Source organism: Ideonella oryzae (assembly GCF_024055665.1).
GTDB lineage: Bacteria > Pseudomonadota > Gammaproteobacteria > Burkholderiales > Burkholderiaceae_C > Ideonella > Ideonella oryzae.
In genome coordinates this window covers 166,418-222,695 of the sequence record NZ_JAMXMC010000007.1, presented here as the reverse complement: position 1 = coordinate 222,695, position 56,278 = coordinate 166,418, and the positions used below count along the sequence as shown (strand labels likewise).

Genomic DNA, 56,278 nt, shown 5'->3' with positions numbered 1-56,278 from the left:
GGTGGCCGTGGTGGGCAAGCCGGCGTCGGCGGCCAAGCCCGCCTCCGCCGTGTCACCCGCGCCCGCCCCGGTGGAAGCCAAGTCCAAGCGCGACCCGGCGGCCATCCTGTCGGGAGCCCCGGTGTCGGCCCATGCCGACAAGCCGGCGGAACCCGCAGCCGCCGGCGCGGATCCCTTCCTCTACTTCGTCCAGGCCGGGGCCTATTCCAACGCCAACGATGCCGAGCAGCAGCGCGCGCGTCTGGCCATGCAGGGGCTGGTGGCCAAGGTGTCCGAGCGCGAGCAGGCCGGGCGCAATGTCTACCGGGTCCGCCTGGGGCCCTTCGACAACCGGGACGAAGCCGAACGCCAGCAGGACCGCCTCAAGGGTGCGGGCATGGATTCGGCCCTGGTGCGGGTGGAGCGCAGCAAGGCCCAGCCCTGAAGCACGGTCACCGGCGGCCCTCGGCACCCTTCCCCTTTACAAGGATCTTCCCCGATGAATCGGCGTGACTTTTCCCTGCACCTGACCGGCCTGGCCGGGTTGGTGTCCCTGAGCGGCCCGGCCCTGGCGCAAGGTGCGCCGGTGGAAGGCAAGGACTTCCAGCGCGTGTCGCCGCCGGTGCCCATGGCGCCGACCGGCAAGGTCGAGGTGGTGGAGTTCTTCTGGTACGGCTGCCCCCACTGCAATGCGCTGGAGCCCTCGCTGGAAGCCTGGGTCAAGCGCCTGCCGCCCACTGTCCATTTCGAGCGCGTGGCGGCCACCTTCACCCCCATGCACAGCTACCACGCCCGCATCTATTACGCGCTGGAACTGATGGGCAAGGTCGAGGCCTTCCACACCAAGGTGTTCGCTGCCATGCATGTGCAGCACCAGCGCCTGGACAAGGATGCCGACGTCGCCGCCTTCTTCATCGCCCAAGGCCTGGACGGCCAGAAGGTGGTGCAGACGATGAAGTCCTTCACCGTCGAGGGCAAGCTGCGCCAGGCCAAGGCCCTGGCCCAGGGCTACAAGATCGACGGCGTGCCCACCCTGGGCATCCAGGGGCGGTTCACCACCTCGGCGGCCATGACCGGCAGCGAGCCCCGGCTCTACGCCACCGCCGACATGCTCATCGCGCAGGTCGGCAAGAGCCTGGGCTGAGCGCGGGAGCGCCGTCTGCAAGCCCCATCCGGGGCGGCAGGTCAAGTCTTTCGGCGAGTTCCCCTGCGGCTTGCTCGGGTCGAACGATGCCCGCCGCAGTGCGGGGCGGGCATCGTAGAATGGACAGCAATTTTCATGCCGATAACCATGCCGCTGCGTCGCTCTTCCCCCGCTCTGGCCCTGTCCATCCTTCTGATGGTGGGCGCGGTTGCGCATGCCGAGAAGGCCGACCGCCAGCAGCCGCTGGTGGTGGAGAGCGATGGCAAGCAGAGCGCCCAGGTGGACCTGGCCCGCAAGCTCACCGTGGTCAGCGGCAATGTCAGCATCGCCCAGGGCACCATGCTGATCCGGGCCGACCGGGTCGAGGTGCGTGAGCCCCAGGACGGCGTGTACAACGCGGTGGCCTTCAGCTGGCCCAGCCAGCAGGCCACCTTCCGCCAGAAGCGCGACCGCGAGAACGAGTACATCGAAGCCCAGGCGGACCGCATCGAATACGACGGGGCCACCGAAAAGGTGAAGTTCCTGGGCAACGCCTGGCTGCGCATGCGCCGCGCTGGCGTGGTGACCGACGAGGCCAGCGGCGCCATCATCACCTACGACCAGAAGATCGACACGGTCATCTTTGACGGCGAGGCGCCCACGGTGAAACCGGGCGTGGTGCCCGGCAAGGTGCGCCTGGTGTTCACGCCACGCAGCGCCTCGGCGCCGGCGGCGGCCTCGGCAGCGAGCAGCGGGGCCAGTGCGGCGGGGGCAGGTCGGTGAGCGGTCCCGTTCTGACGGCGCACAGCCGCCTGGAGGCCAGTGGCCTGCGCAAGACCTACGGTGCCCGCACCGTGGTCAAGAGCGTGCACCTGTCCGTGTCCGCCGGCGAGGTGGTCGGTCTGCTGGGCCCCAACGGGGCCGGCAAGACCACCACCTTCTACATGGTCGTGGGCCTGGTGCGCTGCGACGACGGCCAGATCACCATCGACGGCACGCCGGTGGAGCGCATGCCCATCCACCAGCGCTCGCGCCTGGGCCTGTCCTATCTGCCGCAGGAAGCCTCGATCTTCCGCAAGCTCACGGTGGACGAGAACATCCGCGCCGTGCTGGAGCTGCAGACCGACGAGCGCGGCAAGCCGCTCAAGGCCGAGGCCATCCAGCGCCAACTCGATCAGTTGCTCAGCGACCTGAGCCTGACCGGCTTGCGCGACACGCCGGCACCCGCCCTGTCGGGTGGCGAGCGCCGCCGGGTGGAGATCGCCCGCGCCCTGGCCACCCAGCCACGCTTCATCCTGCTGGACGAGCCCTTTGCCGGCGTGGACCCGATCGCGGTGATCGAGATCCAGCGCATCATCAGCTTCCTCAAGGCGCGCGGCATCGGCGTGCTGATCACCGACCACAACGTGCGCGAGACCCTGGGCATCTGCGACAGGGCCTACATCATCAGCCAGGGCGACGTGCTGGCCGAAGGCACCCCGCAGCAAATCATCGAGAACCCGGACGTGCGCCGGGTTTACCTCGGCGAACACTTCCGAATGTGAGTCCGAGACGATGAAGCCGACCCTGCAGGTCCGCCTGTCCCAGCACCTGGCGCTCACGCCCCAGTTGCAGCAATCCATCCGCCTGCTGCAGCTGTCCACGCTGGAGCTGCATCAGGAAGTCGAGCAGATGCTCGAGCAGAACCCCTTTCTCGAGCCGGAAGAGGAACGCAGCAGCTTCGAGGAGCAGATCGTGGCCGACCGGGCCAGCGCGAGCAGCAGCAGTTCGACGGCGTCTGACGAAGACAGCGGTGGTGGCAGTGGCGAAGGTTCGGACGAGCCGGCTGGGATGGAGGCCTCGGACTTTGGCACCACCGAGCGCGACGACTGGGAGAACGGCACCGAGGGCGACGACTTCGACGGCATCCGCGAGACGCCCAGCGCCGCGCCGTCCAGTGGGGGCGACGACGACTTCGAGCCGCAGGACCGCGCCGGCAGCGGTCCCACGCTGCAGGACCACCTGCGCACCCAGCTCAGCGGCATGCGCCTGGCCGACCGCGACGCTGCGGCCGTGCTGGTCCTGATCGAATCGCTGGACGAGGACGGCTACCTGGACGGCTCGCTGGAGGAGATCGCCGAGCGCATCGCCGATTCGCTGGAGATCACCGACCCGGAGGCCCGCGAGGCCCTGCAAGACGAACTGCGCTGCGGCCTGAAATGGCTCCAGAGCCTGGAGCCGGCCGGTGTGGGTGCGGCCAACCTGTCCGAATGCCTCACGCTGCAGCTGCGTCAACGGGCTGACACCCCGGCGCGCGCTTGTGCGCTGCAGATCGCGACGTCCCACCTGGAGCTGCTGGCCCGGCGCGACCTGAAGAAGCTCTCGGCCGCCACCGGCTGCGACGAGGCCACGGTCAAGGCCGCCCAGGCCCTGATCGTGGCCTGTGAGCCCAAGCCCGGTCGGCCCTTCGCCCGGGCCGAGCAGCTGATCGTGGTGCCCGACGTGATCGTGGTGAAGTCCGGCCGCAACTGGAAGGCCACGCTCAACCCGGACGTGATGCCCAAGCTGCGTGTGTCCGACCTCTACGCCCAGGCCATCCGTGGCCAGCGCGGCGGCGGCAACCTGTCGGCCCGGCTGCAGGAAGCCCGCTGGTTCATTCGCAACATCCAGCAGCGCTTCGACACCATCCTGCGCGTGAGTGCGGCCATCGTCGAGCGGCAGAAGAACTTCTTCACCCATGGCGAGATCGCGATGAAGCCGCTGGTGCTGCGCGAGATCGCCGACGAGCTGGGCCTGCACGAATCCACGATCTCGCGCGTGACCACCGCCAAGTACATGTCCACGCCGCAGGGCACCTTCGAGCTGAAGTACTTTTTCGGCTCCTCGCTCAACACCGATGCCGGCGGCAATGCCTCCAGCACCGCGGTGCGCGCGCTGATCAAGCAGTTCGTGGCCGCCGAAGACATCAAGAAGCCGCTGTCCGACAGCCAGATCGCCGACATGCTCGAAGAGCAGGGCATCCAGGTGGCCCGCCGCACCGTGGCCAAGTACCGCGAAGCGCTCAAGATCGCGCCCGCCAACCTCCGCAAGGCTCTATGAGTTCGACCCCCACCCCGGCGCCCGGCGCAGCCGGTCCGCGCCGTGTGGTGCGGGCCGATGGTCCTCGTCCTGGCGCCAGCGTCCGCCAGGGCACCCTGTTCATGCCCTGCGCTGCCGGCACCGAGCCCTGGCTGGCCGAGGAATGCCAGGCCCTGCTGGGCCCGCAGACCCGGGTCGAGGCCGGCCGCGGCGGCGTCTATGTCGAGGGTGGCCTGCCCGAGGCCATGCGCCTGAACCTGGGCAGCCGGCTGGCCCAGCGCGTGCTGTGGCAGGTGGCCGAGGGCGGCTACGCCAGTGAGCACGACCTCTACGACCTGGCGCGGCGGGTGCGCTGGAACGACTGGATCACGGCCCAGCAGACCTTGCGGGTGGACGCCAGTGCCTGGCGCTCGCCGCTGCAGAGCCTGAACTTCGCGGCCTTGCGCATCAAGGACGCCGTCTGCGACCAGATGCGCGAGGCCTGCGGCGAGCGGCCCAGCGTGGACACCCACCACCCCGACCTGTCGCTGGTGCTGCACCTGGGGCCCGACCACGCCAGCTTGAGCGTGGACCTGTCGGGCGAGGCCCTGTTCAAGCGCGGCTGGCGCGAGGCCAAGGGCGAGGCGCCCCTGAAGGAGACCCTGGCTGCGTCCATGCTGGCGGCCATCGGCTGGCACGGCCGGCCCGAGGACGGCGGCCTGCTGGACCCCTGCTGCGGCGCCGGCACCATCGCCATTGAGGCCGCGCAGATCGCCTGCGGCATCGCGCCCGGCCTGCAGCGCCGCTTTGCCTTCGAGCGCCTGCTGCCCTTCCGGGACCAGCTGGGCGCCTGGCGCGAGATGAAGGCCGCGGCCCAGGCCGCCGTGCATGCGCCGGCGGTGCCGGTGTGGGCGGGCGACGTGTCCTTCCGCATGACCGACTTCGCCACGCGCAATGCCGAGCGCGCCGGCGTCAGGCACGCCATCGAGTTCAAGACCGCCGACGCGCTGCAGCGCCCCGCGCCGGCCGACCACGGCGTGCTGCTGATGAACCCGCCCTATGGCGAGCGCATCGCGCCCAAGGGCTCCGGCCAGGGCCAGGGCAACCTGGGCCACGGCCGGGCCGGCGCGCAGGGCGAGAAGTTTGAAGGCGCGGCCGACGCGGGCGAGTTCTACGCCCGCCTGGCCGCGCACTGGAAGAAGGGCTACGCCGGCTGGACGGCCTGGGTGCTCACGCCCGAGGCCAAGCTGCCCAGCCTGATGCGGCTGAAGGAAAGCCGGCGCGTGCCGATGTGGAACGGGCCGATCGAGTGCCGGCTGTTCCGCTTCGACATGGTGGCCGGCTCGGCCCGCAAGGCCGGAGACGCCGCCGCGCCCTGAGCCCCGGGGGTCAGCCCTTGAGCAGCCCGCTCAAGCCGCCCAGCAGGCTGCCCAGGTCGGGCGATTCCGCGGCCGTGGCGGGCAGCTGGCCTTGCGGCGTCATCTTGTTCACCAGCTCCGGCAGCATCTGCGCCAGCTGGCCCAGCAGGGCCTGGCCCTGGGGTCCTTGGGCCTGCTGCAGCAGGCCAGCCAGCGCCGGGTGGCTGCCCAGCGCGGACTGCAGCTGATCGGCGCTGATCGGCAGGTTCTGGCCGTTGGAGATCCAGGAACCCACCACATCGCCCAGGCCGCCCTGCTCAAAGTGCTGCACCAGGCCGGCCAGACCACCGCCGGGGGCCTGGCTGTCCAGCAGCTGGGTGGCGATGGACATCAGGTCCGGGGTGTTGCCGCCGCCCGCCGATTCGTTCAGCAGGCCGCTCACCGCATCCAGCAGTCCCATGGCGTTCTCCTTCAGGTGGGATGAAAGCCTGCAGCATGACCGCCCCGGATGACCTTGTCACGTCCGCCGTGATGGCCCGCCGGGGCGCTGTGCAAAAGGTGGGGCGGGCGTGGAGCCCGCGCCACGGCGCTCAGCCGGCCAGGGCCAGCAGGCTCAGGGCGGCCAGCGGCGCGGTGTCGGCCCGCAGCACGCGCGGGCCCAGGCTCAGCGGGCTGAAGCCGGCCTGCCGGGCCAGGGCTTCCTCGCGCGGGTCCAGGCCACCTTCGGGGCCGGACAGCAGCAGCACCGGCCCCCGGGCCTGCAGCAGCGTGGCCGGTTCGGCCGCGTCGGGGCCGAAGCTCAGCACATGCCGCAGGCCGGTGGCGGAGCCCGCCTCGCCCAGCCAGCGCTCGAAGCTCAGGATGGGGCCCACGGTGGGCACCCGGGTGCGGCCGCTTTGCTCGGCCGCCGCCACGGCCACGGCCTGCCAATGGGCCCTTCGCTTCTCGGCCCGGTCGCCAGCGAGCTTGAGCACCGAGCGGGCGCACATCAGCGGCTGGATGGCGGCGGCGCCCAGTTCGGTGGCCTTCTCCACCAGGGCATCCATGCGCTCGTTGGCGGGCATGCCCAGGGCGATGGTCACCGGGCAGGCCAGTTCACGCGCGGTTGGCACATGGGCGCAGATGCGCAGGTCCACGTCCTGACGGCCCATGCGGGTCACGGTGGCCTCCCACTCGCCGCCCTGGCCGTTGAAGACGGTCAGGCCGTCGCCGGGCTGCAGGCGCAGCACCTGGATGTGGCGGGAGGGCTCGGGGGGCAGGGTCAGCTCGGCGCCTTCGTGCAGGGGCGCTTCCAGGTGGACTCGGACGGGCATGGGCGTGAGTGTGCCAGCCTCGGGCCGGGACGCCGAGCTTCAGCCCGCGGCGCGCAGCGCGTCCAGGAACTGCCGCACCGCGGCCATGCCGTGGTCGTCCCGCAGTCCCTGGGCGAAGCGCCGGGCCAGGGTCTGCAGTTCGGTGGGGCCGGCAGCGCGCTCCACCTCCAGCGCGAAACGGTAGCCCTTCACCAGGCCCAGCTGGCCCTTGGCCTGGGCGGTCAGGGTGTCGTAGAGGGCGCTGTAGCTCGCGTCGCCAATGGCTTGCAGCACATCCTGCTGCAGCTGGGCGGTTTCGTCGCCTTCGGGCCGGAACTCGCTGGGCACCGTGTCCGCGCTGTCTGCCGATGATCCGTCGGGCTTGCGCACAGGGCGGGCGGCAGCGCCCGCGCCCTGCGCCTCGGCAATCAGGCCGGCCTCCAGCAGCGAGGCCAGGTCGGCATCCACCAGCCCCCGGATCTGCTGCAGCCAGAAGGCACCCGGCTGGCTGTCGTTGATGACCAGCAGCAGGTTGCGCACCGGGCGGGGCAGGGCCTGGGACCGGGATTGGATCTCCGCGTGGCCCGCGGCGGTCTTGACGTAGCGTTTACTGCTCATGCTGTCTGACGGCCGGGCAAGGGCGCGCGGCGTGCGCGCGGAGGGGGCTCGGGGTCAGCGCGCCGGCGTGGCCGGCCGGTCGCGCAGTTCGCGCCGCAGCACCTTGCCCACCGGCGTCTTGGGCAGGTCGTTGCGGAACTCCACCAACTTGGGTCGCTTATACCCGGTCAGGTTGGCTTCGCACCAGTGCCGCACGTCGGCTTCTGTCACTGCGGGGTCCTTTTTCACGATCACGACCTTCACCACCTCGCCGGCCTTCTCGTCGGGCACCCCGACGGCGGCGCACTCCATGATGCCCGGCATTTGGGTGATCACGTCCTCGACTTCGTTAGGGTAAACATTGAAGCCGGACACCAGGATCATGTCCTTCTTGCGGTCGACGATGCGGAAGTAGCCGCGTTCGTCCACCATGCCCACGTCGCCGGTGCGGAAGAAGCCGTCGGCGGTCATCACCCGGGCGGTCTCGTCCGGGCGCTGCCAGTAGCCGGCCATCACCTGCGGGCCGCGCACCGCGATCTCGCCGGCCTGGCCCGCGGGCACTTCGTGGCCCTCGTCGTCGATCAGGCGCAGTTCGGTGTTGGGCACCGGCAGGCCGATGGTGCCGCTGTAGGCACTCGAGGTGGTGGGGTTGCAGGACACCACCGGCGAGGTCTCCGACAGGCCATAGCCCTCGCAGATCGGGCAGCCGGTCTTCTCCAGCCACAGCTTGGCCGTGGCCTGCTGCACCGCCATGCCGCCGCCCACCGACATCTTCAGGTGGCTCCAGTCCACCTTGTCGAAGTCGGGGTGGTGGGCCAGGGCGTGGAACAGCGTGTTGACCGCCGGGAAGCTGTGGAAGCGCTCGGTGGACAGCGTCTTGAGCGTGCCCGCCAGGTCGCGCGGGTTGGGGATCAGGATGCCGCAGCCGCCCATGCGCAGGCCCAGCATCATGTTCGTGTTGAAGCCGAAGATGTGATAGAGCGGCAGCGCGCAGATGGTGACCACCTGGCCCTCGTTGGCCACGCGGTCGATGGCCGGGCGGTACCAGGCCTCGGACTGCAGCACATTGGCCACCAGGTTGCGGTGCAGCAGCACCGCGCCCTTGCTGATGCCGGTGGTGCCGCCGGTGTACTGCAGCACCGCGATGTCGTCCGGGCGCACGCTCACCGGCTTGAACACGGCGCCACGGCCCTGGGCGACGGCGTCGTTGAAGCGCACCGCGTCGGCCAGCTGGAACTCGGGCACCATCTTCTTGACCCGGCGCACCACGTGGTTGACCACCGCGCCCTTGATCCAGCCCAGCATGTCGCCCATGGCGGTCAGCACCACATGGTCGACCACCTTGGCGTGGGCCTGCGCCGCCTGCAGCGTGGCGGCGAAGTTCTCCATGATGACGATGGACCGGGTGCCGGCGTCCTTGAGCTGGTGCTCCAGCTCGCGCGGGGTGTAGAGCGGGTTGACGTTGACCACCACCATGCCGGCGCGCAGGATGCCCGCCACCACCACCGGGTACTGGGGCACGTTGGGCATCATCACCGCCACGCGGTCACCGGGTTGCAGGCCGCTGGCCTGCAGATAGGCCGCGAAGGCGCGTGAGAGCTCGTCCACCTGGGCATAGCTGAAGCTCTTGCCCATGAAGCGGTAGGCCGGCAGTGCGGCGTGCTTGCGGAAGCTCTCCTCCAGCAGGGCGACCAGCGAGGGATAGACCGACACGTCGATGTCGGCGGGCACGCCTTCCGGATAGTGCTTCAACCAGATTCGTTCCATTCCCGGGGACTCCATAGATGCGGCCCAGATCGTAATCGAACGATCGTTCGAAAATAAGTCCGATCCGGGTAATCCCGGGGGGGTGTCTCCGGTCCGCGGCGCTCAGCCGGTCTGCAGGGCGGCCAGCACGATGTCGCGCGAATACGGGGCCGCCACCTGGCGCAGGAAGCGCGGGAAGTCGACGTGCGCCGCGTCGTCGGCGCGGTCGGAGATGCTGCGCAGCACCGCGAAGGGCCGGCCGAAGTCGTGGCAGACCTGGGCCACCGCCGCGCCTTCCATCTCCACGGCCAGGGCGTCGGGCAGGTCGGCCCGCAGCGTGTCCACCTCGGCGCGCGAGGAGACAAAGCGGTCGCCGCTGATCACCAGGCCGGTGCGGACCCGAGGCGCCTGCACGCCGAACTCGCGCAGCGCGGGCGGCGGGGCCTCGCGCAGCACCTGCGCGGCCGCGCGGGCCAGCCGGCCCGAGAGCGTGCCATCGGCGGCGAAGCGGCTGATGCCGGTCAGCGGCACCTCCCAGCGCGGGAACAGCGGCGAGGCGTCCATGTCGTGCTGCAGCAGGGTGTCGGCCACCACCACGTCGCCCACCGTCACGCCCGGGCCGATGCCGCCGGCCACGCCGGTGAACAGCAGCTCACCCACGTCGAAGCGGTCCAGCAGCAGCGCGGTCGTGGTGGCCGCGGCCACCTTGCCCACGCCGCACAGCACCAGGATGGCGTCGTGGCCGGCCAGGCGGCCGCGGTGCAGGGTGCGGCCGGCCAGGGTCTGGGTGTGGTCGACGTCCAGCCGCGCCTGCAGCGCGGCCAGCTCGTCGGGCAGGGCGCTGACGATGGCGAGGACCATTGTAATATGATGCTATCAGACGGTTACGTGTATAGGGGGGGGAATGAAAAAACAGAAGCTGTTGATTATCTCGAATTGCCAAGGGCCCGCACTTTTTGGTCGGTTCATCAGGCCAGGGGCGCCCTCTTTCGAGTCGAAGTGGGATTGGCTCGGATCTGTCGAAGTTCACAAGATCCAGGCTGCGGATGCTGGCAAGATCATTGAGAGAATAGAACAGGCCGATGTAATTTGCACGCAACCCATTCAGAATTCATCTCTAGAAGAGGTGAAGATTGAGTCTCTGAGAGACCACGCGACGAAGAGAGGCAAGCGCTTGGTCGTTTTTCCGGCGCTGCACTTTGATGCGTTATTTTTTGCCCATGCTCCGAGGTCTTCGGAGTGGGGGAAGGACTATCCATTCGGTGCGACGGAGGACGCCGTCATCCTTGCTTGCTATCTCTCAGGCATGGATGTGAAAGAGACGCAGCGTGTCTTCCACGAAGTGCCTCTGTCAACCGCAGAAGCCCTCGGGCTGGCGCTAGCCGTCAACGTTCAGCAGTTTCACGATAGAGAGCAGAAATTTAGAACAGACATTCGGATTTCTGATTTCTACGCTGATTGGGCGCTCAAGAAGAGATTGCACTATATCAAGTCGCACCCGACTGCTGAGGTCTATCGGGAGATGGCGATTCGCCTTTGTGGGCAATTGGAAATGGGTGATTTTGTTTTGGAGAGGGTGATCGATGCGCGCGGCAACGATCAATTCTCCCTTCCTGTCAAAGGTTGGGTGAAGAGTTCTCTGAAGGCTGACTTCACAGACGATCCCGAAATGGCTAATTTTGAGAACAAGCCGGTTCCGTTCGGAGAGGTCATCAAGAAGCTTCATCAGTTCTATTCTCACCAACCCAGGGAGTCGCTTTTGCGAGCAGTCGGCGATTCCGTTCCGCATCGGCTACGGGCGGCCGGAGTAGCCCCCTTGCTGCACGTCGGCTGAAGCAAGGGGCAGGGAGGCCTGCCCCCTTCACTCGACGGCCTTGACCATCTCCTCGACCACCTTCTTGGCGTCGCCGAAGACCATCATCGTCTTGTCCATGTAGAACAGCTCGTTGTCCAGGCCGGCATAGCCCGCGGCCATCGAGCGCTTGTTCACGATGACGGTCTTGGCCTTGTAGGCCTCCAGGATGGGCATGCCGTAGATGGGCGAGCCCTTCTGCAGCGCGGCCGGGTTCACCACGTCGTTGGCGCCCAGGATGATGGCCACGTCGGTCTGGCCGAACTCGCCGTTGATGTCCTCCATCTCGAAGACCTGGTCGTAGGGCACCTCGGCCTCGGCCAGCAGCACGTTCATGTGGCCGGGCATGCGGCCGGCCACCGGGTGGATGGCGTACTTGACCGTGATGCCCTTCTCGGTGAGCTTCTCGGCCAGCTCCTTGACCGCGTGCTGGGCGCGGGCCACCGCCAGGCCGTAGCCCGGCACGATGACCACCGTCTCGGCATTGCCCAGGATGAAGGCCGCGTCGTCGGCGCTGCCGCTCTTGACCGAGCGCTGCACCTGGTCGCCCGCGGCCGCCGTGGCGGTGTCACCGCCGAAGCCGCCCAGGATCACGTTGATGAACGAGCGGTTCATCGCCTTGCACATGATGTAGCTGAGGATGGCGCCCGAGCTGCCCACCAGCGAGCCGGCGATGATCAGCATCGCGTTGTTCAGCGAGAAGCCGATGCCCGCGGCCGCCCAGCCCGAGTAGCTGTTGAGCATGGAGACCACCACCGGCATGTCGGCGCCGCCGATCGGGATGATGATCAGCACGCCCAGCACGAAGGCCAGGGCCAGCATGGCGAAGAAGGCGCTCCAGCTCTCGGTGGCCATGAAGGCCAGGCCCAGGCCCACGGTGGCCAGGCCCAGCACCAGGTTCAAGAGGTGCTGGCCGCTGAACTGCACCGGCGCGCCCTGGAACAGGCGGAACTTGGACTTGCCCGAGAGCTTGCCGAAGGCGATGACCGAGCCGCTGAAGGTGATGGCGCCGATGGCCGCGCCCAGGAACAGCTCCAGCCGGTTGCCGGTGGGGATGGGATCGCCCTTGGCCAGGCCGTGCAGCAGGGCACCGGGCTCGGCCACGGCGGCCACCGCGATGAAGACCGCGGCCAGGCCGATCATGCTGTGCATGAAGGCCACCAGCTCGGGCATCTTGGTCATCTCCACCCGCTGGGCCATGATGGCGCCGGCGCTGCCGCCCACCAGCAGGCCCAGCAGCACCCAGGACAGGCTCAGGGGCGAGCCGGCCAGCTTGGCGATCAGCGCGGCGGTGGTCAGCACCGCGATCGTCATGCCGGTCATGCCGAACACATTGCCGCGGATCGAGGTGGTGGGGTGGGACAGGCCCTTCAAGGCCTGGATGAAGCAGACGCTGGCGATCAGGTACAGCAGCGTCACGAGGTTCATGCTCATGCGGGACTCCCGGGCTGGGATTGGGCGGAAGAGGAGGCAGCGATGGCCTTGCGGACCTGGCGCACGACGAGGGCCTCGAGGGCCATCGTGACGAGTGCGGCCAGCGCGCCCGCGGTGCGGGATTCGGCCAGCTCGGCCACGACCACGCCGACGAAGCTGGCGTTGATCAGGCCGATCACGAAGACGACAGTGAGGACGACGGCTTTCACGCCTTCTCCTCCGGCTTCTTCTTCTCCTTCTTCTTGAACATCTCCAGCATGCGGCGCGTCACCAGGAAGCCGCCGAAGACGTTCACCGCGGCCAGGGCCACGGCCAGCACGCCCATGGTTTTGCCCAGGGGGGTTTCGGTCAGCGCGGCGGCCAGCATGGCGCCCACGATGACGATGGCGGAAATCGCGTTGGTGACCGCCATCAGCGGGGTGTGCAGCGCGGGGGTGACGGTCCACACCACGTGGTAACCCACGTAGATGGCCAGCACGAAGATGATCAGGTTGATCAGGGTCGGGGACACGGCGTCCATGGCAGGGCTCCGATCGATGTTGGGATGAAAGAGGTTCAGGCGCGCAGCACGGCGCCGCCCTGGGTCACCAGGCAGGCGGCCACGATGTCGTCATCGGCCGGGATCGTCAGCGCGCCGCCGTCCTTGGGCAGCACCAGCTTGAGGAAGTCCAGCACGTTGCGGGCGTACAGGGCCGAGGCATCGGCAGCCACCAGCGCCGGCAGGTTGGTCTCGCCGACGATGGTCACGCCGTGCTTGACGACCGTGCGGCCGGCCTCGGTCAGCGGGCAGTTGCCGTCCGTGCCGCCCGGGCCCTTGCCTGCGGCGATGTCCACGATGACCGAGCCGGGCTTCATGGCCTGGACCATGGCCTCGGTGATCAGCACCGGCGCGGCGCGGCCGGGGATCAGGGCGGTGGAGATCACCACGTCGGCCGCCGCCACGCGCTTGGCCACCTCGGCCTTCTGGCGTTCCAGCCAGCTCGGCGGCATCGGCCGGGCGTAGCCGCCCACGCCCTCGGCGGCTTCCTTCTCCTCGGCGGTCTCGTAGGGCACGTCGATGAACTTGGCGCCCAGCGATTCGACCTGCTCCTTCACCGAGGGCCGCACATCCGAGGCCTCGATGGTGGCGCCCAGGCGCTTGGCGGTGGCGATGGCCTGCAGGCCCGCCACGCCCACACCCAGGATGACGACCTTGGCGGCCTTCACCGTGCCGGCGGCGGTCATCAGCATCGGGAAGAACTTGCCGTAGCGGTCGGCCGCCATGATGACCGCCTTGTAGCCCGCGATGTTGGCCTGGCTGGACAGCACGTCCATGCTCTGGGCCCGGGTGGTGCGGGGCGCCGCCTCCAGCGCGAAGCTGGACAGGCCGGCGGCGGCCATGGCCGCCAGGCCTTCCTTGTCGAAGGGGTTGAGCATGCCCACCAGGGCGGCGCCGGGCTTCATCAGGGCCAGCTCGTCGGCCGAGGGGCGCTGCACCTTCAGCACCAGCTCGGCGCCCAGGGCGCCGTTGCGGTCCGTCAGCGTGGCCCCGGCGGCCTCATAGGCTGCGTCCGGCACGCTGGCGGCGAGGCCGGCGCCGGCCTGCACCTGGATCTGGTGGCCCTGGGCCACCAACTTCTTGGCCGTCTCGGGTGTGACGGCCACACGTGTCTCTCCGGCCGCTGTTTCCAGCGGAACGCCGATCAACATGGGTCTCTCCTCTTCTTCAACGCTTGGATGGGTCCTGGCGGGCCGGTACGTTGCCGCCCGCGGGTTGCAGGGCAGCTTACAGGCATTGCCCCTCCCTGCGAGAGGGGGCTGGCCGCGGTGTGGCAGGGCACCGACGGGCTGCCCCCCGACCCCCCAAAGAATGTGGCGGGTTTCAGGCTGGTTACCATCCGGACATGGGTGCACCACGCTGGAAACCGAACGTCACCGTGGCCGCGGTGATCGAGCGCGGCGGCCGCTTTCTGCTGGTCGAGGAGATGACCGCCGACGGCCTGCGGCTGAACACGCCGGCCGGCCACCTGGACCCGGGCGAGAGCCTGGTCGAGGCGGTGGCCCGCGAGGTGCTGGAAGAGACCATGCGGCCCTTTGTGGCGCAGGCGCTGGTGGGCATTCACATGGGGCGGCTGCAGCGCCCGGGCGGCGAGGACATCACCTTCCTGCGCTTTGCCTTCACCGGCTCGGTGGCTGAGCCTGTGGCGGGCCGGGTCTACGACGAGCCGGTGGTGGCCAACCATTGGCTGAGCTGGGAGGAACTGCAGGCCTGCCGTGCGCGGCACCGCAGCCATTTCGTGCTCGACAGCATCGACCAGTACCGGGCCGGGCAGCGCTACGCCCTGGACCTGCTGCACACCGATCCCAGCCTCTACGCCGGGACCTGAAGGCCCCCCGGCGAGGCCCCACGCCGGCGCGGGCGGCCCGCCCTTTTTACAATCCGGGATATGGCTTCACAACGTGTGGTCGTCGGTCTGTCCGGCGGCGTCGATTCTTCGGTCTCCGCCTGGCTGCTCCAGCAGCAGGGCTACGAGGTCATCGGCATCTTCATGAAGAACTGGGAAGACGACGACGACGGCGAGTACTGCTCGACGCGCCAGGACTTCCTGGACGCCGCTTCGGTGGCCGACGTGCTGGGCATCGAGATCGAGCACGTCAACTTCGCGGCCGAGTACAAGGACCGCGTCTTCGCCGAATTCCTGCGCGAGTACCAGGCCGGCCGCACGCCCAACCCGGACGTGCTGTGCAACGCCGAGATCAAGTTCAAGGCCTTCCTGGACCACGCCATGCGCCTGGGTGCCGACAAGATCGCCACCGGCCACTACGCCCGGGTGCGCGAAGTGGGCGGACGCTTCCAGCTGCTCAAGGGCCTGGACCCGCTGAAGGATCAGAGCTACTTCCTGCACCGGCTCAACCAGGCCCAGCTGTCCAAGACCATTTTCCCGGTGGGCGAGCTGCCCAAGACCGAGGTGCGCCGCATCGCCGCCGAGCTCAAGCTGCCCAATGCCAAGAAGAAGGACTCGACCGGCATCTGCTTCATCGGCGAGCGGCCCTTCCGCGACTTCCTCAACCGCTACCTCAGCAACCAGCCCGGCCCCATCCTGGACGACCGCGGCCGCCGGCTGGGCGAGCATGTGGGCCTGTCCTTCTACACCCTGGGCCAGCGCCAGGGCCTGGGCATCGGCGGCGTGAAGGAGAAGAAGGCCCAGCGCGGCGGCGGCGACCACGCCCCCTGGTACGTGGCCCGCAAGGACCTGGAGCGCAACATCCTCTACGTGGTGCAGGGCCACGACCACCCCTGGCTGCAGTACCGCAGCCTGGTGGCCGACGACACCAGCTGGGTGGCCGGCGAGCCGCCGGCGGCCGGCGCCATCGGTGCCAAGACCCGCTACCGCCAGGCCGACGCGCCCTGCACGCTGGCGCCGGGCGCCGGGGCCACGCTGGGGCTGGACTTCGCCGAGCCGCAATGGGCCGTCACCCCGGGCCAGTCGGCCGTGCTCTACGACGGTGAGGTCTGCCTGGGCGGTGGCGTCATCGCCAGCGCCGAACCCTGGCGCTGAGTTTCCGCGCGCGGTCCCGCCACCGCACGAAGCGGGGTTGGGGGCCACGCGCTGTATTGTTATGTACATAACGTACGCGCCGACGTCGCAAATGCGACAGCCGTGGCGCGGCTGGGCCCTTGGGAAAGGGCGCTCCCCAGGGGGACGAGCACTGGCATGCCGATTGCTCACTGCCCGCTCGTTCGCTATATAGATCAATAAATAACGAACTCATCCAACGCCACGCCGAGGCCTTTCGCAGGCACTCGGCGGGCGGGTGGAGAAGCCGCCGGGGAACTTGGGAGCCCCTGGCAGGACATCGTCGAGCAGTGGTCCCTTGAGCCGCTCCAGGCGTGCCGGGGCATGCCCCGGCACGCCTGGAGATTTCGAATGTTCTCAGGAGAAATCATGTTCCGCATTTCCATGGGCAAACGGTTGTTGGGGGTTTCGGTCATCGCATTGGCCTTGGGCGCCTCCAGCGTCCAGGCCGCCACGGTCAAGGTCGCGGTGGCGGCCAACTTCCTGGCGCCGCTCAATGCATTGGTCACCGCCTACAAGGCCGCGGGCCGGAGCTATTCCAGCTCCACGTTCACCGTCACCTCGGGGGCCACCGGCGATCTCGCCGCGGCCATCAGCGGCGCCGTCACCTCCGGGGGCAGCACCCCTTACGACCTGCTCTTCGCGGCGGACGACACCACGCCGGCTTCGCTCGCCAGCACGCTCAGCAGCTACGGCGTGGTCCAGACGCCGTACTTCTATGCCCAGGGCAAGTTGGTGCTGTGGTCCAAGTACGGTCCCGATGTCAGCACCGCCGGCTACGCCGGCTTTCCCTCGCCCGCCGGCTATGCCTACGCCAATGGCCAGGTGGCCATTGCCAACCCCAGCACCGCGCCGTACGGCACCGCCGCGCAGCAGGTGATGGCGCGGGTTACCGGCATCACCTACCCGGGCGGCAGCTACGACGCCAAGTTCTCCCAGTACTCGACCATCACGGCCACCTACAACGCGGTCAATGCCAGCACGGGGACCACGTCCTATCCCAACCTGGGCTTTGTCGCCAAGTCGCTGCTCTGCGATGCCAGCACCGGGGCCATCCGCAGCCCGCTGACCGGCACCTACTTCGAGTACACGCCCTCGTCGGTGGACGGCGGGGCGCCGCATGACCGCCTGCTGCAGAACGCGGTGGCCATCCGCGGTCGCAGCGGCGCCAGCGATGCCGCCGTGGACGACTTCTCGGCCTATGTCCAGACGGCGGCCGCCAAAACCATCATCCAGAGCTACTGCTACCTGACCACGACGTCGTGATGGGAGGGCGCCACCGCCGGCATGGGCGGTGGCGCGTGCCGCACAAGAGGGGGATTCCAAGATGAACAGACCGTCCTTTCACCCGCGCCGGCTCAGCCTGGCCATCGCCGCGCTGTGCTGCACACCGGCCTTGTGGGCCGCGCCCCAGGGCGGGGTGGTGACCAGCGGCACCGCCACCATCGGCCAGAGCGGTGCGGTCACCACCATCGACCAGGCTTCCCAGAGGGCGGCCATCGACTGGCAGAGTTTCAGCGTCGGCGCCCGCGAGACGGTGAACTTCAACCAGCCCAATGCCTCGGCGGTCATCCTCAACCGGGTGATCGGCAACGAGCGCAGCGTGATCGACGGGGCACTGCATGCCAATGGCCAGGTCTTCCTGATCAACTCCAACGGCGTGCTGTTCGGCAAGGGCAGCAGCGTCAGTGCGGCCGGCCTGGTGGCCAGCACCCGCGATCTCGGCAACGCGGACTTCGAGGCGGGCCGGGCGGTCTTCCAGGGCGACAGCGCCGGTGCGGTCGTCAACATGGGCCGGCTCAGCGCGGGGACGGGTGGCTACGTGGCCCTGCTGGGCCAGCAGGTGGTCAACGAGGGCGTGATCGTCGCCACCCAGGGCACGGTGGCCCTGGCCAGCGGCAACCGGATCAGCCTCCACTTCAACGGTGATTCGCTGCTGGGCCTCAGCCTGGATCAGGGCGCACTCGATGCGCTGGTGGACAACCGGGGGGCCGTCTACGCCGACGGAGGCTCGGTGGTCCTCACCGCCAAGGCGGCCGAAGCGCTGCTGGGCAGCCAGGTCAATGACAGCGGCATCGTCCAGGCCCGCACGCTGGGCGATCTCCAGGGCGACATCCTGCTCAACGCCCTCGGGGGCACCACCCGGGTGTCCGGCACGCTGGACGCCTCGGCGCCCGCGGGAGGCGCGGGGGGGCGCATCGAGACCTCCGGGCGGGCCGTCCAGATCGCCGACGGTGCGCTCATCAGCACCCGGGCCGCCCAGGGTGCGACGGGCCACTGGACGATCGACCCCGATGGCTTCACCGTGGGCGCGGACGGCGACATCAGCGCCACCACGCTCAGCGGCCTGCTGGCCAGCAACAACATCACGCTGGAGTCCACCGGCGGCCATGGCACCGACGGGGACATCCATGTCAACGACGCGATCAGCTGGGCGGCCGACACCGTGCTGACCCTGACGGCCACGCAGGATGTCGCCATCCACGCGCCCATCACCGCCACCGGGGGCCACGCCGGCCTGGCCCTGAACTACGGCGGCGACTACAGCATCGACACTGGCGCGGGCGCCTCGGTGACCCTCAGCGGCGCCAACGCCAGCCTCAGCCTCAACGGCACCGCCTACACGCTGGTCCACGACATGGCGGCGCTGGCCGCGCTGGACGATGTCCACGGCCTGGCGGCCGGCCATTACGCCCTGGCCGAGGATCTGGACGCCTCCGGCACGCCGTACAGCGCGGCGGTGGTGGCCTACCTGTCGGGCACGCTGGCGGGGCTGGGCCACACGATCAGCCACCTGACCCTCTCCGAGGCCTATGGCAGCACCGACAACCTCGGCCTGATCGGGACGATCACCAGCACCGGCACCGTCCGTGACCTGGGGCTGAGCGACGTCCAGGTGGACGGGCCCCTGTACGTCGGCGCGCTGGCCGGCGAGAACGACGGCGCCATCCTCAACAGCCACAGCAGCGGCACGGTGTCCGGCTACATCAACGTCGGCGGCCTGGTGGGCACCAATGTCGGCAGCATCACCCAGTCCTGGTCCAGCGCCGCGGTCCTGGGGGCCCAGGCCGACTACGGCTCCGGCCTGGAAGGCTATTACAGCGGCGTGGGGGGCCTGGCGGGCGAGAACTACGGCAGCATCACCGACGCCCACGCCAGCGGCGATGTCACCGTGCTCAGCGCCGACCCGAGCGCCAGCGCCACCTACATCGGCGGGCTGGTGGGCTACAACGGCAACGGGGTGCTCACGCGCACCTACGCCAGCGGTGATGTGACCACCACGTCCAATGTCTATTACGTGGGTGGGCTGGCCGGCATCAGCTCCGGCAGCCAGGCCGCCATCATCGACTCCCAGGCCAGCGGCAACGTCAGCGGAGGCAACCACGTGGGCGGCCTGGTGGGGAGCAACGGCTACGGCGCCAGCATCCGCGGCTCGTCGGCCACCGGCACGGTCACCGGCCTGTCGACCGACAGTCCCGCCGATGTGGGCGGCCTGGTCGGCGAAAACCTTTCGGGCAGCACCATCAGCAGCTCGTTCGCGACCGGCGAGGTCACCGGCAACAACAGCTACATGGGTGGCCTGGTGGGCAGCAATGGCGGCAGCGTCGCCGATTCCTATGCCACCGGCAATGTGGACCCCACCGGCAACAACAACGCGGGCGGGCTGGTCGGCTCGAACGCCGGGGAGATCAGCGGCTCGCATGCCACGGGCAACGTGTCGGGTGAGTACGTGGGCGGTCTGGCCGCCCTCAACAGCGGCAGCATCGCCGATTCGTATGCGACGGGTAATGTGACGGGCAGCTACGCCGCGGGCGGCCTGGTGGGGGGCAACACCGGCACCATCACCGGCTCCAACGCCTCGGGTGCCGTGGACGGCGCCTACGACGCGGCCGGCGGCCTGGTGGCGGTCAACAGCGGCAGCATCAGCGACTCCAGCGCCACCGGCGCGGTGACCGGCGCGACGGCGGCGGGCGACGACAAGCTCACCGGCCGCAACACCGGCACCATCACCAACAGCAGCTACCACGATGTGGCCGCGGAGGCCGCCGCTGCCGCGGCCCAGGCTGCGGCCGATGCCGCCGCACAAGCCGCTGCCGACGCCGCAGCCAAGGCGGCTGCCGATGCTGCCGCCAAGGCCGCCGCCGACGCTGCTGCTGCCGCCGCAGCCCAGGCCGCCGCCGACGCCGCGGCCAAAGCGGCTGCCGATGCTGCCGCGGCTGCAGCCGCCCAGGCGGCCGCCGATGCCGCTGCCAAGGCCGCCGCCGACGCGGCGGCCAAAGCAGCCGCCGATGCTGCCGCTGCCGCCGCCGCCCAGGCCGCGGCCGATGCTGCCGCTGCCGCCGCCGCCCAGGCCGCGGCCGATGCCGCCGCGAAAGCGGCCGCAGACGCTGCCGCCCAAGCGGCTGCGCAGCAGGCGGCCCAGCAGGCCGCGCGACAGGCCGCCCTGGCCCAGGCGGCGCTGGAGCGACGGATCCAGGAGGGCACCGGCCAGGCTGCGCAGGCGGTGGCCGACGCCCAGCGCGTGACCCGCCAGGGGGCCGTGGCCGCGAACGAGGCCATCTCGGCTCAGCCGCGCGCCGCCGCCCTGGACAGCCACCTGATCATCAGCGAGCCGGGCCGCTTCTCCGCCCATGTCCGGCGCATCGAGGTGGACGGCCAGGTCTACGAGCTGGATGACAGCGCCGCTGCCCCGGGCACCTCCCGTCCGGCCACCCCGCCATGAGCCCTCTGTTCCCGGCCCCTTCTTCTGCGCCTTCTCCTTCTCCTTCTGCTGGCCTGCCATGAATCCCCTGTCCGTCCTGCGCCGTGTGCCCCGCCGCTGGTCTGTTCCGCTGGTCCTGTGCGTGGCCGCGGGGGTCAGCCCCGCGCAGACGGTGACGCCGCCCTATGGCATCGGCGATGCGCTCAAGGCGGTTCAGCCCGAGCGCGCGCCAGTGCCGGCCCCACCCCCGGCGCCGGTCATCCAGACCCGCGAGGAGGCGCCCCTGAGCCTGCCCGACGGCGCCACGCTGACGGTCAAGGCCTTCCGCTTCGAGGGGGCTGAGCTCATCGCCGAAGACGAACTGCAGGCCGAGCTGGTCTCCTTCCTGAACCGGCCCCTGCGCATGGCCGACATCGAGGCCGCCGCCAGCCGGATCACCGCGCTGTACCGCCAGCGCGGCTACCTGGTGGCCCGTGCCTATGTGCCCCGGCAGGACGCGCGCTCGGGCACCCTGGTGCTGCACATCCTGGTGGGCCATTTCGGCCAGTTCTCGCTGAAGAACACGTCCCGGGTGGCCGATGATCTGCTGCGGCCGGTGTTCCAGTCGCTGCAAGGCCAGGGGGTGGTCAGCCGAGACGGCCTGGAGCGCGCGATGCTGCTGGTCGGCGACATGCCCGGGGCGTCGCTGCCCCGGCTGACGGTGGGCCCGGGCCAGGCGCCGGGCAGTTCGGACTTCGAGGTCGAGGTGCCCGAAGGTCCTCTGGTGACGGGCAGTCTGCTGGGCGACAACCAGGGCTCGCGCTACACCGGCAGGAACCGCGTCAGCCTGGGGCTGGATGTCAACTCCCCCTTGGGTGGCGCAGACCGGCTGTCGCTCAATGCGATGAATGCCGAGGGCGGCGGTCTAGCCAGTGGCCGGCTGGCCTACAGCGTGCCGCTGGGCAGCGATGGCCTGCGTGCCGAGCTGGCGGGCAGCAAGACCACCTACGAGCTGGGCAGCGTCTACCAGGACCTGGGGGCCAGCGGCACGGCCTACAGCGCGGAAGCCACCCTGAGCTATCCCGCGCTGCGCAGCCGGTCGCAGAACCTGGTCCTCAGCCTGAACCTGGCGGCTCGCCACCTGCGCGACGACATCGACGCCGACCGCTCCAGCAACCCCAAGGACGCCACCGTGGCCACCCTGGGCCTGCAGCACGAGGCCTGGGGCAATCTGTTCAATGCGCCCAGCTACAGCCAGCTCAACCTGGGCCTGACCGTGGGCGAGCTGGACTTCACCGATGCCTCCCAGCGGGCGCTCAACGAGGCCGGGGCGCACACCGGTGGTGGCTTCGCCCACCTGAACCTGGGCCTGCAGCTGCGGCTGAACCTGAACCCGGCCTGGACCGCCAGCGCCATGCTCACCGCCCAGAAGGCTCTGCACAACAAGAACCTGGACAGCAGCGAGCAGATGAACCTGGCCGGCCCCGGCGGCGTGCGGGCCTACCGGGAGTCGGTCAGTGGCGACAACGGCGCCCTGGTCAGCGCCGAGCTGCGCTACGCCCTGCCGGTGCTGGCCGGCTTCAGCCAGTCCCTGGGGGTGTTCGGCGACGCCGGCCGAGTGGCCCTGCAGGACGGCAGCTACACCACCGTCCGCGCCCACCACCTGGCCGACCTGGGCCTGGGCTGGGCAGGGCGCTGGGGCGACTGGGTGGGCAAGCTGCAGGTGGCGCGGGCCGTGGGGGCCGCGCCGGAGGACGGCAGCGGCAAGACCCGCGTGCTGGCCCAGGCCGGCCTCGCGTTCTGACCCACCGTCCGGCATCGACAAGGAGCAAAGGACATGAATCTCAATGGTTTGAGCGGGGTGATCGACTACGGCGTGATCGGCCTGCTGGGCATGCTGAGCGTGCTGGTGGTGGCCATCGGCCTGGAGCGCCTGCTGTTCTTTCGCCGCCTGGACCTGCGCAGCGTGCCGGATCGGCATTCGCTGGAGCTGGCGTTGAGCCGCAAGCTCTTCGTCATCGCCTCGGTGGCCAGCAATGCGCCCTACCTGGGCCTGCTGGGCACGGTGCTGGGCATCATGCTGACCTTCTACAAGATGAGCCAGGGCCCGGCCGTCGACCCCGGGCAGATCATGATGGGGCTGGCCCTGGCCTTGAAAGCCACCGCGGCGGGCCTGGTGGTGGCGCTGGTGGCCGTGGTGCTCTACAACACCCTGCTGCGGCGGGCCACGGTGCTGACGCTGGAGTGGCAGATCGGACGGGCGGCGGGAGACGCCGCATGAACGAGAAGTCCTTCGAGAGCCTGAACATGGTGCCGTTCATCGACATCATGCTGGTGCTGCTGACCATCGTGCTGACCACCTCCAGCTTCATCGCCAGCGGGCGCATTCCCATCCAGCTGCCCCAGGCCAGTGCCAGCCCGTCCGAGGCGCGGCCCACCCAGACCATCGCCATCAGCGCCAGCGGGGCCATCTACTACGCCAGCGAGGCGGTCAGCACGGCGCAACTGCGCCAGCGCCTGGCCGCCGTGGACCGGGCCACCCCGCTGCTGCTGCGTGCCGACCAGGCGGTGTCTCTGCAGCACTTCATCGACGTGGCCGATCTGCTCCAGCAGCTGGGCTTTGCCCGGGTGGCGGTGCAGACCCAGGCCCCACGGCCGTGAACACCCTGGCGCCTCCCTCGCGCTTCGGCTTTGCGCCGTGGCTGGGGGTGTCTTTGCTGCTGCATGGCGCCCTGTTGGGGCTGCCCTGGTTGTGGTTCGCCGGCCGGTCGGTGCCCCCGCCGCCGCGTCACCAGATCCTGGCGCTCGATCTGGCCGGGCTGGTGGGGACCCGCCAGCGCGAGGCGTCGGTCGGCGCCCGCGCCGCCCACCCGCCAGCGCCACCTCCCGCCGCGCCCCGGCAGCCACAGACGCCCGCGCCCACCCCGGCGCCGCGCCGTGCGCCGCCCGCACCGCCCGCACCGCCGATGGCCGGGGTGGCCGCGCTGCCTGCACCGGCCCCTGCCCCGTCGCCGGTGGCGCCCGAGGTGGCCCGGCCCAGGCCGGAACCCGCGCCGGAGGTGGCTCCGCCTGGCACGGCGGACGACACCCGCCTGGCGCAGACCATCCGCGCGCCCCGGCCGCCCGACGAGGCCGCGGCCATTCAGCAGTACCTGCGGGTGCTGCGCCAGGCCATCCAGTCGCGCCTGGTCTATCCGCCCGAGGCCCGGGCGCTCGGTGCCGTCGGCGCGCCGGTGATCCGCTTTGCCATCACCGCCAGCGGCGACATCCAGCCGGGTTCGCTGTCCATCCAGGAAAGCAGCGGCTACCCCGTGCTGGACGACAAGGCCCTGGCCGCCGCGCTGGCCAGTGCGCCCCTGGCGCGACCGCCCAAGCCCATGAGGGTGGCGATCGCGGTGTCCTTCACACGGGAGCCCTAGCCCGCGAGGGCCGGGCCGCGGGGACGGTCACAGCCCCAGCAGGGCGGCGAACTGGGCGGTTTCCATCGCCCCGGCCTGGCTGCCGTACTCGCCCGTCTTGGCATTGCGGAACAGCACCAGCGGCACGCTTTCGCCGCTGATCTGCATGAACAGCGCGGTGTTGGCCTTGACCTTCTGCACCAGGTCTTCATTCAGGGTGCTGGCCGGCGTGATGCCACCCTGGCGGGCCAGCAGGCGCTGCTCGTTCTCGGCCATCGCGGCCTTGGGGTCGGCGGCCGACAGGATGGTCACGCCCTGGGTCAGGGACTTGGGCTGCAGATAGCCCACCGGCATCCACACCACCCGCACCTGGCCGGCCAGCGGCTGCAGGGCCTGCCACAGGTGGGCGCAGTGCGGGCAGGTGGTGTCGAAGAAGACATAGGCGGTGTGGGCGGCCATCAGCGGCCCCACCGAGAAGCCGGTGCCCTTGGCCGCCAGGGCGTAGGCCCGGTCGGCCGGGATCTTGGCCACGCTGGGGGCGGCGGCCTGGGCCGGGGTCTGGTCGCAGGCGGCCAGGGCGCCCACCATCAGGGCGGCGGCGGTCTGCAGGGTGAAGTGTCGACGGTTCACAACGGGTTCCTTGTCACGCAAAGGTCAGGGCGCCGGTGTCAGAGTCCGTCCGGGCCGCGAGGTTCCTACCTGGGTTCCAACGTTAGCAGCGCCCGGTCCGTGCACAGGGAGAGCGGGTTTCTCATGGCATGCTTGCGGTCTCCCTGGCTCGCTCCGCTCCCGTCCATGGCCGATCCCCTCACCCCTTCGCCTGCCGCTGCTCCCGCTGCCGCCCCTGCGCCGACCGGTCTGGCCGGGCTGAAGATCCAGCGGGGCGGCGCCGCCCCCCGGCGCCGCCGCCGCTGGCCGGGGGTACTGGCGGTGGTGGTGGCCATCGCGGTGGCGGTGGGCCTGTTCGGGCCCCACACCACCGAGGTGCAGGCCACCGCGGTGCAGACGGCCTACGGTTCGCAGCAGTACAACCTGCTGGCCGCCTCGGGCTATGTGGTGGCCCAGCGCCGCGCGGCGGTGGCGTCCAAGGCCACCGGCCGGCTGGTGGAACTGGCAGTGCGCGAGGGCAGTGTGCTCAAGAAGGGCGAGCTGATCGCGCGGCTGGATGCGTCGGACGTGCTGGCCTCGCTGTCGGCCAGCCAGGCCGGGGTGCAGCAGGCCGAGGCGGCGCTCAGGCAGGCCCAGGCCAGCCAGGCACAGGCCCAGGCCCAGCAGGCCCTGGCCGAGGACAACCTGCGCCGCACCGAGGGCCTGGCGGCCCAGAACTTCGTCTCGCCCCAGGCGGTGGAGACGGCCCGCACCCAGGCCCGGGCGGCCCAGGCCGCCACCGCCGCCGCCGTGGCCGGCGTGGGCACCGCACGCGCCGGCCTGGCCCAGGCCCAGGCCCAGGTGCAGGTCCAGCAGGTCAACCGCGACTTCACCGAGATCCGCGCGCCCTTCGACTGCGTGGTGCTGGTCAAGAACGCCAATGTGGGCGACCTGATCACCCCCTTCTCCAATGCCTCGGGCACCTCGGGCGCGGTGGTGACGGTGGCCGACATGTCCACGCTGGAGGTCGAGGCCGATGTCTCCGAATCGAACGTGGCCCAGGTCAAGCCCGATCAGCCGGTGGAGATCACGCTGGACGCCATTCCCGGCGTGCGCTTTCGCGGCAGCGTCTCGCGCATCGTGCCCACGGTGGACCGGGCCAAGGCCACGGTGATGACCAAGGTGCGCTTCGAGCAGCTGGACCCGCGCATCCTGCCGGAGATGAGCGCCAAGGTCAGCTTCCTGTCCCAGGCCGTCAGCGCCACCGACCAGCAGCCGGTGCTGGCCGTGCCGCCGCAGGCCATCGTCCCGCGCGACGGCCACGAGGTGGTCTTCCGCATCGGCGCCGACGACAAGGCCGGCGCCGTGACCGTGGCCAAGGGCCGCACCCTGGGCGACGTGGTCGAGCTGCGCCAGGCTGGCGGGCTGAAGGCCGGTGACCGCCTGGTGCTCTCGCCGCCCGAAGGCCTGAAGGACCAGGCGCGGGTCAAGGTGGCCGCCGCGGGAGCCAAGTGAATGGCCGCTGATCCCACGCCGCTGATCCGCATCCGCTCGCTGGGCAAGCACTACCGGCGCGGCGACCAGACCATCCCCGTGCTGCTGGACATCCACCTCACCGTGATGCCCGGCGAGTTCATCGCGCTGATGGGCCCTTCCGGCTCGGGCAAGAGCACCCTGCTCAACCTGATCGCCGGCATCGACAGCCCCAGCAGCGGCACCATCGAGATCGGCGGGGTGGACATCGCCACCCTCAGCGAAGGCCAGCTGGCCGACTGGCGGGCCCAGAACGTCGGCTTCATCTTCCAGTTCTACAACCTGCTGCCGGTGCTCAACGCCTGGGAGAACGTGGAGCTGCCGCTGCTGCTCACCCCGCTGTCGGCACGCGAGCGGGCCGAGCGGGTGGAGACCGTGCTGGCCATGGTCGGGCTGACGGACCGCGCCGACCACTACCCCAACGAGCTCTCCGGCGGCCAGCAGCAACGCGTGGCCATCGCCCGCGCCCTGGTGACCGACCCGGCCCTCATCGTGGCCGACGAGCCCACCGGCGACCTGGACCGCGCCACCGGTGAGGAGGTGCTGACGCTGATGGACGCGTTGGTGCGCGAACTGGGCAAGACCATCGTGATGGTCACCCACGACCCCAAGGCCGCCGCCCGGGCCCACCGCATGGTGCACCTGGAAAAGGGCGTGCTGGTGGACGAGGCGCCGGCGTGAGCGCCGGATCGGTGGCGACATGTTCTTGTTGAAGCTGCTGCTGCGCAACGCCTTCCGCCACCGGCTGCGCACCGGGCTGACCATCCTCGGCCTGGTGGTGGCCATCACCGCCTTCGGCCTGCTGCGCACCCTCATCAACGCCTGGTACGCGGGCGTGGAGGCCAGCTCCAGCACCCGCCTGGTCACCCGCAGCGCCATCTCGCTGACCTTCGCCCTGCCGCTGAGCTACGCCCCGCGCATCAAGGCGGTCGATGGCGTCACCGCGGTCAGCTGGGCCAACTGGTTCGGCGGCATCTACCAGAGCGAGAAGAACTTCTTTCCCCAGTTCGCGGTGGAGCCTGCCAGCTACCTGCAGCTCTACCCCGAGTACGTGCTCAAGCCCGAGGAGAAAGAGGCCTTCCTTCGCGACCGCCAGGGTGCGGTGGTGGGCCGCAAGCTGGCCGCCCAGTACGGCTGGAAGATCGGCGACCAGATCCCCTTGCGCGGCACCATCTACCCCGGCACCTGGACCTTCACGCTGCGCGGCATCTGGACCGGCGCCGAGGCCAGGACCGACGAGAACCAGATGCTCGTCCACTACGAGCTGGTCAACGAGAGCATCAAGCAGCGCTTTCCCGGCCGCGGCGACAGCACCGGCGCCTTCATCGTCGGCATCGACCAGCCGGCCAATGCCGCCCTCATCTCGCAGCACATCGACGCCGAGTTCCGCAACTCCCTGGCCGAGACCCTGAGCGAGACCGAGGCCGCCTTCCAGCTCAGCTTCGTCTCGATGAGCGACGCCATCCTGGCGGCCATCCAGGCGGTGAGCTTCATCATCATCGTCATCATCATGGCGGTCATGGCCAACACCATGACCATGACCGCGCGCGAGCGCCTGTCCGAGTACGCCACGCTCAAGGCCCTGGGCTTCCCGCCGCGCTTCGTCGTCGCCCTGCTCTTCGGCGAAAGCCTGCTGATCGCGGTGATCGGCGGCGCGCTGGGCCTCTTGGCCACCTTCCCCGCGGTGGCCGGCATCGCCCACGCGCTGGGCAGCTTCCTGCCGGCCTTCCACATCACGCCGCTGACCATGGGCCTGCAGATCGGCGCGGCCCTCCTGGTGGGCACGGTGGCCGCGGCCTGGCCGGCCTGGCGCATGAGCCACATCGACATCGTCAGCGGCCTGAGGTTCATGGCATGAGGGGGCTCGCATGAAGGCCGTGCCGCTGTCCTACATCGCCCGCAACCTCTGGGTGCGGCGCGTCACCACCCTGCTCACCGCCAGCGGCATGGCCCTGGTGGTCTACACCTTCGCCACCGTGCTGATGATGAGCGAGGGCATCCGCGCCACCCTGGTGGCCACCGGCCGGCCCGACAACGTCATCGCCCTGCGCAAGGGCTCGCCCTCGGAGATCAGCAGCGGCGTGGACCGCACCCAGGCCGCCGTCCTGGCCAGCCTGCCGGGCATCGCCCGCGGGGCCGACGGCCAGCGCCTGGCCAGCGCCGAGACCGTGGTGCTCAACGCCCTGCCCAAGAAGGACAGCGCCAAGGCCGGCAACCTGACCATGCGCGGCACCTCGGCCGCCGGCCTGGCGCTGCGGCCCCAGGTGCAGCTTGTGGCCGGGCGCATGTTCCGCCCCGGCAGCGCCGAGATCATCGTCGGCCGCGCCGTCAGCGACGGCTTTGCCGGCGCCCTCTTGGGCCAGAGCCTGCGCTTTGCCGGGCGCGAGTGGCGCATCGTCGGCATCTTCGACGCCGCCCACACCGCCTTCGACAGCGAGATCTGGGGCGATGTGGACGTGATGATGCAGGCCTTCCGCCGCAGCGCCTACTCGGTGGTGCTCTGGCGCCTGGCCGACCCGGACGGCTTCGCCCGCCAGCAGACCGTCATCGCTGCCGACCCGCGGCTGACGGTGGAGGCCAAGCCCGAGGTGCAGTTCTACGAGGAGCAGAGCCAGGCCCTGGCCACCTTCATCCGCATCCTGGGCACGGCGCTGTCCATCATCTTCAGCATCGGTGCGGTGGTGGGGGCGATGATCACCATGTTCGCCGCCGTCTCGCAGCGCACCGGCGAGATCGGCACGCTGCGCGCCCTGGGCTTTCGCCGCGGCGCGGTGCTGGTCGCCTTCCTGGGCGAGAGCCTGCTGCTGGCCCTCGTGGGCGGCCTGATGGGCCTGGCCGGCGCCAGCCTGATGCAGACGGTCAACATCAGCACCACCAACTTCCAGACCTTTGCCGAGCTGGCCTTCCAGTTCAAGCTGACGCCCGGCATCGTCGTGCAGACCCTGGTCTTCGCGCTGGCCATGGGCTTTGTCGGCGGCTTCATCCCCGCCTGGCGGGCCGCCCGGCTGCAGATCGTCGACTGTCTGCGGGCGGCGTGATCGGCGGCCCATCCGACGCCGGGGGCCGGGTGGCGGGCGCCTCGCCCAGCAGGTAGCGCGCGCCGGGGCCGCGCACCGCGGCCGCGTCCTCGGCGTTGTACAGCGCGCAGCTCTTGAGCGACAGGCAGCCGCAGCCGATGCAGCTGCCCAGGCGGTCGCGCAGCCGCGTCATGGCCGCGATGCGTTCGTCCAGCAGCGTCTTCCAGCCGCGCGACAGTCGCTCCCAGTCGGCCTTGGTGGGCGTGCGGCCCTCGGGCAGGCTGGCCAGCGCGGCGCGGATCTCCTCCAGCGACAGGCCCAGGGTCTGGGCCGCGCGGATGAAGGCCAGCCGGCGCAGGTCGGCCCGCGTGTAGCGCCGCCGGCCCGAGGCGCTGCGCTGCGAGGCCATCAGCCCCTGTTGCTCGTAGAAGCGGATCGCGCTGGGCGCCAGGCCGGCGCGCCGGGCCAGCTCGCCGATGCTCAGGGCCTGCGTGGCCTGCGCTCGCTCGGCCGGCAGGGGGGAGGCGGAAGAGTCGCTTGACATGAAGTTCACTTTAACTTGCACGATGGCACCCATCTTCCCACCTTGCCGATGCGCCCGCCATGACCGCTGCCCTTTCCGCCCTGGCCCGTCAGGCCTCCGCCGCCTTGCCCTTTCCGCCGTCCCGGGTGCCGCCATCGCAGCTGCCCCCCGGGGCTCTCAGCCGGCCGGTGGCCCGGTCCCGCACCGCCCTGCAGGCGCTGCTGGACCGCTGCGCCACCCTCGACCCCGACCTGCCCAACGGCTACACCAACCACCTCCCCATGGCCCTGCATGCCCTGGCCCGCCTGGGGGCCGATGCCGACCGGCTCGAGGCCTTCACCCACCACTACCTGAGGCGTCAGGGTCTGGACTGGGTGGAGCAGGGCGCCCCCGAGCCAACCTCCGCCCGGGTGCTGCCGGGTTGGCAACGCCTGCGGGGTCAGCCCGAGGCCTACGGCCCGCTGCGCGAGGCCATGGCCCAGGGCCTGGCCCTGCATGGCACCGGGCCCTGGGTGCGCGGCGTGCTGCCCGCGCTCTGGCCGGGCCTGGGCGCGGCCGCGCTGCACGGCCCCATCCGCGTGGCCCATGCGCTGCAGGCCGGCCATGCCGGTGAGCTGGCCTCGGCCCTGGCCTTCTGGGCCAGCCGCTGGCGGCCTCTGCCGGCGGTCACGGCGGTGGCGGCCACCGATCCCCTGCCCTGGGCCGACTGGGCCGTGGCGCTGCAGTCCGCCGCCGGCCGCCTGGCGCTGGAGGCGTCCTCGATCAGCCGCTGCCTGGCCGAGGCCGGCCGCAGCCCGCTCTACCGGGATCTGCTGGCCTCGGCGCCGCAGACCCTGCCACTGGGCGAGGCCCTGGCCCGGTGGGTGCCGCTGGCCCTGCAGGGTTATGCCCTGAGCGGCGATTTCACGGTGCTGCACCTGGTCACCGGCCTGCGGGCGGTGCGGGTGCTGCTGCCCTGGCTGCCGCCGCAGACCGATGCCGGCGTGCTGTGGCGGGTGGGGGTGGCGGGCTGGCTGGCCGCGCCGCTGCACCGCGCATCACCTCGCGCGCTGCCCGCGCCCGACACGCTGCCCGGCTGGCCGGCCCTGCGCGCGGCCGCCTGTGCCCAGGACAACGACCATGTGATCAAGCTGGTGCAGGCCTGCCAGGACCATGCGGCCCACGGCCTGGCCGACGGGGGCCTGTGCCGGCAGGCGGCTGCGCGGGCGCTGGCGCCCCGGTCCCGTCCGGCCGCATCAGCCGGGCCTTGAGGAAGTCGATCAGCACCCGCACCCGCAGCGGCAGGTGTTCGCGCGAGGGATAGAGCAGCCACACCGCGCTGTCGAAGTGCGAGGCGGTCACCTCGTGCTGCGGAAACAGGTCCACCAGCCGGCCGGCGGCCAGGTCCTCGGCCACCAGCCACTCGGCCAGCAGCACCGGGCCCAGGCCGTCCCGCGCCGCCTGGTGCAGGGCCAGCGCGGTGGACAGGGTCAGCCAGCCCTTCACCGGCACCGCCTCCACCGGGCCTGCGCCGCCCTCGCGGAAGCGCCACAGCGTGGCAAAGCCCGGCAGTGGAAAGCGCAGGCAGTCGTGATGGCCCAGTTCGGCCGGCGTGGCGGGGCGGCCGTGGCGGGCCAGGTAGTCCGGGCTGGCGCAGACCCGGTAGCGCATGGCCTGCAGCTGCAGGCCCACCAGCGAGCTGTCGGTGGGCGGGCCCAGGCGCAGGGCCAGGTCCACGCGTTCGGCCAGCAGGTCCACCACCTGGTCGCTGAACTGGAGGTCCAGCGACAGGCCCGGGTGTTCGCGGTGCAGCGCTGGCAGCAGGGGCAGCAGCAGATGCTGGCCATAGGTCACGGAGGTGGTCAGCCGCACCCGGCCGTGGGCTTGGCCGCTCCGGTCGCGCGCTGCTTCGCTGGCCTCGTCCAGCAGGGCCAGGGCTTCCCGGGCACGCAGCAGAAAGGCCTCGCCCGCCTCGGTCAGGGCCAGGCGCCGGGTGGTGCGCTGGAGCAGGCGCACGCCCAGGGTCTGCTCCAGCCCGGCCACCGCACGGGTCACGGCCGAGGGGGCCACATTGCGCTGGCGGGCCACCGCGGCAAAGCTGCCCTGGTCGATCACGTCCACAAAGGTCTTGAGCTGCTCGGTGTCCATGGTGGGGTGGGTTTATTGCGAATCCTGCAATGGTTCATGGCAGTTTGGCAGGTTTTTCTTGCGCTTCAAGGCGGGAACACTGGCTTCATCGGGCTGATGTCCAGCCCGACGGATTGTCTGGAGCCCTTGTCATGAGCACACCTCACCTCACCCCCTTTCCCGTCCACACCGTGGACAGCGCCCCCGTGGGCTCACGCGAGCTGCTGCGCTCGGCCGAACAGGCCTGGGGTTTTCTGCCCAAGCTGCATGCGGTGCTGGCCGAAAGCCCGGCCGCGCTGGAGGCCTACATGACCCTGTTCCGTCTGGTGGGCGAGAGCAGCCTGAGCGCCCAGCAGCAGCAGGTGGCCTACCTCACCGTCAGCGCCCTGCACGGCTGCCGCTACTGCGTGGCCGGCCACACCTACCTGGCCCAGCAGGCCGGTCTGCCCTCGGCGGTGGTGCAGGCCCTGCGTCGGGGCGAGCCCATCACCACCGACGACCGCCTGGAAGCCCTGCGACGCTTCGTCACCCGGCTGGTGCTGGACCGCGGTCAGGTGGCGCCCGAGGAGGTGGCCGCCTTCCATGCTGCTGGCCACACCCGCCAGAACCTGCTGGAGCTGATCACCCTGGTGGCCACCAAGACCATCTCCAACTACGCCAACCACCTGGCCTTGACGCCGGCCGAGGCCTTCATGGCCGACCCGGCTTATGCCTGGGCGCCGCCCCAGACCGACGCGGCGCTGGCCTGAGCCCGGTCACCGTCTGTCCGTCCGGGCCGCCGTCCATGCGGCCCGGACGGCGTCTGGTCCCCTGGGGGTGGCGTTGGCGCGGGGCGCGTCCCACACTGCGCCCATTCACCACCCACCGGGAGACTTCCATGTCCGATGCCGACGACCTGGCCAAGCTGGCCGACCTGCATGCCCGCGGCCAGCTCTCCGACGACGAATTCACCCGTGCCAAGGCGCGGCTGCTGCGTGGCGAGCCGCCGGTCAACGCCTTCGCCCAGAGCGTCAACGGCCTGCGCCGCAGCCGCGAGGACCGCTGGCTGGGCGGCGTTTGCGGTGGCCTGGCCGAGATCACCGGCCTGGCCTCGTGGATCTGGCGCCTGATCGCGGTGCTGCTGGTGCTGTTCGGCGGCACCGGCCTGCTGCTCTACGTGCTGCTGTGGGTCTTCGTGCCGGAGGCGCCGCGGTGTACGTCGGCCGGCTACAGTCCAGGGCATTGAAGCCGTCCGATCTCTCCGCCTCATGCCGTCTGCCGCGCTGCGCGTCCTGATTCTCCAGCCCCAGAACGGCGATGGGCCCTCCCATCTGGCCCATGCCTTGCGGCAGTGGCGGCAGCCCTTCACGCTGTGCCTGGCGGGCGACGGCGACCCCGTGCCCGCCTCGGCATCCGACTGGGATGCCATCGCCATGCTGGGCGGCACGATGAGCGTGAATGACGACCTGCCTGCGCTGCGCCAGATCGAAGCCCTGATGCGCGAGGCGGTCGGGCTGGGCGTGCCCATCCTGGGCCACTGCCTGGGCGGACAGATGCTGGCCCGGGTCCTGGGGGCCACCGTCCGCGACAACGACGAACCCGAGATCGGCTGGGTGCAGATCGAGACCACCGCCGATCCGCAGGCCGCCGCCTGGCTGGGGCCGCGCACCACGCTGCCGGTCTACCACTGGCACATCCAGACCTTCGCCCTGCCACCCGGGGCCACCCTGCTGGCAGGCAACCGGGCCTGCGCGCACCAGGCCTTCGCCTTCGGGCCGCACCTGGGCATGCAGTTTCACATCGAGGTGGACGCCGAGAAGCTCGACCGCTGGTGCGCCGAGGCTCCGGCCGACGGCCACCCGCTGCGCGTCCACCCGCATGTGCAGGGCGAGGCCGCGATGCGCGCCGACACGGCCCGCTTCCTGGCCGACAGCCAGGCCACCGCCGAGCGCATCTACCACCGCTGGCTGGCCCTGGCGCAGGCCCGGCGCAGCGGGCCGGCCTGAAGGCCGCCGCGCTCAGTCCAGCTTCAGCGCCGCGGTCAGGTCGCCCATGGCCGGCTGGCCATGGACCTTCAAGGCCTCGTCGCGGGTGTGCAGCCCGGCCAGCGTGGGCAGGCCGAAGCGCCGGGTGATCAGGCGCAGCACCGAGCCGGTGTCGTAAGGCGTGGGGTCCACCGTGCCCTTCTTCGCGAAGGGCGAGATGACGATGGCCGGGATGCGGGTGCCGGGGCCCAGCTTGTCGCCCACCGGCGGGGCCACGTGGTCCCACTGGCCGCCGTTCTCGTCGTAGGTCACCACGATGACCATCTGCTTCCATTGCGGGCTGGCCTGCAGGCGGCGCACCAGGGCGGCGATCTGGCGGTCGCCATCGGCCACGCTGGCATAGCCCGGGTGCTGGTTGTACAAGCCCTCGGGCTTGTAGAAGGCCACCGGCGGCAGGCTGCCGGCGGCCGCGGCGCGCAGCAGGTCGCGGCCGTCCTGCAGGTGGGCGGCGCGGGCCTCCGGGTGGCGCAGCGGGTCCATCGCCGCGTAGTAGTTGAAGGGCTGGTGGTGCGGCTGGAAGCCCACCGCCGCGGGCGAGGTCACGCCGGTCTTGTCGCTGGCGTAGATCACCCGGCGCGGGGCGCCGGCGGGCTGCTGGCCGTCGGCCACCGCCTCGGCCCAGGCCCCGGCGTACCAGGCCCAGCCGATGCCCTTGGCGCTCAGCAGGTCGCCGATGGTGGGGGTGGTCTGCGGTGGCAGCGTGGTGGGCTTGGCCGGGTTGGCCGCCATCGGCGCCTGGGCGGCATCGGCCGGCGGGTTGCCGCTGGGCTGCCAGGCCGGTTGCATGGTGTTGACGGCGCGGAAGCTGCCGTCGCCGAAGTAGTTCTTCGGTGTCAGGTTGCCGGAGTGGACGAAGATGGGTCGCCCGTCCATGGCCGAGGCCGGGCTCTTGGCCGACACGGCCAGGCGCGGCAGGTAGCCGCCCTGGGCGTCGCGTTCCAGCTCGGCGACGCTGGGTTTGGCCGGCGCGGTGTCCGCGTTCGGGTACTCCGGCGCACAGGCGCAGATCAGGTACTGGTGGTTCAGGAAGGAGCCGCCGAAAGCGCCCTGGAAGAAGTGGTCGGCCAGCACGTTCTCGCGCGCCAGCGCCGTCATGGCGGTCTCGCCGGTGTCGAAGTGGCCCATCACCAGGCCGCCGCTGTCGCCCCAGGCCACGAAGCCATCGTTGCGGCCGCCGTCGATCTGCATCTGGTTCTCGAAGAAGCGGTGGTACAGGTCGCGGGTGACGGTGTCCATGCCCAGGCGGGTGCCGAAGGCCTGGCCGATGTCGAAGGGCCGGTTGGGCAGGCCGGCGCTCTGGGCCTGCGTCACGGCCGGCAGCACGCCGGGCATGGTCACCCCGCCCCAGGTGGGCGGCAGGGTGGCCAGCAGGCTGCCGTCGCGGTCGCGCTGGGGCGCATAGGCCGCCGTGGGGCGGCCCTGGGCGTCCAGCACCGTGGCCAGGCCGTCGGCGCCGGGAAAGCGGCCGTAGAGGTTGTCGAAGGCGCGGTTCTCGGCGTAGATGACGACGATGTTCTGCACCTTCTCGCGCAGCGCGGTGGTCAGCGCATCGGGGTTGGCCGGGGCCGCGTGCGCATGCAGGGCGGTCAGCGCCGCCAGCGACAGGGCGCTGCGCAGCAGGAACAGGGTCGGGGTCTTCATTGCTCGGGCTCCCAAAGCCAACAGGCCGCACCCATGGCACCTTGCCAAAAGGACGCGGCGCGGCCCCCCGCTTCCGGAGGTGCCGCGCCGCGGATTTGACACCAGGCGGGTCAGGCCGGCATCAGAGGTTCAGCGCATTGGTCAGATCGCCCATGGGCTGACCGCCGTTGGCCTTCAGCGCCTCGTCACGTGCGCTCAGGCCCGGCAGGGTGGGCAGGCCGAAGCGGCGGGTGATCAGGCGCAGCACCGACGCGGTGTCGTACTGGGTGTGGTCCACCGTACCCTTCTTGGCATAGGGCGAGATGATGAGCGCCGGGATGCGGGTGCCCGGGCCCAGCTTGTCGGCGGCGGGCGGCGCCACGTGGTCCCACTGGCCACCGTTCTCGTCGTAGGTGATGACGATCACCATGTGCTTCCACTGCGGGCTGGCCTGCAGCTTGGCCACCAGGTCGGCGATCTTCTGGTCGGCGTCCGTCACGTTGGCGTAGCCGGGGTGCTGGTTGTACAGGCCTTCGGGCTTGTAGAAGGACACGGCCGGCAGGGTGCCGGCGGCGGCGTCGGCCACCAGGTCGGTGTAGTCCTTCAGGTGGTTGGCGCGGTCGGTGGCGTGGCTGACCGGGTCGAATTCGGCGTAGTAGTTGAAGGGCTGGTGGTGCGGCTGGAAGTCCACATTGGCGGTGGTGGCCACGCCGTAGCTGTTGCCCGCGTAGATGACCGAGCGGGTGTTGGTCGGAGCCTGTGTGCCGTCGTTGGTGGCAGCGTTCCAGGAACCCGCGTACCACTTCCAGCTCACGCCCTTGGTGCTCAGCAGGTCACCGATGTGGGTGGCCGTCTGGGCCGGCAGCGTGGTGCTCTTGGTGGCGTTGGCGTAGAGGCTGTCGTTGCCGCTCACGTCCACCGGCGCGTTGCCGCTGGGCTGGTAGGGCGGCTGCATGGTGTTGACGGCGTAGAACTTGTTGTCGCCGAAGTAGTTGGCCGGCGTGATGTTGCCGCTCAGCTGGAAGCTGGGCTTGCCGTCCATGGCCGATGCAGGGCTGGTGCCCGCCACGGTCAGGTTGTGGGTGTAGTTGCCACTCCCGTCCTTGTCCAGCACGGCGATGCTGGGGGCGGCGGCGGCGGTGTCGGCGTTCGGATACTCCGGCGCGCAGGCGCAGATCAGGTACTGGTGGTTCAGGAAGGAGCCGCCGAAGGCGCCCTGGAAGAAGTTGTCGGCCAGGGTGTACTGCTGGGCCAGCTTGAACAGGGCCGAGTTGCTGGTGTCGAACTGGCCCATCACCATGGCGCCGGAGTCGGCCCAGGCGACGAACTTGTCGTTCTTGCCGCCGTTGATCTGCATCTGGTTCTCGAAGAACCGGTGGTACATGTCGCGGGTGACGGTGGTGAGGTCCAGCGTGGCGTTGGCCGAGGCCTGGAAGGCGGTCTCGACGCTGAAGGGCTGGTTGGCCAGGCCCGTGCTCTGGGCCTGGGTCACGGCCGGGGTGATGCCACCGGCGGTCACGCCGCCCCAGACCGGGGGCAGGGTCGACAGCGCGCTGCCGTCGCGGTCCACCTGGGCGATGTAGCCGCTGGTGGGCTTGCCGCTGCTGTCCATCACGGCCGACAGGCCGTTGGCGCCGGGGAAGTGGCCGAACAGGCTGTCGAAGGAGCGGTTCTCGGCGTAGATGACGACGATGTTCTGGATGTCCGACTGCAGGGCCTCGGTGGTGGTCTGGCTGCTGCCGTTGCAGCCGGTGGTGCCGAGGGTGGCGAGCAGGACCGCCGGGGCGGTCAGGGCACGCAGGGTGCGGATGTTTCCGATCATGGTGGGCAAGGCAGGGAGTTGAAACGTTCCCGCAGCATCGGCAGGCCCCGTGACAGTTCCGTGATGGGCCAGCGCGCTGTGCTGGCTCTCGGCCATGTCACTCGATGGACAGCTTCGCGGTCTTATCGTGTCACCTGTTGCATGACCCGATGTCCCGGACCCCTGTGAACGCCTTGTCCCGATTCCTGCGCCGCTGGCCGCTGGCGCTGGCCGCCACGCTGCTGTGCGCCACGGCGGCGCCTTCCTTCTACGGCACCCGCTTCGAGCACCAGCCCGATGCCGCCACGCTGACCGAGCTGGGCCGGGTGTTGTTCTTTGACCGCAGCCTCTCCGCCTCCGGCCGCATGGCCTGCGCGAGTTGCCACGATCCGGCCCATGCCTATGGCCCGCCCAACGGCCTGTCGGCCCAGAAGGGCGGTCCGCACCTGGACCAGGTGGGCCTGCGCCCGCCGCCTTCGCTGATGTACCGGGCGGCCACGCCCAGCTTCTCCGAGCACTACCAGGAGAGCGAGGGCGACGACAGCATCGACAACGGTCCCACCGGCGGCTTCACCTGGGACGGCCGCGCCGCCAGCGTGCATGACCAGGCGGCCCTGCCCCTGCTGGCGGCCAACGAGATGGCCAACGCCAACCCGGCCGAGGTCATCACCCGCCTGGCCCGCTCGCCCAGCGCCGCACCCTTTCAGGCCGCCTTCGGCCCGCATGTGCTGACCCAGCCCGAGCTGGCCTGGAAGGGCCTGCTGCTGGCGCTGGAGGTCTTCCAGCAGCATCCGCCCACCTTTTCGCCCTACAGCAGCAAGTACGACGCCTTCCTGCGTGGCCAGGTGCAGCTCGCACCGGCGGAGCAGCGTGGCTTCGAGGCCTTCAACGACCCGCGGCGCGGCAACTGCGCGAGCTGCCACATCAGCGCCATCAAGCGGGGCACCTGGCCGCGTTTCACCGACGACGGCCTGATCGCCCTGGGCGTGCCGCGCAACCGCAGCCTGCCGGCCAACGCCGACCCGGCCTTCTTCGACCTGGGCCTGTGCGGCCCGCTGCGCACCGATCTGAAGGACCACCCCGCGTACTGCGGCCTGTTCAAGACCCCCTCGCTGCGCAACGTGGCCACCCGGCAGGCCTTCTTCCACAACGGCGTCTACCACCGGCTGGACGAGGCGGTGCGCTTCTACACCTTGCGGGACACCCAGCCGCAGCGCGTCTACCGCGATGCCCAGGGCCGGCCCCAGCGCGTGCCCGACGACCTGCCCGCGGCCTACCGCGCCAACCTCAACCAGGACGCGCCCTTTGGCCAGAAGCCCGGTGACAAGCCGCGCCTGACCGAGGCCGAGGTGCAGGACATCGTGGCCTTTCTGAAGACGCTCAGCGACGGCTACGTGGTACCCAAGACCGGCACCGCGCTGGCGGCACGCTGAGCCCGGCGCCTCAGGCGCAGAAGGCGCGCTCCAGTTCCTGCTGACAGGCCATGTCGCCCGCCGGCAGTGCTTGCTTGGGGCTGTCGCTGCCCTTGAGCAGGAGCCGGCGTGCGCAGCGGATGGCGGTGTCCAGGTGGGTGGCCAGGGCCGCTGCCGGCGGGCGTCCGGGGTCGGCGCAACGCTCGGCGTGGGCCGCGATGGCCTCGATCACCGGCGCTGGCAGCTGCCACTGACGGGCGATGCCGACCGACAGCCGGGCGGACATGGGCAGCAGGGCGGCGAGGAACTGCTGGCTGCCGGCCTGGGCCTGGGGTGGGAACACCTGGTCCATCACCCGCAGCGCGGCGATCATGCCCGTGTCCACCACCATGCCGGCCAGATAGGCGTCAAAACGGGTGGAGTCGCCCTCGGTCAGCCAGGCGCAGCCGTGCGCGCAGCGGGCGGCCTCGTCCCACAGGCGCGGGTTGGCGCGGGGGGCAAAGCGACCCTGCCGGGCACTGAAGACCGGGGTCATCAGCGCGCGGGTCACCAGCTGGCGCAGGCCCCACTGGCCCAGCATCATCACCGCCTGCTCCAGGCTTTCCACCCGGCGCTCGCCTCGGAACTGCACCGAGTTGGCCAGGCGCATCACCTCGCCCAGCAGGGCCGGGTCCTGGGCCACCAGGGCGGCCAATTCGCGGGCCGAGGCGTTCTCATCCTGCATCAGGCCCAGCAGCCGCGGCAGTGCGGTGGGGCGGCGGGGCACCAGGGCATCGGCCTGGGGCTGGATGACCAGCGCGGCCAGGCGCCGCAGCGTGTCACGCTCGGCGCCGCTGGGCGGCGTGTCTTCCCAGTGCGCCACCTGCAGCAACTCGCCGACAAAGCGCCGGTCCAGGTCGGGGTCGGCCACAGCCTCCACCGGGGCGGGCACCGCGGGGGCCACCGTGGCGGCGGGCTTGAGCACCGGCCGGGCGGGGGCGACCGGCCGTGGCTCGGGCGCTGGCCGGGACCAGGCCTTCTGCAACTGCTGCAAGGGGCTCCACATGGCATTCGGACGCAGAAAGATCACGGGGCCCGCCAAGCCGGCGGGGGCATATCCCATTGTCGGCAGACCCTGACCTCATCTTGATCCTTCCGCGGCCGGTCGAGCGGAACAATTCCGCACCATTTGAATGGCATCAAAGGGGCAGTGCACCGCGCACAGCGCGCAGCCGGTGCAGCCCGGGGCGTCATGCAGCACCGCGTGCTTGGGCCCCCAGCCGCGCGGGTCGGCCGTTTCCAGCCACAGCACCTGGGGCGGGCACAGGCCCACGCAGCGGCCGCAGCCGGTGCAGCGGGCGGGGTCGATGGCCGGCAGCGCCTTGGCGGGGTGCGGGGCGTTCATGGGGCGATCAAGGGGCGGCGAACATCTGCGTGGGCGTGAGCCCGAACTCCGCGCTGAAGGCGGTGATGAAGGCCGAGGGCGAGGCATAGCCGCATTCGGCCGCCACCGCCGCCACCTTGGTGCCCGCGGCCAGCGGCCCCAGGGCCAGCAGGAGGCGCAGCCGGCGCCGCCAGGCCCCGGGCGCCAGCCCTGTCTGGGCCTGGAACAGCCGCACCAGCGAGCGCTCACTCAGGCCCACGGCCTCGCCCCACTGGGCCCAGGTGCGGGCGTCCGCCGGGTCGGCCTGCAGGGCGCTGCACAGCCGGCGCAGCCGGGCGTCGGTGGGCAGGGGCAGGTCCAGCGCCGCCGGGCGGGCCTGGGCCAGCTGGTCCAGCGTCACCGCCACCAGGCGGCCTGGGGGGCCGTCCTCGTCGTAGTGCTCGGGCAGGCCGCACACCGCCAGCACCAGCTCGCGCAGCAGCGGGGAGATTTCCAGCACCTGGCACTGGGCCGGCAGGCCGGGCGTGCCGGCCTGCACGTACAGGCTGCGCATCTGCGCCGGGCCGATGTTGTGGATCGAATGGGCCAGTGCCGCGGGCACCCACACCGCCCGCTCCGGCGGCGCCAGAAAGCAGCCGTCGGCCGTCTCCACCTGCAGCACCCCCTCGATGGCATAGGACAGCTGGCCCCAGGGATGGGTGTGGGGCGCGCTCCAGGCGCCGGGCGCCAGGGCCTCCACCCGGGCCAGCACCGGGCGCGGCAAGGCCGCCAGCCGCGGGACGCGGCGTTCGGCCTGGGGGCGGCGCAGGGCAGTTTGGCGGTTTGGCGGCATGGCTTGGCGCAGCGCAGGCAGGGGAGCGTGGCCGCAGCCCTTAGCCTAACGCCATCCCGAACACGACACTGCCCGCCATGCCTTCCTCTTCCCCGTCCCTGCGGCCGCGCCGCGCCGCCGCCGGCAAGGTCGATGTCTTCCTCGTCGGCATGATCGCCGCTGTGGTGGTGGCCAGCCTGGCCCCGCAGATCGGCCGCAGCGGCGGCTGGCTGCACCTGGACCAGGCTTCCGACATCGGCATCTTCCTGATCTTCTTCCTGCACGGCATGGGCCTGTCCACCGAGAGCCTGCTGAGCGGGGCCAGCCGCTGGCGCCTGCACCTGCTGGTGCAGCTGTGCACCTACGCCTTCTTCCCGCTGTGGTGGTGGGCGCTGGACGCGGCCTTCGGCCAATGGGTGCCGCCGGACCTGCGCCTGGGCTTCTTCTACCTGGCGGTGCTGCCGTCCACCGTGTCGTCCTCGGTGGCGATGACCGCGCTGGCCAAGGGCGACGTGGCCGCCGCCGTGCTCAACGCCAGCCTGTCCACGCTGCTGGGCGTGGTGCTCACCCCGCTGCTGGCCAGCCTGATGTTCCACACCGGCGTGGACGGCGGCGCCATGCCGCTGGGCGAGACCATGCTCAAGGTGGCGCGCATGCTGCTGCTGCCCTTCGTGCTGGGCCAGGTGGCGCGGCGCTTCGTGGGCGAGTGGTTCAAGCGCATCAAGCCCATCACGCAGTGGGTGGACCGCGGCGTGATCCTGATGCTGGTCTGGTGCTCGTTCAGCGACGCGGTGGCCGACGGCCTGTGGGCCCGCCACGGCCTGGGCCTGCTGGCGATGGTGCTGGCCGGCGCGGCGTGCTTCCTGTTCCCGATGCTGGTCTTCACCCGCTGGCTGGCGCGCCGCCTGGGCTTTGCGGTGGAAGACGAGATCGTGGCCGTCTTCTGCGGCAGCAAGAAGACGCTGGCCTCCGGTGTGCCGATGGCGCGGCTGCTGTTCGCCGGCAACCCGGTGCTGGGCACGGTGGTGCTGCCCATCATGTTCTATCACCAGCTGCAGCTCTTCGTCTGCGCGGTGCTGGCGCGGCGCTATGCCGCGCGCACGGCCGGCTGAGGGCCGGGCCTCCAACGCGGGTCAGGCGCCGGCTAGGTGCCGGCCAGGCGCAGCGCGGCCAGCGTCCACAGCGTCACCAGCACCGCATTGCTGGCGGCGAACACCGCCAGCCGGTGCAGCACATTGTTGTAGCTCTGGTGCACCACGCTGTGCACGATGCGCAGGCCCACATAGGCCCACTGCAGCCCGGGGGCCCAGGGGCCGGCCAGGGCCGGCTGCGCCACCAGGATCAGCGACAGCGCGTAGAACAGCACCGGCAGTTCCAGCAGGTTCATGTAGTTGCGGTTGACCAGCGTCACCGGCGCCGGCACCTGGGGCGATTCGCCCAGGCGGAAATCGCCCGGCGAGATCTGGCCGCACAGCCCCGCGCGGATGCGCACGAAGGCCAGGCGAAGCAGCACCAGAAAGGTCCAGAAGGCCAGTGCGAAGACGGGCGCGAGCAGGGCGGCGGGCGACGGCGACAAGACGGCTCCTCGGTGCGGGGCGGGCCCGGCACGCGCCGGGGCTGGCGCGAGTGTGCCCGAGCCCCGCCGCGGCCCGGCTCACCCGGTGTCCCCTGTCCTGGGGAGCGCCTCAGCCGCCCAGGGCGGCCAGCTGGCGCCGCAGTTCGGCGTTCTCGGCCTCCAGCGCGGCCACGCGCTGGCGCAGGCTGTCCAGCGTGTCGCCGCCGGCCTCGGGCGCTTCGCTGCCCTCCTCGGCCTTGGGCTTGCGCTTGGCTTCGCGCACCCGCTTGGCCACCTGCTTGAGCTCGTCGGCCCCGGCCTGGGCGGCGGCGGCCTGCTCCTCGGCCGGCAGCGTGGCCACCGCGGCCGCGGCGTTGATCGACAGCGTGCCCGCGCGCACCGCGGCCACCACCTCGGGCGTGGCCTGCTGGTGGATCTTCTCGATCATCTGCACCTGCGCGCTGGACAGGCGGGCCGCCTTGGCCACCGCCTCGCGGCTGTCCAGCGGCTTGGGCTCGGGCAGGGGCGCCGCGGGGGCCCCACTGCCTTCACCAGCCCAGGGCGGGGCCTCGCCACCGGCGGGCTCGGCCGTGGCCGGGGCGGCGGCGTCCACCGCGGCGCTCGGGGCTTCGGCCAGGGCGGCCATGCGGGCGGCGCGGCGGGCCTCCAGCAGCTCGCGCTTGCGCAGGGCCAGCACGCCGCGCTGGAAGTTGGACACGCTGCGCCGGCCCAACTGCTGGTCGATCATCCACAGCTGCACGTCCTGCAGCGTCTTCAGGCGCGGGTTCTGCACCGTGCGGAAGGGGATGCCGTGCTTGGTGCACAGGCGGTGGCGGTTGTGGCCGTCCACCAGCACATCGCCCCACAGCACCAGGGCTTCGCGGCAGCCCTCGGCCAGCAGGCTGGCCTCCAGGGCCTCTTCCTCTTCGGGGCGCAGCGGGTCGATGTAGGCCTGCAGGCCCTCGTGGATGACGATGGTGGGGGTGTCGGACATGCGAACTGGGGGGAAGGGCGGGCAGGGGCCGGCATTCTATGCACGGGGCTTCACCCGCCTCTCTAGAATCTTGACCGTGCGCAAGTCCTGGCTGTCCTGGCGGTTCTCACTGCTGTCTCTCGTGCTCCTGCTGGCCCAGCAGGGCGCGGTGCTGCACGAGCTCAGCCACCTGCTGCCGGCCCTGCGTGGCGCGGCCGGCCCGGCCGTGGCCCTGGCCGAGCCCGCGGCCGCCGGCTCGTCCCAGGCGCCCCGCGGCGAGGGCCGGGACCAGGCCGATGCCGTCTGCCAGCTCTGCCTGGGCTTTGCTCAGCTGGGGAACCTGGCCGTCTGGCGCTTCGCGCCGCCCGAGCTGCTGGCCCTGCAGCAGACGGCGCCGCGCAGCGAGCCCTTCCTGCGGCGCGAGGCCGCCCGCCCGCCGCACAGCGCCCGCGATCCGCCGGCGCGCTTCACCACTCTCCTGTCCTGAGCGGGACGGCCCGCGCCCTGGTGGCGCGGCCGGCCCCGGCTCGCTGCACCCCCATTGGCATTCCGATGCGCGCGACCGCAGGCCTCTTCGTGTCTGAGGCCGTGCCCAGGCCTGTGCCTGTGCCTGGTCTTGCGCGCATCGCAAGGAGTTTCTGCATGAAGAACTTTCCCCGGACGAGCCTGGCGTTCGCCCTGTCCCTGGCCTTTCCCTGCGCCCTGAGCCTGCTGGCCACCCCCGCCCGCGCCCAGACGGCCCCCACCACCCCCGCCGCAGCCACCACCGCCCCTGCCGACACCGCGCCCACCCAGCGGGTGGAGATCAGCGCCCAGCGCCAGAAGCTGGACGCGGCCCGCAACGGCCTGTCGCCCGACACCGGCAGCTCGGTCTACCGCTTCGATGCCGAGGACCTGCAGCGCCTGCCCGAGGGCGAATCCACCCCGCTCAACCAGGTGCTGCTGCAGGCCCCCGGCGTGGTGCAGGATTCGTATGGTCAGCTGCATGTGCGTGGCGACCATGCCAACCTGCAGTACCGCATCGACGGCATCCAGATCCCCGAATCCATCAGCGGCTTCGGCCAGGCCCTGCAGACCCGCCTGGCCGACCACCTCTCGCTGATCACCGGCGCGCTGCCGGCCCAGTACGGCAACCGCACCGCCGGCGTGGTGGACATCCACACCAAGGACAGCACCTTCGCCAACGGCGGCAGCGTGAGCCTGGAGACCGGCAGCAACGGCCACCGCGAGGCCAGCGCCGAAGTGGGCGGCACCGAGGGGGCGCTGAGCTACTACCTGACCGGCTCAGCCCTGCGCAGCGACGAGGGCATCGAGAACCCCACCGCCAGCCGCCGTCCCCTGCACGACCAGACCCAGCAGGGCAATGCCTTCGGCATCGTGTCCTACCTGCTCAGCCCCGAGACGCGGCTGAGCGCCATGGGCGGCTTTTCCAACAACCGCTTTCAGATCCCCGACGTGCCAGGCCAGACGCCCAGCTTCAGTCTGAACGGCAGCGACAGCATCGACTCGGCCACGCTGGACGCGCGCCAGAAGGAGCGCAACCGCTTCGGCGTGCTGGCGCTGCAAAGCACCCTGGGCGACGGGGTGGACTACCAGCTGGCCGCCTACGTCCGCCGCACCGACGTGCACTACACCCCGGATGACCGCGGCGACCTGATGTTCAACGGCGTGGCGGCCAACGTGCTGCGCAGCAACGACGCCGCCGGTCTGCAGGGCGACCTGAGCTGGGTCATCAACCCCGCCCACACCCTGCGCAGCGGCTTCTCCTTCCAGCACGAGCGTGGCACCACCGACAACACCGCGCAGGTCTTCCCGGCCGATGCCGACGGCAATGCCACCAGCGACGTGCCCGAGACCATCGTCGACAACAGCCGCATCATCGGCCACCAGTGGAGCGCCTATCTGCAGGACGAGTGGACCCCGATCCAGGCCCTGACCGTCAACTACGGCCTGCGCTACGACCAGGTCAACACCGTGGTCAACGAGCACCAGCTCAGCCCGCGCCTGGGCGCCGTCTACGACCTGAGCCCCAGCACCCGGGTGCATGTGGGCTATGCGCGCTACTTCACCCCGCCGCCCACCGAGCTGATCGACCAGACCTCGGTGGCCAAGTTCCTGGGCACCACCAACGCCCTGCCTTCGGACGCCAACACCGCCGTGCGCTCCGAGCGCAGCCACTACTTCGACGCCGGCATCTCGCAGCAGCTCAGCCCCGCGCTGACCGTGGGCCTGGACGGCTACTACCGCAACGTGCGCCACCTGCAGGACGAAGGCCAGTTCGGCAACGCGCTGATCTACTCCGCCTTCAACTACCAGAAGGCCCGCATCTGGGGCCTGGAGCTCAGCGCCAACTACCACCAGGACGCCTTCTCGGCCTATGCCAACGTGGCCCTGGCGCGGGCCTTCGGCAAGGGGCTGGAGAGCGGCCAGTTCAACTTCGAACAGGATGAGCTGGACTACATCAACAGCCACTGGGTGCACCTGGACCACGACCAGGCCACCTCCGCCTCGGCCGGCGTGAGCTACCGCTGGGCCGAAGGCACCACCGCCTCGCTGGACCTGATCCACGGCAGCGGCCTGCGCAACGGCTTTGCCAACACCGGCCACCTGCCGGCCTACACCCAGGTCAACCTGGGCGTGCAGCACAGCCTCACCCTGGCCCAGGGTCTGGGCCCCACCGAGCTGCGCGCGGCCGTCACCAACCTGTTCGACAAGGTGTACCAGATCCGCGATGGCTCGGGCATCGGCGTGGGCGCCGCCCAGTACGGCCCGCGCCGTGGCGTGGTGCTGGGGGTGACCCAGCGCTTCTGACCTGACGGGTCAGACGCTCAGGCCGCCGGGGGAAAGGTCACCTCGGCGGCCGGCACCAGCGTCACCTTCACGCCGAAGCTGTCCATGTGGGACAGCGTGCGGTTGTGGTGGGCGATGATCTGCGGCGCCGTCAGCACGCCGTTGTCCAGCGTCGAATGGCCATCGGACACCAGCGTCACCGGAAAGCCGTGTTCCAGTGCGCCCAGGGTGGTGGTGCTCACGCAGAAGTCCGTCTGCGCCCCGCAGACGATCAGCGCCGTCACGCCCCGGGCCTGCAGCTTGCCCATCAGGTCCGTCTTGAAGAACGAGTCGGGCGTCGTCTTGCGCACGAACAGGTCGCCCTCGGCCGTCTCCAGGCCGGGCGCCAGCTGCCAGCCCTCGCTGCCATGGCGCATCAGCGGGTGGTCGTCCTCGTGCTGGATGAACACCACCGGCGCCCCCGCCGCACGCGCCTTGCGCGACACGCTGTTGATCCGGTCGATCAGGCCGGCCGCATCGTGCACGGCCCATTGGCCGACACACAGGGTGGTCTGGACATCGATGACGAGCAGGGCGGTGGTCATGGCGGCTCCTTGAGGGGCTGAGGCACGGATCACGGATCATCGCAGCCCGCGGCTTACCGCGTGTTACCGATCGTCGGATTCCACCGACGCCCGACTTGCCCCAACGCATGGCGCCATGCCCTCGGATGGGGGATGTCCGCAGATGGGTCACCAGGGCGCCCCATTCGCTGGGAATAATGCCCCCCAATCACAGAGGGGGAGAGCCATGCTCAAGCAGGCCAACGAACAGGTCGGGCGCGCGTTCGCGCAGGTGGCACGCTGGCTGGGGCGGGCGGGTCAGGCGGCGGCGCCGGTGGCGCGCCGGGTGCTGGGGCAGTGGGCCCCGCCAGCCTGGGCGCAGGCGGCCGGGCGCGGCCTGGGCCGGCTGGGTGGCCTGCTGCAGGCCCATGCCCTGCTCACCCTGGTGGTGGTGGCGCTGGCCGGGGCGGCCGTGTGGCAGGCCCCGCACATCGCCCAGCGCTGGCGCGCCTGGGCCCCGGCCTGGATGAACCTGGGCCTGCTGGGGGACGACATGGGCGCGGCCACGGTGACCGTGCAGCTGCAGCCGCCCGGCGCGCCGGACTACCGCAACAACGGCGGCCCGCAGCCGCTGGTGATCAGCTTCAGCGCGCCGGCCGCGCCGCCGCTGCGCATCGGCAAGGAGCCCACCGACGTCAGCCTCTCGCCCGAGGTGGCCGGCCAGTGGAAGTGGGTGGACGCCAGCACCCTGCGCTTCGAGCCCCAGGGCCACTGGCCCATCGGCGAGCACTACACCCTCAAGCTGGGCCGCAAGAGCCTGGCCCCGCATGTGGCGCTCAAGGAGCGCAAATACGAGTTCGACGCTGCCGGCTTCACGATGAACGTGGGTTCGGCCGAGTTCTACCAGGACCCGGTGCAGGCCGGCCTGCGCCGCGTGGTCATGACGCTGGACTTCAACCACCCGGTGGACGCCAAGGCGCTGGAAAGCCGCATCCACCTGGACGACGGCAGCGAGCGCAAGTTCAGCGTGAGCTACGACACCCAGCGCCTGCAGGCCACCGTGCAGTCCGAGCCGCTGGCCATTCCCGCGCAGACGGTGGCCATGCAGATCACCATCGACAAGGGCGTGGGCGCCCAGCGCGGCGGCCCGGGCACGCCCGCGCCGGTGGTCAAGTCGGTCGATGTGCCGGGGCTCTATAGCCTGGCCGTCAGCGAGATCAGCACCGCCGTGGTCAGCAACGACGCCGGCGACCCCGAGCATGTGCTGCACGTGGGCGCCAGCATGGCCGTGCACGAGCGCGAGTACGCCCGCACCGTGCAGGCCTGGATGCTGCCCGTGTCCGAGCAGGACGGCGGCGAGCCCTTCGCCTGGAGCGACCCGGCCGAGGTGACGCCGGCCGTGCTCAAGCGCGCCAAGCCCATGAAGCTCGACCCCATCGCCAGCGAGCGCGAGGTGACCGAGGCCGCCTCCTTCCGCCTGCCCCAGGCCGAAGGCGGGCGCTTCCTCTTCGTCAAGGTGGCCAAGGGCATGAAGTCGCCCGGCGGCTACCTGCTGGGCAGCGACCGGCTGGAGATCCTGCAGATCAAGACCTTCGCGCCCGAGCTGTCCATCATGAGCCGCGGCTCGCTGCTGGCGCTGTCGGGCGAGAAGAAGCTGCCCCTGCTGGTGCGCGACCTGCCGGGCGTGAAGATCGACATCGCCCGCGTGCTGCCGCAGCAGCTGCACCTGCTGGTCAGCCAGGCCGACGGCAACTTCAGCCAGCCGCAGTTCTATGGCCGCGTGAACGACGACACCCTGGCCGAGCACTTCGAGCGCGAGATCCCGCTCAAGCTCAAGCCCGGCAAGTCCCACTACGAGACGGTGGACTTTGCCGAGTACCTGCAGGCCGGCGGCGAGCGCCGCGGCGTCTTCCTGCTCAAGGTGCAGGGCTACGACCCGGCCGCCAAGCGCGGCCCCGCCACCGGCGGTGACGAGGGCGACGCCAGCGCCATGGCCGGCGGCGAGGGCGAGGGTGAAGGCGAGGGCTGCTGCGAAGGCGGCGATGCCGAAGCCGCCCAGGTGGACCCCACCACCATCCACGACCAGCGCCTGGTCATCGTCACCGACCTGGGCCTGATCGCCAAGCGCGCGGCCGACGGCACGCGCGATGTCTTCGTGCAGTCCATCGCCAGCGGCCAGCCGGTGGGTGGCGCGCGCATCGAGGTGTGGGGCCGCAACGGCCTGGTGCTGGCCAACGCCAGCACCGACGCCAGCGGCCACGCCAGCCTGCCCAACCTCAACGGCTACACCCGCGAAAAAGCCCCCGTGCTGCTGCTGGCCCGCAAGGACGGCGACCTCAGCTTCCTGCCCATGGGCGGCGCGGCCAGCCTGGGCCGCGGCGAGCGCACGCTGGACATGTCGCGCTTCGACGTGGGCGGCCTGCACACCAGCGGCGTGCCCAACCAGATGACGGCCTTCCTCTTCAGCGACCGCGGCATCTACCGCCCCGGTGACACGCTGCACGTGGGCATCGCCGTCAAGGCGTCCAACTGGGCCACCTCGATGAAGGACCTGCCGGTCGAGGCCGAGATCATCGACCCGCGTGGCCTGAGCGTGCGCCGCGAAACCCTGCGCCTGGGCCCGGCCGGCACCGCCGAGCTGGCCCACAGCACGCAGGACAGCTCGCCCACCGGCAACTACACCGTCAACCTCAGCCTGCCGCGCCAGACCAGCGCCAACGCGCCGGACGTGCCGCCGCTGCTCATCGGCTCCACCACCGTCAAGGTGCAGGAATTCCTGCCCGACCGCACCAAGGTCAGCGCCCACCTCTCCACCGAGGTGGCCGAAGGCTGGGTCAAGCCCGACGACCTGAAGCTGCAGGTGCATGTGGAAAACCTCTTCGGCACCCCGGCGCAGAACCGCCGCGTGGAAAGCCGGCTCACCCTCACCCCCACCTGGCCGCACTTCCGCAGCCTGCCGGACTACAGCTTCTACGACCCCAGCGTGAACCGCCGTTCGCAGATGGACGATCTGGGCGCCGTGCAGACCGACGACAAGGGCAACGCCGAGGTGGACCTGCGCCTCTCGCGCTTCGAGGCCGCCACCTACCAGGCCCATGTGCTGGTCAAGGCCTTCGAGCCCGAAGGCGGCCGCAGCGTGGCCGCCGAAGTGCAGACCCTGGTGAGCGACCAGCCCTGGCTGGTGGGCGTGAAAACGCCCGACCCGCTGGACTACATCGCCCGCAACGCCAAGCGCGAGATCCAGCTCATCGCCATCGACCCCAAGGCCCAGAAGATCGCCGTGCCCGGCCTGAAGCTGGTGCGGGTGGAGCACAAGGTGCTGTCGGTGCTGGTCAAGCAGAACAACGGCCTGTACCGCTATGAAAGCCGCGCCAAGGACGTGACGCTGGACGAGCAGCCGCTGGCCATTGCCGCGGCCGGCAGCAAGGTGGTGCTCAACACCAGCGCGCCCGGCAACTTTGCGCTGGAGGTGCGCAACGCCCAGGGCCTGGTGCTCAACCGCGTGCAGTACGCGGTGGCCGGCGCCGCCAACCTCAGCCGCTCGATGGACCGCAACGCCGAGCTGCAGATCAAGCTCAACAAGAAGAGCTACGAGCCCGGCGAGACCATCGACCTGGCCATCCAGGCGCCCTACACCGGCGCCGGCCTCATCACCATCGAGCGTGACAAGGTCTACGCCCACGCCTGGTTCAAGGCCGACCAGACCGCCAGCGTGCAGCACATCGCCCTGCCGAAGGACTTCGAGGGCAACGGCTATGTGAACGTGCAGTTCGTGCGCGACCCGTCCTCCGACGAGATCTACACCAGCCCCCTGTCCTACGGCGCCGTGCCCTTTGCCACCGGGCTGGACCGCCGCACCGCCAAGATCAAGCTGGACGCGCCCGCCCTGGCCAAGCCCGGCGACACCCTGAAGATGACCCTGCACAGCGACAAGCCGGCGCGGGCCTTCGTCTTCGCGGTGGACGAGGGCATCCTGCAGGTGGCGCGCTACACCACGCCCGATCCGCTCAAGCACTTCTTCCAGAAGCGCGCGCTGGAGGTGAGCACCCTGCAGACCCTGGACCTGGTGCTGCCCGAGTTCCGCAAGCTCATGCAGAGCGCCGCCCCCGGCGGCGACGGCGAGGGCGAGGCCGGCAAGCACCTCAACCCCTTCAAGCGCAAGCGCGACAAGCCGGTGGCCTACTGGTCCGGCCTGGTGGACGTGAACGGCGAGAAGACCTTCAGCTACACCCTGCCCGACACCTTCAACGGCGCCGTGCGGGTGATGGCCGTGGTCGTCAGCGATGACGCCGTGGCCTCGGCCACCACCACCAGCACCGTGCGCGGCGACATCGTGCTGCTGCCCACCGTGCCCACCTCGCTCGCCCCGGGCGACACGGTGGACATCGGCGTGGGCGTGGCCAACAACATCGCCGGCTCCGGCAAGGACGCGCCCATCCGCCTGGCCCTGGCCGTGGGCAACGGGCTGGAGGTGGTGGGCGACGCCGCGCAGACCCTCAAGGTCAGCGAAAAGGGCGAGGCCACCACCGTCTTCCACCTGCGCGCCAAGCCCGGTGCCCAGGCCGTGCTGGGCTCGGCCAGCGTGGCCTTCACCGCCACGTCCGGCAAGGCCAGCGCCAAGCTCAGCACCGACCTGAGCGTGCGCCCCGCCTCCGCCCTGGTGACCCTGGTGCAAAGCGGCACCGCCGTGGGCGCGGGCGAGCTCAAGTCCCAGCTGGACGCCTACCCCGCCTTCGCCCGCAGCGACCTGGCCGTGTCGGCCACGCCCTGGGCCTTTGCCTCCGGCCTCATCCGCTACCTGGACGGCTACCCCTACGGCTGCACCGAACAGCTGGTCAGCCAGACGATGCCCTCCGTGGTGCTGGCCGCCCAGCCCGAGCTGGCCAAGGAACTGAACAAGAGCCGCGCTGCGCTGGGCCAGGCGGCCTTCAGCCCGCAGCAGGCGCTGCAGCGCACGCTCACCCAGCTGCGCGCTCGTCAGACGGCCGAGGGTGGCTTTGCCATGTGGCCGGGCGGCACCGCCGATGACTTTGCCAGCACCTACGCCCTGCAGCTGCTGCTGGAAGCCAAGGACCGCCAGCTGGCCGTGCCGCCGGACATGGTCAGCAAGGCCACCGTCTACCTGCAAAGCCGGCTGGGCAGTGGCGACACCAGCAGCGCCTTCAGCTGGCGCAACCGTGCGCAAATGGCCTACCTGCTCACCCGCCAGGGCGTGCTGGTGCCCGCTGCGCTGGCCAACCTGCGGCAAGCCCAGCAGGCCGCCCTGCAGCGCGACAAGGCCAGCCCCCTGGCCACCGACCTGGGCGCGGCCTACCTGGCCGCCGCCTTCGCGCTGCAAAAGCAGGACGCCACCGCCCAGGCCCTGATGGCCCCGGTGTGGAGCGACCTGCAGCAGCGCGTGGCCCGCAAGCAGCCGCTCAACCGCTGGGACTACTACTACGACCCGCTGGTGCACGACAGCACGCTCATCCTGCTGGGTGCGCGCCACTTCCCCAAGTTGCTGGCCAGCCTGCCGGTGGAAAGCTGGAGCCGCCTGGCCGCCATGATCGGCGAGGGCTGGTACAGCACCCAGTCCTCGGCCACCACCATCCTGGCGGTGGACGCCTACGCCCGCGCCGCCGCCGCGTCGGCCGGCGGCAGCGTCACGGCCCAGGCGGTGGACAAGGCCGGCAAGAGCCTGGCCCTGCCGCTGACCGGCGAGCTGCGCAGCCTGCAGCAGGCCGCCGTGCCCAACGGCACCGCCAAGCTCAAGCTGTCCAACCCCGGCAACCTGCCGCTCTATTACGGCTGGGCTGAAACCGGCTACGAGCGCAACCTGCCCGACACCGCCGTCACCCATGGTCTGGAAATCACCCAGGCCATCCTCGACGAAAAGGGCAACGCCATCAGCGAAGCCCGCATCGGCCAGGAAGTGACGGTGCGCCTGACCGTGCGCGCCGTGGACCGCGACAGCGCCCGTCAGGTGGTGCTGGTCAACGTGCTGCCCAGCGGGCTGGAGCCGGTGCTCAACAGCGGCAGCGCCGACGACACCGCGCCCGACACCCCGCTGTGGCAACGCCGCGTGGGCGGCAGCGGCAGCTGGAGCCTGAACTACGTGGACATCCGCGAAGACCGGCTCATCTTCTTCGGCGACGTGGGCCGCGGCACGCAGGACATCAGCTTCAAGGCCCGGGCCACCAACGTCGGCCAGTTCGCCCTGCCCGCGGCCTATGCCGAAGCCATGTACGAGCGCCGTGTCTACGGCCGCTCGGCGGCGGGCCGGTTCAATGTGGCGCCGCTGGGCAAGTAAGCGCCCCGGCCCCTTGTGGCAGCGGGGGGCCGGGTGGATGGCGCGGTGGCCGCGGGCGGTACGGTGGGCCACCCGCGCCGCCACCGGCCTGGGCCTGCTGCTGGCGCTGCTGCTCGCCCTGCGCCTGTGGCCGCACGCGCCCCTGCGCGAACAGCTGGCCCTGTCCATCCCGCTGTACGACCGCCACGGCAGCCTGCTGCGCCTGACCCTGGCGCCCGATGAGCAGTACCGCCTGTGGACCCCGCTGGACACCATCGCCCCGCCGCTGGTGCAGGCCACCCTGCTCTATGAGGACCGCGGCTTCTGGTGGCACCCCGGCGTGGACCCGGCCGCCCTGGCCCGCAGCGCCTGGCAGATGGCCCGCGGTGGCCGCCGCCAAGGTGGCTCCACCCTCACCATGCAGCTGGCCCGCCGGCTCTATCGCCTGGACAGCAGCAGCCCCGGCGGCAAGCTGCAGCAAATGGCCGCCGCCCTGTGGCTGGAAGCCCGCTACGGCAAGCGCGAGCTGCTGGAGGCCTACCTCAACACCGCGCCCTACGGCAGCAACATCGAAGGCGCCGGCGCCGCCAGCCTCGTCTACTTCCACCACGACGCCGCCCACCTCACCCTGCCCGAAGCGCTGACCCTGGCCGTCATCCCCCAGCACCCCGGCCAGCGCGTGGCCGCGGGCCGCAGCGGCACCGCCAGCAGCGCCCCCAACCCCGCGCTGGAAGCAGCCCGCCAGCGCCTGTGGGCGCTCTGGCGCGCGCGCCACCCCGGCGAGGCCGACGCCCACCTGCCCCCGCTGGCCGCCCTCAGCCGCGGCCAGCTGCCCTTCGAAGCCCCGCACCTCACCGACATGCTGCTGGCCCAGGCCCGCCAGGCCAGCGCGCGCGACAACCCCGTGCTGGAAGACGACGGCAGCATCCACACCACGCTGGACCTGCCCATGCAGCGCACCCTGGAACGGGTGATGGGCGGCTACCTCAAGGGCCGGGCCGGCGTGGGCATCCGCAACGCCAGCGCCCTGCTGCTGGACGCATCCACCATGGAAGTGCGCGCCGTCGTCGGCTCGGCCAACTACCGGGACGAAGCCATCGCCGGCCAGGTCAACGGCACCCTGGGCAAACGCTCGCCCGGCTCCACCCTCAAGCCCTTCATCTACGCCCTGGGGCTGGACCAGGGCCTGCTGCACCCCCGCACCCTGCTGAAGGACGCGCCCACCGCCTTCGGGCCCTTCACGCCCGAAAACTTCGACGGCCAGTTCATGGGCCCCGTGGCCGCGCAGGACGCGCTCATCCGCAGCCGCAACATCCCCGCCGTGTCCCTGGCCGCGCGGCTCACCCAGCCCAACCTCTACCAGTTCCTGCAGCTCAACCACATCAGCCGCCTGGAAAGCGAGGCCCACTACGGCCTGGCCCTGGTGCTGGGCGGTGGGGAGGTGACGCCCGAAGAACTGGCCCGCCTCTACGCCCTGCTGCCCAACGGCGGCGTGGCCCGCCCGCTGAACTACCTGCGCCCGCCGCCGCAAGGCCCCCGCGCCGCGCCGCCCGAAGAGGCCGCCGCTCCGCCGCGCCTGCTCAGCCCCGAAGCCACCTTCATCACCCTGGACATGCTGCGCCAGACGCCCCGGCCCGACACCGGCGCCCCCGCCCAGCCCGCCATCGCCTGGAAGACGGGCACGTCCTGGGGCTTTCGGGACGCGTGGACGGCCGGCGTCTTCGGCCGCCACGTGCTGGTGGTGTGGGTGGGCGAATTTGACGGCAGCGGCAACCCCGCTTTCATCGGCATCGACGCCGCGGCCCCGCTCTTTCTACGCATGGTGGACGCCCTGCGCGCCCAGCGCCTGGACCCGGGCGAACTGCCCCAGCCCCAGCCCGCCAACCTGCGCCGCGTGGAGGTGTGCACCAGCACCGGCGCCCCGCCGGACGCCCTGTGCCCCGCGCGCACCACCACCTGGTTCATTGCCGGCAAATCGCCCATCCAGCCCAGCCACCTGCACCGCGCCCTGTGGGTGGACGCGCAGACTGGCCAGGTGCTGTGCGGCCCCCAGGCCGCCAGCGCCCCGCACGCCAAAGAAGTGGTGGTGGAACAGTGGGGCAGCGACATGCAGCGCCTGTTCAAACAAGCCGGCCTGCCCCGCCGCACCCTGGACGACAGCACCTGCCGCCACGGCGCCAGTTCAGAAGGCACCGCGCCCGACGCCACCGGCGCCGACGCACCCACCATCACCTCCCCCCTGCGCGCCGTGCGCTACCTGCTCAACCCCCGCAAGCCCCAGCCCCTGCTGCTGCGCGCCGACGCCGCCGCCGGCGTCAAAACCCTGTACTGGTTTGCCAACGACAGCCTGCTGGGCCGCACCGCCCCCGGCGAAAGCCTGCCCTGGCTGCCGCCCCAACCCGGCGACTACAGCCTGCGGGTGGTGGATGAGGTGGGAAGGGTGGATGTGAGGGGGGTGAGGGTGGAGGGGCAGGAGTAGGGCGGATGGGGATGCCAAGAACCTTTGCGTTGGCGGGCTGCCGAGCTAATGATTGCTCGGTCCCGCTTGGACAACGTTGATCGTCGGTCCGTTCTCGACCCGTTGCCGTCACTCGCCACGCGCCCCTGGCCGGCGGCTGGGCAGCGAAAGCTGATCTTCTCCGTTACTTTACGCACCGTCTGCTTGATGACGCAATGCCGTCAATGACCAGCAGGCCAAATCTTGAACGACCTGGATGTTCAACTGCATGGGTCAAGGTATACGGGAGAAGGGACCTCGCCCTCACTCCTTGAGCCAGGCCTTCTTGATCCCCTCGAAGTCGAGCTGCTTCCATTCTTCTTTCCAGAGCTGGTAGTACGGGATATCTGTCGACGAGGGCGGCGGGTCGCAGCGCTGGACCTTGACCAACGACGGCATCACCACTGACTCACCGATCAACAATGCCTCCCCAGCACCCAAGGTCGGCAACTTGTCGCAAAGGTTGCCGAGCGTGTCAGGCAGCAGGCGTGCGACGTAGCTCTGGTCACTCGGGTTGGTTAGCCGCATCGCCAGGAATGTGCTGCACTGGGAGAAGATCGTCTCGGAGATCTCCGACGGTCGCTGACTCGACAGAAGCAGCGTCACACCGTACTTGCGGCCTTCCTTGGCGATGCGCTCGATAGAGAATTTGGATGCACGAAAGCGCGCCAGGTCGCTGTTAGGCACGTACTTGTGGGCCTCCTCGTAGACGAGCAGGAGCGGCGCGTCGGTATTGATTTCCTCCTTCGCCGCAGTCCGCATCACCTTGTAGTGGTACCCGTACTCGAACAAGATCCGCGAG

Annotated in this window: 49 protein-coding genes (2 of these 49 cut by a window edge); 28 read left to right on the top strand and 21 right to left on the bottom strand. The window is 70.7% G+C overall.

Features of this window, described 5'->3' with window-relative positions:
- The 6 genes from M0L44_RS13675 to M0L44_RS13650 form a co-directional block, all read left to right on the top strand.
- Positions 1-424, top strand: the 3' portion of a protein-coding gene (locus M0L44_RS13675; RefSeq protein ID WP_252770260.1) for an SPOR domain-containing protein. It extends 311 nt beyond the left edge of the window; only the last 424 of its 735 coding nucleotides appear in the window; the start codon falls outside the window, past its left edge; the stop codon is at positions 422-424.
- Positions 425-478: 54 nt separating this feature from the next.
- Entirely contained in the window at positions 479-1,123 is a 645-nt protein-coding gene (locus tag M0L44_RS13670) for a thiol:disulfide interchange protein DsbA/DsbL (RefSeq protein WP_252770258.1), read from the top strand.
- Positions 1,124-1,270: 147 nt separating this feature from the next.
- Positions 1,271-1,885, top strand: a complete 615-nt coding sequence (gene lptA, locus M0L44_RS13665) for a lipopolysaccharide transport periplasmic protein LptA (RefSeq protein ID WP_252770257.1) — start codon at positions 1,271-1,273, stop codon at positions 1,883-1,885.
- Positions 1,882-2,646: an LPS export ABC transporter ATP-binding protein gene (lptB, locus tag M0L44_RS13660; protein ID WP_252770255.1), complete on the top strand. Its 765-nt coding sequence runs from the start codon at positions 1,882-1,884 to the stop codon at positions 2,644-2,646. The genes lptA and lptB overlap by 4 nt, the downstream gene beginning before the upstream one ends.
- Positions 2,647-2,656: 10 nt before the next feature.
- Positions 2,657-4,180 carry an RNA polymerase factor sigma-54 gene (locus M0L44_RS13655; protein ID WP_252770252.1) on the top strand — a complete coding sequence of 508 codons (1,524 nt, stop codon included), beginning with the start codon at positions 2,657-2,659 and terminating at the stop codon, positions 4,178-4,180.
- A gap of 101 nt (positions 4,181-4,281) precedes the next feature.
- Positions 4,282-5,517: a THUMP domain-containing class I SAM-dependent RNA methyltransferase gene (locus tag M0L44_RS13650; RefSeq protein ID WP_252770426.1), complete on the top strand. Its 1,236-nt coding sequence runs from the start codon at positions 4,282-4,284 to the stop codon at positions 5,515-5,517.
- A 10-nt stretch (positions 5,518-5,527) separates the two neighbouring features.
- Here M0L44_RS13650 and M0L44_RS13645 read toward each other — a convergent pair whose 3' ends face one another.
- The 5 genes from M0L44_RS13645 to M0L44_RS13625 form a co-directional block, all read right to left on the bottom strand.
- Positions 5,528-5,956, bottom strand: coding sequence for a YidB family protein (locus M0L44_RS13645; protein WP_252770250.1), 429 nt, complete (start codon positions 5,954-5,956; stop codon positions 5,528-5,530).
- 130 nt (positions 5,957-6,086) lie between these two features.
- A complete protein-coding gene (locus M0L44_RS13640; RefSeq protein WP_252770249.1) occupies positions 6,087-6,809 on the bottom strand; it encodes a 16S rRNA (uracil(1498)-N(3))-methyltransferase in 723 nt (240 codons plus the stop codon).
- A gap of 39 nt (positions 6,810-6,848) precedes the next feature.
- Positions 6,849-7,406, bottom strand: coding sequence for a hypothetical protein (locus M0L44_RS13635; protein WP_252770248.1), 558 nt, complete (start codon positions 7,404-7,406; stop codon positions 6,849-6,851).
- Positions 7,407-7,460: 54 nt separating this feature from the next.
- Positions 7,461-9,152, bottom strand: coding sequence for a long-chain-fatty-acid--CoA ligase (locus tag M0L44_RS13630; protein WP_252770245.1), 1,692 nt, complete (start codon positions 9,150-9,152; stop codon positions 7,461-7,463).
- 102 nt (positions 9,153-9,254) lie between these two features.
- A complete protein-coding gene (locus tag M0L44_RS13625; protein ID WP_252770244.1) occupies positions 9,255-9,992 on the bottom strand; it encodes a 5'-methylthioadenosine/adenosylhomocysteine nucleosidase in 738 nt (245 codons plus the stop codon).
- A gap of 43 nt (positions 9,993-10,035) precedes the next feature.
- Between M0L44_RS13625 and M0L44_RS13620 the strand changes: the two genes are divergently transcribed.
- The gene (locus M0L44_RS13620; RefSeq protein ID WP_252770243.1) at positions 10,036-10,965 is read left to right on the top strand and encodes a WcbI family polysaccharide biosynthesis putative acetyltransferase; all 930 of its coding nucleotides are present in this window, start codon (positions 10,036-10,038) and stop codon (positions 10,963-10,965) included.
- A gap of 27 nt (positions 10,966-10,992) precedes the next feature.
- Here M0L44_RS13620 and M0L44_RS13615 read toward each other — a convergent pair whose 3' ends face one another.
- The 4 genes from M0L44_RS13615 to M0L44_RS13600 are packed head-to-tail and all read right to left on the bottom strand — an operon-like array spanning position 10,993 to position 14,106.
- Positions 10,993-12,417: an NAD(P)(+) transhydrogenase (Re/Si-specific) subunit beta gene (locus M0L44_RS13615; RefSeq protein ID WP_252770241.1), complete on the bottom strand. Its 1,425-nt coding sequence runs from the start codon at positions 12,415-12,417 to the stop codon at positions 10,993-10,995.
- Positions 12,414-12,626 carry a hypothetical protein gene (locus tag M0L44_RS13610; RefSeq protein WP_252770240.1) on the bottom strand — a complete coding sequence of 71 codons (213 nt, stop codon included), beginning with the start codon at positions 12,624-12,626 and terminating at the stop codon, positions 12,414-12,416. The genes M0L44_RS13615 and M0L44_RS13610 overlap by 4 nt, the downstream gene beginning before the upstream one ends.
- Entirely contained in the window at positions 12,623-12,937 is a 315-nt protein-coding gene (locus M0L44_RS13605; protein WP_252770238.1) for an NAD(P) transhydrogenase subunit alpha part 2, read from the bottom strand. Before M0L44_RS13605 ends, M0L44_RS13610 begins: the two co-directional genes overlap by 4 nt.
- Positions 12,938-12,972: 35 nt before the next feature.
- Entirely contained in the window at positions 12,973-14,106 is a 1,134-nt protein-coding gene (locus M0L44_RS13600) for a Re/Si-specific NAD(P)(+) transhydrogenase subunit alpha (RefSeq protein ID WP_252770236.1), read from the bottom strand.
- A gap of 194 nt (positions 14,107-14,300) precedes the next feature.
- On the opposite strand from M0L44_RS13600, the gene M0L44_RS13595 reads away from it, so the two are divergent.
- The 8 genes from M0L44_RS13595 (at position 14,301) to M0L44_RS13560 (ending at position 24,074) form a co-directional block, all read left to right on the top strand.
- A complete protein-coding gene (locus M0L44_RS13595) occupies positions 14,301-14,783 on the top strand; it encodes an NUDIX domain-containing protein (protein WP_252770235.1) in 483 nt (160 codons plus the stop codon).
- Positions 14,784-14,843: 60 nt separating this feature from the next.
- Complete coding sequence (gene mnmA / locus M0L44_RS13590; protein WP_252770234.1) at positions 14,844-15,956, top strand: tRNA 2-thiouridine(34) synthase MnmA; 1,113 nt, start codon at positions 14,844-14,846, stop codon at positions 15,954-15,956.
- 387 nt (positions 15,957-16,343) lie between these two features.
- On the top strand, positions 16,344-17,240 hold the full coding sequence (locus M0L44_RS13585; protein ID WP_252770233.1) for a substrate-binding domain-containing protein: 897 nt from the start codon (positions 16,344-16,346) through the stop codon (positions 17,238-17,240).
- Between the two features lie 61 nt (positions 17,241-17,301).
- Positions 17,302-20,697, top strand: coding sequence for a GLUG motif-containing protein (locus M0L44_RS13580; RefSeq protein WP_252770232.1), 3,396 nt, complete (start codon positions 17,302-17,304; stop codon positions 20,695-20,697).
- A 58-nt stretch (positions 20,698-20,755) separates the two neighbouring features.
- Entirely contained in the window at positions 20,756-22,459 is a 1,704-nt protein-coding gene (locus M0L44_RS13575; RefSeq protein WP_252770231.1) for a ShlB/FhaC/HecB family hemolysin secretion/activation protein, read from the top strand.
- 33 nt (positions 22,460-22,492) lie between these two features.
- Positions 22,493-22,936, top strand: a complete 444-nt coding sequence (gene exbB / locus M0L44_RS13570) for a TonB-system energizer ExbB (RefSeq protein WP_022979629.1) — start codon at positions 22,493-22,495, stop codon at positions 22,934-22,936.
- Positions 22,933-23,316 (top strand): ExbD/TolR family protein, encoded by a 384-nt coding sequence (locus M0L44_RS13565; protein WP_252770230.1) that lies wholly within the window; start codon positions 22,933-22,935, stop codon positions 23,314-23,316. The genes exbB and M0L44_RS13565 overlap by 4 nt, the downstream gene beginning before the upstream one ends.
- A complete protein-coding gene (locus tag M0L44_RS13560) occupies positions 23,313-24,074 on the top strand; it encodes a TonB family protein (protein ID WP_252770229.1) in 762 nt (253 codons plus the stop codon). Before M0L44_RS13565 ends, M0L44_RS13560 begins: the two co-directional genes overlap by 4 nt.
- A 27-nt stretch (positions 24,075-24,101) precedes the next feature.
- On the opposite strand, the gene M0L44_RS13555 is transcribed toward M0L44_RS13560, so the two are convergent.
- Positions 24,102-24,683, bottom strand: coding sequence for a thioredoxin fold domain-containing protein (locus M0L44_RS13555; protein ID WP_252770228.1), 582 nt, complete (start codon positions 24,681-24,683; stop codon positions 24,102-24,104).
- Between the two features lie 165 nt (positions 24,684-24,848).
- On the opposite strand from M0L44_RS13555, the gene M0L44_RS13550 reads away from it, so the two are divergent.
- The 4 genes from M0L44_RS13550 to M0L44_RS13535 are packed head-to-tail and all read left to right on the top strand — an operon-like array spanning position 24,849 to position 29,212.
- Entirely contained in the window at positions 24,849-26,156 is a 1,308-nt protein-coding gene (locus tag M0L44_RS13550) for an efflux RND transporter periplasmic adaptor subunit (RefSeq protein WP_252770227.1), read from the top strand.
- Positions 26,157-26,855, top strand: coding sequence for an ABC transporter ATP-binding protein (locus M0L44_RS13545; protein WP_252770226.1), 699 nt, complete (start codon positions 26,157-26,159; stop codon positions 26,853-26,855). It begins immediately after the preceding gene.
- Between the two features lie 19 nt (positions 26,856-26,874).
- On the top strand, positions 26,875-28,032 hold the full coding sequence (locus M0L44_RS13540) for an ABC transporter permease (RefSeq protein ID WP_252770225.1): 1,158 nt from the start codon (positions 26,875-26,877) through the stop codon (positions 28,030-28,032).
- 10 nt (positions 28,033-28,042) lie between these two features.
- The gene (locus tag M0L44_RS13535) at positions 28,043-29,212 is read left to right on the top strand and encodes an ABC transporter permease (protein ID WP_252770224.1); all 1,170 of its coding nucleotides are present in this window, start codon (positions 28,043-28,045) and stop codon (positions 29,210-29,212) included.
- Here M0L44_RS13535 and soxR read toward each other — a convergent pair.
- Both soxR and M0L44_RS13520 read right to left on the bottom strand, forming a co-directional pair.
- Positions 29,154-29,735: a redox-sensitive transcriptional activator SoxR gene (gene soxR, locus M0L44_RS13530; protein WP_252770223.1), complete on the bottom strand. Its 582-nt coding sequence runs from the start codon at positions 29,733-29,735 to the stop codon at positions 29,154-29,156. The genes M0L44_RS13535 and soxR overlap by 59 nt on opposite strands.
- A gap of 1,104 nt (positions 29,736-30,839) precedes the next feature.
- Positions 30,840-31,841 (bottom strand): LysR family transcriptional regulator, encoded by a 1,002-nt coding sequence (locus M0L44_RS13520; RefSeq protein WP_256490264.1) that lies wholly within the window; start codon positions 31,839-31,841, stop codon positions 30,840-30,842.
- A 131-nt stretch (positions 31,842-31,972) separates the two neighbouring features.
- On the opposite strand from M0L44_RS13520, the gene M0L44_RS13515 reads away from it, so the two are divergent.
- The 3 genes from M0L44_RS13515 (at position 31,973) to M0L44_RS13505 (ending at position 33,805) form a co-directional block, all read left to right on the top strand.
- Complete coding sequence (locus tag M0L44_RS13515; protein WP_252770221.1) at positions 31,973-32,569, top strand: carboxymuconolactone decarboxylase family protein; 597 nt, start codon at positions 31,973-31,975, stop codon at positions 32,567-32,569.
- Between the two features lie 128 nt (positions 32,570-32,697).
- Entirely contained in the window at positions 32,698-33,045 is a 348-nt protein-coding gene (locus tag M0L44_RS13510; protein ID WP_252770220.1) for a PspC domain-containing protein, read from the top strand.
- A 22-nt stretch (positions 33,046-33,067) separates the two neighbouring features.
- The gene (locus tag M0L44_RS13505) at positions 33,068-33,805 is read left to right on the top strand and encodes a type 1 glutamine amidotransferase (RefSeq protein ID WP_252770219.1); all 738 of its coding nucleotides are present in this window, start codon (positions 33,068-33,070) and stop codon (positions 33,803-33,805) included.
- Between the two features lie 12 nt (positions 33,806-33,817).
- Here M0L44_RS13505 and acpA (M0L44_RS13500) read toward each other — a convergent pair whose 3' ends face one another.
- Both acpA (M0L44_RS13500) and acpA (M0L44_RS13495) read right to left on the bottom strand, forming a co-directional pair.
- The gene (gene acpA / locus M0L44_RS13500) at positions 33,818-35,485 is read right to left on the bottom strand and encodes an acid phosphatase (RefSeq protein ID WP_252770218.1); all 1,668 of its coding nucleotides are present in this window, start codon (positions 35,483-35,485) and stop codon (positions 33,818-33,820) included.
- A gap of 121 nt (positions 35,486-35,606) precedes the next feature.
- Complete coding sequence (gene acpA / locus M0L44_RS13495) at positions 35,607-37,286, bottom strand: acid phosphatase (RefSeq protein WP_252770217.1); 1,680 nt, start codon at positions 37,284-37,286, stop codon at positions 35,607-35,609.
- Between the two features lie 149 nt (positions 37,287-37,435).
- Here acpA (M0L44_RS13495) and M0L44_RS13490 point away from each other — a divergent pair, with 149 nt between their 5' ends.
- The gene (locus M0L44_RS13490; RefSeq protein ID WP_252770216.1) at positions 37,436-38,698 is read left to right on the top strand and encodes a cytochrome-c peroxidase; all 1,263 of its coding nucleotides are present in this window, start codon (positions 37,436-37,438) and stop codon (positions 38,696-38,698) included.
- 10 nt (positions 38,699-38,708) lie between these two features.
- Here M0L44_RS13490 and M0L44_RS13485 read toward each other — a convergent pair whose 3' ends face one another.
- From M0L44_RS13485 to M0L44_RS13475, 3 genes are all read right to left on the bottom strand, one after another.
- Complete coding sequence (locus M0L44_RS13485) at positions 38,709-39,722, bottom strand: HDOD domain-containing protein (protein WP_252770215.1); 1,014 nt, start codon at positions 39,720-39,722, stop codon at positions 38,709-38,711.
- Positions 39,723-39,797: 75 nt separating this feature from the next.
- Entirely contained in the window at positions 39,798-40,061 is a 264-nt protein-coding gene (locus M0L44_RS13480; RefSeq protein WP_252770214.1) for an ATP-binding protein, read from the bottom strand.
- 7 nt (positions 40,062-40,068) lie between these two features.
- Positions 40,069-40,872 (bottom strand): helix-turn-helix domain-containing protein, encoded by an 804-nt coding sequence (locus M0L44_RS13475; protein WP_252770213.1) that lies wholly within the window; start codon positions 40,870-40,872, stop codon positions 40,069-40,071.
- A gap of 77 nt (positions 40,873-40,949) precedes the next feature.
- Here M0L44_RS13475 and M0L44_RS13470 point away from each other — a divergent pair, with 77 nt between their 5' ends.
- Positions 40,950-41,963, top strand: coding sequence for a bile acid:sodium symporter family protein (locus tag M0L44_RS13470; RefSeq protein ID WP_252770212.1), 1,014 nt, complete (start codon positions 40,950-40,952; stop codon positions 41,961-41,963).
- 32 nt (positions 41,964-41,995) lie between these two features.
- On the opposite strand, the gene M0L44_RS13465 is transcribed toward M0L44_RS13470, so the two are convergent.
- A complete protein-coding gene (locus M0L44_RS13465) occupies positions 41,996-42,427 on the bottom strand; it encodes an MAPEG family protein (RefSeq protein WP_252770211.1) in 432 nt (143 codons plus the stop codon).
- A gap of 109 nt (positions 42,428-42,536) precedes the next feature.
- Complete coding sequence (locus tag M0L44_RS13460; RefSeq protein WP_252770210.1) at positions 42,537-43,400, bottom strand: plasmid replication/partition related protein; 864 nt, start codon at positions 43,398-43,400, stop codon at positions 42,537-42,539.
- A gap of 76 nt (positions 43,401-43,476) precedes the next feature.
- Between M0L44_RS13460 and M0L44_RS13455 the strand changes: the two genes are divergently transcribed.
- Both M0L44_RS13455 and M0L44_RS13450 read left to right on the top strand, forming a co-directional pair.
- Positions 43,477-43,866, top strand: a complete 390-nt coding sequence (locus M0L44_RS13455) for a hypothetical protein (protein ID WP_252770209.1) — start codon at positions 43,477-43,479, stop codon at positions 43,864-43,866.
- Positions 43,867-44,021: 155 nt separating this feature from the next.
- Positions 44,022-46,190: a TonB-dependent receptor gene (locus tag M0L44_RS13450; protein WP_252770208.1), complete on the top strand. Its 2,169-nt coding sequence runs from the start codon at positions 44,022-44,024 to the stop codon at positions 46,188-46,190.
- Between the two features lie 17 nt (positions 46,191-46,207).
- Here the strand turns inward: M0L44_RS13450 and M0L44_RS13445 are convergent, their stop codons facing one another.
- The gene (locus M0L44_RS13445; protein ID WP_252770207.1) at positions 46,208-46,753 is read right to left on the bottom strand and encodes a cysteine hydrolase family protein; all 546 of its coding nucleotides are present in this window, start codon (positions 46,751-46,753) and stop codon (positions 46,208-46,210) included.
- A 205-nt stretch (positions 46,754-46,958) separates the two neighbouring features.
- Here M0L44_RS13445 and M0L44_RS13440 point away from each other — a divergent pair, with 205 nt between their 5' ends.
- Positions 46,959-53,000, top strand: coding sequence for an alpha-2-macroglobulin (locus tag M0L44_RS13440; RefSeq protein ID WP_290429059.1), 6,042 nt, complete (start codon positions 46,959-46,961; stop codon positions 52,998-53,000).
- 37 nt (positions 53,001-53,037) lie between these two features.
- Complete coding sequence (gene pbpC / locus M0L44_RS13435; RefSeq protein WP_252770206.1) at positions 53,038-55,458, top strand: penicillin-binding protein 1C; 2,421 nt, start codon at positions 53,038-53,040, stop codon at positions 55,456-55,458.
- Between the two features lie 282 nt (positions 55,459-55,740).
- Here pbpC and herA read toward each other — a convergent pair whose 3' ends face one another.
- On the bottom strand, positions 55,741-56,278 hold the end of the coding sequence (gene herA / locus M0L44_RS13430; RefSeq protein WP_252770205.1) for an anti-phage-associated helicase HerA. It continues 1,232 nt past the right edge of the window; only the last 538 of its 1,770 coding nucleotides appear in the window; its start codon lies beyond the right edge, outside the window; the stop codon is at positions 55,741-55,743.

Excerpts from the sequence above, each read along its gene's own strand:
- M0L44_RS13670 (WP_252770258.1), top strand. The coding sequence starts at position 479 with ATGAATCGGCGTGACTTTTCCCTGCACCTGACCGGCCTGGCCGGGTTG.
- lptA (WP_252770257.1), top strand. The coding sequence starts at position 1,271 with ATGCCGCTGCGTCGCTCTTCCCCCGCTCTGGCCCTGTCCATCCTTCTG.
- M0L44_RS13655 (WP_252770252.1), top strand. The coding sequence starts at position 2,657 with ATGAAGCCGACCCTGCAGGTCCGCCTGTCCCAGCACCTGGCGCTCACG.
- M0L44_RS13650 (WP_252770426.1), top strand. The coding sequence starts at position 4,282 with ATGCCCTGCGCTGCCGGCACCGAGCCCTGGCTGGCCGAGGAATGCCAG.
- M0L44_RS13645 (WP_252770250.1), bottom strand. The coding sequence starts at position 5,956 with ATGGGACTGCTGGATGCGGTGAGCGGCCTGCTGAACGAATCGGCGGGC.
- M0L44_RS13640 (WP_252770249.1), bottom strand. The coding sequence starts at position 6,809 with ATGCCCGTCCGAGTCCACCTGGAAGCGCCCCTGCACGAAGGCGCCGAG.
- M0L44_RS13635 (WP_252770248.1), bottom strand. The coding sequence starts at position 7,406 with ATGAGCAGTAAACGCTACGTCAAGACCGCCGCGGGCCACGCGGAGATC.
- M0L44_RS13630 (WP_252770245.1), bottom strand. The coding sequence starts at position 9,152 with ATGGAACGAATCTGGTTGAAGCACTATCCGGAAGGCGTGCCCGCCGAC.
- M0L44_RS13625 (WP_252770244.1), bottom strand. The coding sequence starts at position 9,992 with ATGGTCCTCGCCATCGTCAGCGCCCTGCCCGACGAGCTGGCCGCGCTG.
- M0L44_RS13620 (WP_252770243.1), top strand. The coding sequence starts at position 10,036 with ATGAAAAAACAGAAGCTGTTGATTATCTCGAATTGCCAAGGGCCCGCA.
- M0L44_RS13615 (WP_252770241.1), bottom strand. The coding sequence starts at position 12,417 with ATGAGCATGAACCTCGTGACGCTGCTGTACCTGATCGCCAGCGTCTGC.
- M0L44_RS13605 (WP_252770238.1), bottom strand. The coding sequence starts at position 12,937 with ATGGACGCCGTGTCCCCGACCCTGATCAACCTGATCATCTTCGTGCTG.
- M0L44_RS13600 (WP_252770236.1), bottom strand. The coding sequence starts at position 14,106 with ATGTTGATCGGCGTTCCGCTGGAAACAGCGGCCGGAGAGACACGTGTG.
- M0L44_RS13595 (WP_252770235.1), top strand. The coding sequence starts at position 14,301 with ATGGGTGCACCACGCTGGAAACCGAACGTCACCGTGGCCGCGGTGATC.
- mnmA (WP_252770234.1), top strand. The coding sequence starts at position 14,844 with ATGGCTTCACAACGTGTGGTCGTCGGTCTGTCCGGCGGCGTCGATTCT.
- M0L44_RS13585 (WP_252770233.1), top strand. The coding sequence starts at position 16,344 with ATGTTCCGCATTTCCATGGGCAAACGGTTGTTGGGGGTTTCGGTCATC.
- M0L44_RS13580 (WP_252770232.1), top strand. The coding sequence starts at position 17,302 with ATGAACAGACCGTCCTTTCACCCGCGCCGGCTCAGCCTGGCCATCGCC.
- M0L44_RS13575 (WP_252770231.1), top strand. The coding sequence starts at position 20,756 with ATGAATCCCCTGTCCGTCCTGCGCCGTGTGCCCCGCCGCTGGTCTGTT.
- exbB (WP_022979629.1), top strand. The coding sequence starts at position 22,493 with ATGAATCTCAATGGTTTGAGCGGGGTGATCGACTACGGCGTGATCGGC.
- M0L44_RS13565 (WP_252770230.1), top strand. The coding sequence starts at position 22,933 with ATGAACGAGAAGTCCTTCGAGAGCCTGAACATGGTGCCGTTCATCGAC.
- M0L44_RS13550 (WP_252770227.1), top strand. The coding sequence starts at position 24,849 with ATGGCCGATCCCCTCACCCCTTCGCCTGCCGCTGCTCCCGCTGCCGCC.
- M0L44_RS13545 (WP_252770226.1), top strand. The coding sequence starts at position 26,157 with ATGGCCGCTGATCCCACGCCGCTGATCCGCATCCGCTCGCTGGGCAAG.
- M0L44_RS13540 (WP_252770225.1), top strand. The coding sequence starts at position 26,875 with ATGTTCTTGTTGAAGCTGCTGCTGCGCAACGCCTTCCGCCACCGGCTG.
- M0L44_RS13535 (WP_252770224.1), top strand. The coding sequence starts at position 28,043 with ATGAAGGCCGTGCCGCTGTCCTACATCGCCCGCAACCTCTGGGTGCGG.
- soxR (WP_252770223.1), bottom strand. The coding sequence starts at position 29,735 with ATGTCAAGCGACTCTTCCGCCTCCCCCCTGCCGGCCGAGCGAGCGCAG.
- M0L44_RS13520 (WP_256490264.1), bottom strand. The coding sequence starts at position 31,841 with ATGGACACCGAGCAGCTCAAGACCTTTGTGGACGTGATCGACCAGGGC.
- M0L44_RS13515 (WP_252770221.1), top strand. The coding sequence starts at position 31,973 with ATGAGCACACCTCACCTCACCCCCTTTCCCGTCCACACCGTGGACAGC.
- M0L44_RS13510 (WP_252770220.1), top strand. The coding sequence starts at position 32,698 with ATGTCCGATGCCGACGACCTGGCCAAGCTGGCCGACCTGCATGCCCGC.
- M0L44_RS13505 (WP_252770219.1), top strand. The coding sequence starts at position 33,068 with ATGCCGTCTGCCGCGCTGCGCGTCCTGATTCTCCAGCCCCAGAACGGC.
- acpA (WP_252770218.1), bottom strand. The coding sequence starts at position 35,485 with ATGAAGACCCCGACCCTGTTCCTGCTGCGCAGCGCCCTGTCGCTGGCG.
- acpA (WP_252770217.1), bottom strand. The coding sequence starts at position 37,286 with ATGATCGGAAACATCCGCACCCTGCGTGCCCTGACCGCCCCGGCGGTC.
- M0L44_RS13490 (WP_252770216.1), top strand. The coding sequence starts at position 37,436 with ATGTCCCGGACCCCTGTGAACGCCTTGTCCCGATTCCTGCGCCGCTGG.
- M0L44_RS13485 (WP_252770215.1), bottom strand. The coding sequence starts at position 39,722 with ATGTGGAGCCCCTTGCAGCAGTTGCAGAAGGCCTGGTCCCGGCCAGCG.
- M0L44_RS13480 (WP_252770214.1), bottom strand. The coding sequence starts at position 40,061 with ATGAACGCCCCGCACCCCGCCAAGGCGCTGCCGGCCATCGACCCCGCC.
- M0L44_RS13475 (WP_252770213.1), bottom strand. The coding sequence starts at position 40,872 with ATGCCGCCAAACCGCCAAACTGCCCTGCGCCGCCCCCAGGCCGAACGC.
- M0L44_RS13470 (WP_252770212.1), top strand. The coding sequence starts at position 40,950 with ATGCCTTCCTCTTCCCCGTCCCTGCGGCCGCGCCGCGCCGCCGCCGGC.
- M0L44_RS13460 (WP_252770210.1), bottom strand. The coding sequence starts at position 43,400 with ATGTCCGACACCCCCACCATCGTCATCCACGAGGGCCTGCAGGCCTAC.
- M0L44_RS13450 (WP_252770208.1), top strand. The coding sequence starts at position 44,022 with ATGAAGAACTTTCCCCGGACGAGCCTGGCGTTCGCCCTGTCCCTGGCC.
- M0L44_RS13445 (WP_252770207.1), bottom strand. The coding sequence starts at position 46,753 with ATGACCACCGCCCTGCTCGTCATCGATGTCCAGACCACCCTGTGTGTC.
- M0L44_RS13440 (WP_290429059.1), top strand. The coding sequence starts at position 46,959 with ATGCTCAAGCAGGCCAACGAACAGGTCGGGCGCGCGTTCGCGCAGGTG.
- pbpC (WP_252770206.1), top strand. The coding sequence starts at position 53,038 with ATGGCGCGGTGGCCGCGGGCGGTACGGTGGGCCACCCGCGCCGCCACC.